The 52,623-nt window shown below is 34.5% G+C and carries 47 protein-coding genes (1 of these 47 cut by a window edge); 32 read left to right on the plus strand and 15 right to left on the minus strand.

Translation table 11 applies throughout. The features are described from left to right. Positions 1–1,388 carry the 5' portion of an NUDIX hydrolase gene (locus L3049_RS14135; protein WP_275110461.1) on the minus strand. 787 nt of this gene lie to the left of the window's left edge, so the window shows 1,388 of its 2,175 coding nt (coding positions 1–1,388); it begins with the start codon at positions 1,386–1,388; its stop codon lies beyond the left edge, outside the window. Position 1,389: 1 nt separating this feature from the next. Next, positions 1,390–1,965, minus strand: a complete 576-nt coding sequence (locus L3049_RS14140) for a hypothetical protein (protein ID WP_275110462.1) — start codon at positions 1,963–1,965, stop codon at positions 1,390–1,392. A 354-nt stretch (positions 1,966–2,319) separates the two neighbouring features. Between L3049_RS14140 and L3049_RS14145 the strand changes: the two genes are divergently transcribed. Beyond that, positions 2,320–2,862 (plus strand): hypothetical protein, encoded by a 543-nt coding sequence (locus L3049_RS14145; protein WP_275110463.1) that lies wholly within the window; start codon positions 2,320–2,322, stop codon positions 2,860–2,862. A gap of 304 nt (positions 2,863–3,166) precedes the next feature. On the opposite strand, the gene L3049_RS14150 is transcribed toward L3049_RS14145, so the two are convergent. The 9 genes from L3049_RS14150 to L3049_RS14190 all read right to left on the minus strand — a co-directional run bounded on the left by L3049_RS14150 (position 3,167) and on the right by L3049_RS14190 (position 7,818). Beyond that, positions 3,167–3,397 (minus strand): hypothetical protein, encoded by a 231-nt coding sequence (locus L3049_RS14150; protein ID WP_275110464.1) that lies wholly within the window; start codon positions 3,395–3,397, stop codon positions 3,167–3,169. Continuing rightward, positions 3,379–3,843: a hypothetical protein gene (locus L3049_RS14155; RefSeq protein WP_275110465.1), complete on the minus strand. Its 465-nt coding sequence runs from the start codon at positions 3,841–3,843 to the stop codon at positions 3,379–3,381. Before L3049_RS14155 ends, L3049_RS14150 begins: the two co-directional genes overlap by 19 nt. Before the next feature lie 163 nt (positions 3,844–4,006). Continuing rightward, positions 4,007–4,624: a recombinase family protein gene (locus L3049_RS14160; protein ID WP_275110466.1), complete on the minus strand. Its 618-nt coding sequence runs from the start codon at positions 4,622–4,624 to the stop codon at positions 4,007–4,009. Positions 4,625–4,742: 118 nt separating this feature from the next. Then, positions 4,743–4,934, minus strand: a complete 192-nt coding sequence (locus L3049_RS14165) for a winged helix-turn-helix transcriptional regulator (protein WP_275110467.1) — start codon at positions 4,932–4,934, stop codon at positions 4,743–4,745. A gap of 107 nt (positions 4,935–5,041) precedes the next feature. Next, complete coding sequence (locus L3049_RS14170) at positions 5,042–5,275, minus strand: hypothetical protein (RefSeq protein ID WP_275110468.1); 234 nt, start codon at positions 5,273–5,275, stop codon at positions 5,042–5,044. 15 nt (positions 5,276–5,290) lie between these two features. Further along, positions 5,291–6,838: a hypothetical protein gene (locus L3049_RS14175; protein WP_275110469.1), complete on the minus strand. Its 1,548-nt coding sequence runs from the start codon at positions 6,836–6,838 to the stop codon at positions 5,291–5,293. Positions 6,839–6,849: 11 nt separating this feature from the next. Continuing rightward, positions 6,850–7,101: an ASCH/PUA domain-containing protein gene (locus L3049_RS14180; RefSeq protein WP_275110470.1), complete on the minus strand. Its 252-nt coding sequence runs from the start codon at positions 7,099–7,101 to the stop codon at positions 6,850–6,852. Between the two features lie 177 nt (positions 7,102–7,278). After that, the gene (locus L3049_RS14185) at positions 7,279–7,596 is read right to left on the minus strand and encodes a hypothetical protein (RefSeq protein ID WP_275110471.1); all 318 of its coding nucleotides are present in this window, start codon (positions 7,594–7,596) and stop codon (positions 7,279–7,281) included. A 21-nt stretch (positions 7,597–7,617) separates the two neighbouring features. Next, on the minus strand, positions 7,618–7,818 hold the full coding sequence (locus L3049_RS14190; RefSeq protein ID WP_275110472.1) for a hypothetical protein: 201 nt from the start codon (positions 7,816–7,818) through the stop codon (positions 7,618–7,620). A gap of 93 nt (positions 7,819–7,911) precedes the next feature. Between L3049_RS14190 and L3049_RS14195 the strand changes: the two genes are divergently transcribed. The 17 genes from L3049_RS14195 to L3049_RS14275 all read left to right on the plus strand — a co-directional run bounded on the left by L3049_RS14195 (position 7,912) and on the right by L3049_RS14275 (position 27,814). Beyond that, a complete protein-coding gene (locus tag L3049_RS14195; RefSeq protein WP_275110473.1) occupies positions 7,912–8,556 on the plus strand; it encodes a S24 family peptidase in 645 nt (214 codons plus the stop codon). Between the two features lie 92 nt (positions 8,557–8,648). Then, positions 8,649–9,398 (plus strand): hypothetical protein, encoded by a 750-nt coding sequence (locus tag L3049_RS14200; protein ID WP_275110474.1) that lies wholly within the window; start codon positions 8,649–8,651, stop codon positions 9,396–9,398. Positions 9,399–9,482: 84 nt separating this feature from the next. Continuing rightward, the gene (locus tag L3049_RS14205) at positions 9,483–10,445 is read left to right on the plus strand and encodes a hypothetical protein (protein WP_275110475.1); all 963 of its coding nucleotides are present in this window, start codon (positions 9,483–9,485) and stop codon (positions 10,443–10,445) included. Positions 10,446–10,534: 89 nt separating this feature from the next. Next, on the plus strand, positions 10,535–12,721 hold the full coding sequence (locus L3049_RS14210; RefSeq protein WP_275110476.1) for a type I restriction-modification system subunit M: 2,187 nt from the start codon (positions 10,535–10,537) through the stop codon (positions 12,719–12,721). 2 nt (positions 12,722–12,723) lie between these two features. After that, the gene (locus tag L3049_RS14215) at positions 12,724–14,142 is read left to right on the plus strand and encodes a restriction endonuclease subunit S (protein ID WP_275110477.1); all 1,419 of its coding nucleotides are present in this window, start codon (positions 12,724–12,726) and stop codon (positions 14,140–14,142) included. Further along, entirely contained in the window at positions 14,143–15,210 is a 1,068-nt protein-coding gene (locus L3049_RS14220; RefSeq protein WP_275110478.1) for a hypothetical protein, read from the plus strand. A gap of 396 nt (positions 15,211–15,606) precedes the next feature. Beyond that, a complete protein-coding gene (locus L3049_RS14225) occupies positions 15,607–15,975 on the plus strand; it encodes a lipocalin family protein (RefSeq protein ID WP_275110479.1) in 369 nt (122 codons plus the stop codon). A gap of 4 nt (positions 15,976–15,979) precedes the next feature. Next, positions 15,980–19,087 carry an AsmA-like C-terminal region-containing protein gene (locus tag L3049_RS14230; protein ID WP_275110480.1) on the plus strand — a complete coding sequence of 1,036 codons (3,108 nt, stop codon included), beginning with the start codon at positions 15,980–15,982 and terminating at the stop codon, positions 19,085–19,087. Between the two features lie 106 nt (positions 19,088–19,193). Further along, positions 19,194–19,967 (plus strand): EFR1 family ferrodoxin, encoded by a 774-nt coding sequence (locus tag L3049_RS14235; protein WP_275110481.1) that lies wholly within the window; start codon positions 19,194–19,196, stop codon positions 19,965–19,967. A gap of 361 nt (positions 19,968–20,328) precedes the next feature. Next, positions 20,329–22,758, plus strand: coding sequence for a TonB-dependent receptor domain-containing protein (locus tag L3049_RS14240; RefSeq protein ID WP_275110482.1), 2,430 nt, complete (start codon positions 20,329–20,331; stop codon positions 22,756–22,758). Positions 22,759–22,961: 203 nt separating this feature from the next. After that, positions 22,962–23,534: a DUF1287 domain-containing protein gene (locus L3049_RS14245; RefSeq protein ID WP_275110483.1), complete on the plus strand. Its 573-nt coding sequence runs from the start codon at positions 22,962–22,964 to the stop codon at positions 23,532–23,534. A 253-nt stretch (positions 23,535–23,787) separates the two neighbouring features. Then, complete coding sequence (locus tag L3049_RS14250; protein ID WP_275110484.1) at positions 23,788–24,180, plus strand: DoxX family protein; 393 nt, start codon at positions 23,788–23,790, stop codon at positions 24,178–24,180. After that, positions 24,141–24,770, plus strand: coding sequence for a TetR/AcrR family transcriptional regulator (locus L3049_RS14255; RefSeq protein WP_275110485.1), 630 nt, complete (start codon positions 24,141–24,143; stop codon positions 24,768–24,770). The genes L3049_RS14250 and L3049_RS14255 overlap by 40 nt, the downstream gene beginning before the upstream one ends. A 2-nt stretch (positions 24,771–24,772) precedes the next feature. Then, a complete protein-coding gene (locus tag L3049_RS14260) occupies positions 24,773–25,435 on the plus strand; it encodes an NAD(P)H-binding protein (RefSeq protein ID WP_275110486.1) in 663 nt (220 codons plus the stop codon). Between the two features lie 69 nt (positions 25,436–25,504). Then, the gene (locus tag L3049_RS14265) at positions 25,505–26,497 is read left to right on the plus strand and encodes an NADP-dependent oxidoreductase (RefSeq protein ID WP_275110487.1); all 993 of its coding nucleotides are present in this window, start codon (positions 25,505–25,507) and stop codon (positions 26,495–26,497) included. 241 nt (positions 26,498–26,738) lie between these two features. Next, positions 26,739–27,443 carry a type 1 glutamine amidotransferase domain-containing protein gene (locus L3049_RS14270; protein ID WP_275110488.1) on the plus strand — a complete coding sequence of 235 codons (705 nt, stop codon included), beginning with the start codon at positions 26,739–26,741 and terminating at the stop codon, positions 27,441–27,443. 128 nt (positions 27,444–27,571) lie between these two features. Continuing rightward, on the plus strand, positions 27,572–27,814 hold the full coding sequence (locus L3049_RS14275; RefSeq protein WP_275110489.1) for a hypothetical protein: 243 nt from the start codon (positions 27,572–27,574) through the stop codon (positions 27,812–27,814). 75 nt (positions 27,815–27,889) lie between these two features. On the opposite strand, the gene L3049_RS14280 is transcribed toward L3049_RS14275, so the two are convergent. Genes L3049_RS14280 through L3049_RS14290 form a run of 3 tightly spaced genes read right to left on the minus strand, consistent with a single transcriptional unit; the run spans position 27,890 to position 30,208 of the window. Next, positions 27,890–28,921 (minus strand): hypothetical protein, encoded by a 1,032-nt coding sequence (locus L3049_RS14280; RefSeq protein ID WP_275110490.1) that lies wholly within the window; start codon positions 28,919–28,921, stop codon positions 27,890–27,892. Between the two features lie 38 nt (positions 28,922–28,959). Then, a complete protein-coding gene (locus L3049_RS14285; protein ID WP_275110491.1) occupies positions 28,960–29,682 on the minus strand; it encodes a hypothetical protein in 723 nt (240 codons plus the stop codon). Beyond that, a complete protein-coding gene (locus tag L3049_RS14290; protein ID WP_275110492.1) occupies positions 29,666–30,208 on the minus strand; it encodes an RNA polymerase sigma factor in 543 nt (180 codons plus the stop codon). Before L3049_RS14290 ends, L3049_RS14285 begins: the two co-directional genes overlap by 17 nt. A gap of 294 nt (positions 30,209–30,502) precedes the next feature. On the opposite strand from L3049_RS14290, the gene L3049_RS14295 reads away from it, so the two are divergent. The 5 genes from L3049_RS14295 (at position 30,503) to L3049_RS14315 (ending at position 41,678) form a co-directional block, all read left to right on the plus strand. Continuing rightward, positions 30,503–31,813, plus strand: coding sequence for a DEAD/DEAH box helicase (locus tag L3049_RS14295; protein WP_275110493.1), 1,311 nt, complete (start codon positions 30,503–30,505; stop codon positions 31,811–31,813). A gap of 165 nt (positions 31,814–31,978) precedes the next feature. Beyond that, on the plus strand, positions 31,979–37,537 hold the full coding sequence (locus tag L3049_RS14300; RefSeq protein WP_275110494.1) for an alpha-2-macroglobulin family protein: 5,559 nt from the start codon (positions 31,979–31,981) through the stop codon (positions 37,535–37,537). Between the two features lie 119 nt (positions 37,538–37,656). Continuing rightward, positions 37,657–38,064: an endonuclease domain-containing protein gene (locus tag L3049_RS14305; protein ID WP_275110495.1), complete on the plus strand. Its 408-nt coding sequence runs from the start codon at positions 37,657–37,659 to the stop codon at positions 38,062–38,064. A gap of 73 nt (positions 38,065–38,137) precedes the next feature. Continuing rightward, the gene (gene pbpC, locus L3049_RS14310; RefSeq protein ID WP_275110496.1) at positions 38,138–40,519 is read left to right on the plus strand and encodes a penicillin-binding protein 1C; all 2,382 of its coding nucleotides are present in this window, start codon (positions 38,138–38,140) and stop codon (positions 40,517–40,519) included. A gap of 100 nt (positions 40,520–40,619) precedes the next feature. Beyond that, positions 40,620–41,678 carry a hemolysin family protein gene (locus tag L3049_RS14315; RefSeq protein ID WP_275110497.1) on the plus strand — a complete coding sequence of 353 codons (1,059 nt, stop codon included), beginning with the start codon at positions 40,620–40,622 and terminating at the stop codon, positions 41,676–41,678. 59 nt (positions 41,679–41,737) lie between these two features. Here the strand turns inward: L3049_RS14315 and L3049_RS14320 are convergent, their stop codons facing one another. Beyond that, on the minus strand, positions 41,738–42,442 hold the full coding sequence (locus tag L3049_RS14320; RefSeq protein ID WP_275110498.1) for a hypothetical protein: 705 nt from the start codon (positions 42,440–42,442) through the stop codon (positions 41,738–41,740). A 251-nt stretch (positions 42,443–42,693) separates the two neighbouring features. On the opposite strand from L3049_RS14320, the gene L3049_RS14325 reads away from it, so the two are divergent. The 9 genes from L3049_RS14325 to L3049_RS14365 form a co-directional block, all read left to right on the plus strand. Further along, complete coding sequence (locus L3049_RS14325) at positions 42,694–43,608, plus strand: glutaminase (protein ID WP_275110499.1); 915 nt, start codon at positions 42,694–42,696, stop codon at positions 43,606–43,608. 264 nt (positions 43,609–43,872) lie between these two features. Then, positions 43,873–44,430 carry a TetR/AcrR family transcriptional regulator gene (locus L3049_RS14330; RefSeq protein WP_275110500.1) on the plus strand — a complete coding sequence of 186 codons (558 nt, stop codon included), beginning with the start codon at positions 43,873–43,875 and terminating at the stop codon, positions 44,428–44,430. A 55-nt stretch (positions 44,431–44,485) separates the two neighbouring features. After that, a complete protein-coding gene (locus tag L3049_RS14335) occupies positions 44,486–44,893 on the plus strand; it encodes a nuclear transport factor 2 family protein (protein ID WP_275110501.1) in 408 nt (135 codons plus the stop codon). 26 nt (positions 44,894–44,919) lie between these two features. Next, on the plus strand, positions 44,920–45,900 hold the full coding sequence (locus tag L3049_RS14340; protein ID WP_275110502.1) for an alpha/beta fold hydrolase: 981 nt from the start codon (positions 44,920–44,922) through the stop codon (positions 45,898–45,900). Positions 45,901–45,907: 7 nt separating this feature from the next. Further along, a complete protein-coding gene (locus L3049_RS14345; protein WP_275110503.1) occupies positions 45,908–46,327 on the plus strand; it encodes a hypothetical protein in 420 nt (139 codons plus the stop codon). 138 nt (positions 46,328–46,465) lie between these two features. Further along, on the plus strand, positions 46,466–47,005 hold the full coding sequence (locus L3049_RS14350) for a carbonic anhydrase (protein WP_275110504.1): 540 nt from the start codon (positions 46,466–46,468) through the stop codon (positions 47,003–47,005). A gap of 64 nt (positions 47,006–47,069) precedes the next feature. Next, positions 47,070–47,513, plus strand: coding sequence for a putative signal transducing protein (locus L3049_RS14355; RefSeq protein WP_275110505.1), 444 nt, complete (start codon positions 47,070–47,072; stop codon positions 47,511–47,513). Between the two features lie 72 nt (positions 47,514–47,585). Next, entirely contained in the window at positions 47,586–48,311 is a 726-nt protein-coding gene (locus L3049_RS14360) for a pseudouridine synthase (protein WP_275110506.1), read from the plus strand. 334 nt (positions 48,312–48,645) lie between these two features. After that, positions 48,646–52,623: hypothetical protein (locus L3049_RS14365; RefSeq protein ID WP_275110507.1), on the plus strand; the 3,978-nt coding region annotated here is incomplete at its 3' end.

A 52,623-nucleotide genomic window follows, 5' to 3' on the forward strand; every position in this document is an offset into this window, starting at 1 on the left:
GCGGTAAAAAGCACCTTTCTCAGTTTACTTTCCTTGCCACCTAAGAACTTGTATTTCTTAGCAAACTTCACATAAGCCCGTCTTGCTTCCTTCCATTCTGCAATGGAGACACCAAGCTGTTTTGCTTCGGCTTCGCTCAGTAGACCATAACCCATTTTAATAGCAAGGTTTTTCTTGTTTTTACTGATTTTAGAACGAAGCACGGCACGAATAGCAATGTTTATTGGGTTAATTCTCATTAAGAATTTACCAACTTTTTTAAAGACACTTGTTACAGCTTTTAGGGCTTTTTTAGCATTTTTCGCTGACCATTTACCGAACTTTTTAACACCTCTTTTTAGCTTCTTTCTAATATTTTTAAAGAAACCTTCCAGAGTTCCAAGCAAACCAACCGTTTCCCCTTGTTCGGTTACGTAACCATTCAAAGGAGAAAGATTTGATCTTTCCCAGTTAGCCCCGTCTGTAAGCCGTACGATAATACCTTCTAAGGAATCACCTCTTTTAATTGAATCAAGAGCCTTTTGCATATGCTCCCAATATTCTTTTTTAAAGCCTAAAGCATGGTATTTTTCAGGGGCTAAGTGGTATTCATTCAGTGTAATTTCTAACTGTTTTCCACCTAATACCTTAAGGGCTATCTGTTCGCTTTCCAGCTCGCTTCCCTCTAATCCGTTTAGCTCTTCTTGCTGCTCGATTCGCTCCATTTCTAAAGCGTAATCTTCACCACTTTGGTGTAAGGAATCTAAAGCCGCTAAACCGCTAACCTGACCACCATCGTGACCAGCTAATGTTTCAATTTGCATTTTTCTATCTTTTTTAGATGTGTATTCAGCCTCACAATTGAACTTGTGTAAAACTGTATCGATGCAAACAGAACCAGCAATAATGTAAACATGTGAATAAGCCTTGCCATCGTAACCAGCCATTCGAATTGAAAAAGGAATACCCAAACAATACAGAAGAGAACCCACGAAAATGGAATGATCATCACAATCAGTTGGAGTGTTTGGAGTTGATCTGTTAAGCCAGATTCTAGCTGGTGTACTTAACTGTTCAACCGTGGCTAAATCCCGTTTGTACTGGATATGGTTAAAAACAAAATCCCAGATAGATTCTAAGGTTTTAGCCTTGTTTTCCTTTTTCAAATAGTTAGCCAGCTCACTAACCTGTGAATGGTGATTTCTAATAATTTCGCACATGATGGAAACGGTATCTTCTACCGTTCCCTCTGTGAATGTGCTGGTAAATTTCACCTCATTTGTTTTAATCAAATGATCGTACTTATTACCGTCTTTTATCCCCCTTACACCTTGGTTGACGATTTCACCACCTTGCGTTTGAAAAGCTACATTTCCCTGATTGTTTGTCGTTTTGAAAACGGTTTTCATATTACAAGTTTTTGAAAAGGTCAGTAATTAAGCTAGACGGGTTTTTAATCGCTTTGGCTACATCTTGCCATGTTCTGCTTATATCTATTTTTACACTAGGAACATTAATACTATTAACCTGTAGGTTGTCAACTTCCATAAACATTTGAAAACCACCTAATCCAGTTGTATTAAGTAGGCTGTAAATACTATCTAGAGGTATAGAGAAATGATACTTTAAAGCGGTTTTTTTGCCGCCTTCAATCTGTTTATTTGGTGTTTCCAGTGGTGTACTACCTAGTTTTATTTTTTGAGCTCCTTTTTGTAAAAAGAGGTTTACTTTATAGCTATTAAGCGTAGCTGTAAAGCCTACTTTGCTCGATAAATCAATTACGCCACCAAGTTTTACTGCACCCTTTACAAAATCAACACCTACACTTGGTAGGCCATGGGGTGCAATCTTTATTTTGCTGGTTGTGTATGCCTTTACTTTATCCTCGATTTCTACGACTTTACCCCCGATGTATGGAAGTATCTTGTCTTTAAAGGCGAAAGCGGTTATAACACCGCCTATTAATACAATGTGTCCTGTTTTCATGCTTCAAATATGGGGACACTAAACCAAATATAAAATGTAAGTGATTCATTTTGAGTTGGTTTGAGTTGATTTGAGTTGATTTGAGTCGATTTGAGTCGTTAAAGCGTTTGTTTTTTACCCTACTTTTAACCCGACATAAGGGTGCTTTTTCTGATATTCTTTATATTTTATTAATATTCAGATTGTTACCCTATAATTAAACGGTAACTAAACGGTATTAAAAAAATGAAATGCGAAGTCTGTGGAAAAACGATTAGAAGAAAAAAAATTGGAAGCAAATATTGTTCTGCATACTGCGTAGGTAGGGCAAAAAGAGAGAGAGCAAAGGAGAGGGAATTTTTAAAATTAAACGGTATGGAAACCGCTTGTACGGAAAATGAACAAAAAACAGAAAAAATGAAACAAACGGTTTATGACGAGCTTAGGACGGTTGAAAAAGAAAACTTCAATACGATCCTTGAACTAAGAGCTGGATACGATGAAAAGATGCTGGTTTTAAGAGACTTGAATCTAAAACAAGACTTTAAAATCCAGAGTTTAGAAAAGGAAATAATAGATTTAAACAGTAAACATAGCCAGCAACTAGAAGATGCTTCAAAAAGTACTACTAAGGATACGGTTCAGGCAATTACTCAAATGCCTGCTATTCAAACTGCTTTGGGTGCTTTAGCTGGTAACATTATCCCGTCTACAAACACGGGTTTAAACGGGGTTGACGGATATAGTACGCAGGAAAAGCAAATAATTGATGCTATTCGTAGAATGAAACCAGATGCACAGGCGCATTTATGCCAAATGCTCTATGTTTTGTTCGCAAAAACAGATCAGGAACAAATGGAAATTTTTACCTCCTTACAAGCATTCATGACTCAGCCAAATGAGGATGACGATATTTAAACGGGATTAAACTCGTTTAAAATAAAAAGCCTGAAACAAATGTTTCAGGCTTTTCAGTTTTAAGTAAGTAGTAATAGTTTTAGGATACTTTGTATGTAGTTGTTAGTAATATATTATTGTTTACTCCAAATGTAATAAAATATATTTAACAATCAAATTATTATTTAACAAGGCAGTTATTTTTTAGTTGATTCAATAAACTCTTCGTGCTACTTGACTGATATGTTTTACCATTGTTATAAATTACAAAAGGACATTTTCATTTTTACCAGGGTAATACTCTGCTAATTTTAATGACTGCATGTTATATTTTTAGATATATGTATTTTTTACTTTTAGAGGAACGGCAAAAAGAGGCAATTAAAATAAAATTGGTTAAGGCTAATATTACACAAGTTATTGTTGATTCATACCAGAGTGCAAAGCCCCATATTCCAGCAATACTAAAGCCAACACCAGCTAAAAATAAAATGACAATTGATAAACTTAGAATTGCATTAAGCTTAGGGAGTTTTTCTATTTCTTTTGATTCCATAATGCTTTTTTGATTTCTGATAATAAGCTTTTTGTACTTTCTGATTCGAAACGGCTTCCTTTTATATAGACGATAAAAGGACATTTATTAGATTCTGTTATTGTTTGCTCAATAATGTAGTTGGTTTCTTGACCTGTTTCGTCAATCATTTCCTGTACTTTATTGTTAAAATTCGAAAGCCGTTTTTTAGCCCGATGAAATTGCACACGACAATTGCTTGAACAACATTTTTGATGTTGATTTTTAGGAGTGAAAAGCTTGCCGCAATTGTAACAATCTTGCTTTTCGTGCAACGAATACCCGTTACACGAATTAACCCATTTGATTGATTTTTCTGTTTCTGCTAAAAGTTTTTTATCTGAATCCAAACCATCACCTGAAGCAATAATGTTTTCAAGTTGATCTTTCATTTGGATTAGAATGTTTAATGTTGAATTTTTACTCATGACTATCAATTTTAGAATACTGATTGATTTTTTTCGTATTTGTATTCTTTTTAGAGTGTGCCGTTAAAAAGATATAGCAATCATTATAAAAACACCTTGTTTTGCTATATTCATTGCGACACCCTAAAATGAATATGATTTATTTAGTCTTTTCGATTAATTATTAAAAAAAACATGCTGCAAGTGTTTCTATGAATTTTTTCACTCGCTGAACAGTGCTTTTAGATTTTTTCACAAGAGCTACAATTTTCATTATTGACTTACCATCTTCTAACAATTCGATAATATCTGCATGCTTTTCTAAAAATTGCTCATCGGTCATTTTTCCTTTTCCAGCATGTTGCTGATAAATGCCTTTTGCTTTTGCTACTGCTATACCTTGCCTTTGAGCTTCTCTGTTACTTTCGTATTCCATTTCTGCAAGAGAAGCAAGAATTGAAGTGATTAAATCAAATATAAAATTGGCTTTACCTTTTACCATGCTTACAAGGCTATATCTTAAAATCTCTATTGTGCAGCCTTGTTTTTTCAAAGTTTGTATAGTTGTTAGAATATCAAGTGCATTTCTACCTAATCGACTTACATCTTCTACAATTACATAGTTTATTTCTTTATTGGCTACATCTCTTAAAAGCCTAGCGCCTTGCTTTCTTTCAGCAAAAGCAATACGACCACTTATTTTTTCAACATACCCTTTGCCTTGTATGATCTGTTCTTGTCTTTCCGTGTTTTGTTCTTCGGTGGAAGCTCTTACATATGTTCCTTTTTTTACTTTATCCATATTGAGGCCAAATTTAAAGTAGGTTCATTTTCTATTAATTAGATTGGGAAAAGGTCAATACTTCCCTTGTTTTCTGGGCTCAGGATAGATTACACTCTATTTTGAACCCGTTTTGTGTTTATTCGTATTTTTTATTCATATCGGTAACTTTTTCATAAATGTATTTTACCTGATTTTTGAAAAAGATTGATTTATTAAAAACTGCTTTTCTAATCTCTGGATTCATTTTTTGAATTCTTCTATTGAGTGTATTTTTTGAAATTTTGAGTTTAGAGGCGAGTTCTTTTCTAGTCATTGTCTCATATTCCATAATCTTCAGGTTTTGGGGTTTTACATTTTGGACATATAAAAACTTCTCTCAGATCATACCATCTGTCACAACAGTTGCAGACGTGCCAGATTTCATGATTCAATATTTTAGTTTGCTTTTTCATTGGTAGAATTATTTACGGTTATTAGTTTTAAGTATCTATCGTTTAGGGTGTGCCCTGTTTTTATTTTTCCGTCTTCTATTAGTTTTAGAATTGCTTCCGTAATTTGACTGCCTAACTCTTTTCTTAAGTCTACCCACGTTATATGTGTAGGGAAAATCTTCTTTTTAATTTTCTCATTAGTGAGTCTTTCCATTGTTTCAAGTACATTTTGCTCCATGGCTTAGGGGTTTGGTTAATGATTCATCTGTTTTTTTTCAAATTCATTAAGGAAGAAGCGAGCCGCTGAACCGTGATACATCTTTCTGGTTCCGTTGATCGTAACTATTATCGAAGTCTTTCTACTGGGTATTCCTTTTGTCTTTTTTCTATTCGGGTTTGTTGTCTTGGTCAATTTTAATTGGGAACCAAGTTTATCTATCAGATTTATTATTTCTTTTTCCTTTTTGGTCTTATTTTCTTTTCTCTTTTCAGATATTTTAAGGTTGTAGGCTTTATCTCTACATTTTCGATTGTGGGAACAATACTTGGATTCTTTTTTCTGGTGGGAAATATCCGCTCCACAACACAAACAGTATTTTTTCTTTTTCTTTCCCTCCCTTTGGTCGTGGGAATCGCACCTTACAATACTTTGTGTATTCGTCCCCTTTTTTGCTGCGTTATCTGAATTATTCCAATTATTCAGGCTTTCAAATTCGGTGTATTCGTGACCTTTTTTTGTGCGTGTAAAAGCTTGTAGTTCCAATGCAATAAGGTCTTTCAGTATGTTTTTAATGTTTCGTTTTGCGTACTTATTGATGAGCTTTTCCAGTAGCAGTTTGTTGCGGTATCTTTCTTTTCGGCTTCTTTCGTCCTTTATCCACCAATCAGGGTTTCGTAGGTCTTTAAACTTGCTTTTATATTTGGTTGGAAGTCTGCGGGGCGTTTTGATTTGCTCCCATTCGAAAAAGATCGTTTCGTCTATGGGCTTTAGATACTTATCTAGTATTAATCTGGTGAGTTTTTCCTTATCCAATAGATCTGATAAGGAGTATATTTTATGAGATTCCACTGCTCTCATACGGGTAAACTTGGATTCAACTCTTAATAATTCGGCTTGTACTTTAGATTGTTCGGCTTTATCGTAGAATTTATATTTTGTATTGGTGGTTTTGTAAGTGTAGCCTAAACCCATTTTTCCGTTAATCTCCATATCGGAGCGTTCTGCTCCTTTGCAGTACAGAATACTTTCAAGAAAGGTTTTGTTATCGATTTTACAGGCGGTTGTATCCAGGTTTAAACCTAGTTCGAAACTTTTTAATTTGGTTTTTTCAGGTTCAATTCCAAAAGCTTTTAACCTAGAAACGGTTTTTTGTAAGTCCTCATAAGTAAAACGGTTAGCATTATTTAAACCATTATTATAAAACTTATGAATAGAGCCTTTCACTTTGGCTTTTCCTCTTGGTTCAATTACAAAATCCAAACCTTTGTAATGAGCCTTTCTACTTCCAAGCTCTTCACCTGAACCTACTGATGTAAGCACCGAAAATTCCAGTTCTGGTATTTGTTCCCAAACAGTAGGATTAAAATTTAAAAGCTCTATGGAAATACCGTCTATCAAGGTTGTGTAGTGGTGAAAATGGTGAGTTAATTGTCTTAAAAAGTAGGTGTATGCGTACCTTAAAGACGTGCGTTTTTTTTTCCAGAAATGGAAATTTTCAAAAAAATACAGACTTAAAAAGCCTGTGTATTCGTACCCTTTTTTACTGCGTGTTTTACTCTGTATTATTAGTAAAATAAACACATGTAGTCGATTTAGGAAAAACCGCTTTGCAAACTCATGACAACAAAGTCTTTGTCAATTCCAAAGCTTCCACCTTTTAAAATATGAGTAACTTTCTTTTCGATTACTCTGCCAGTGAATGATTGAATTGAAATGCTGTATTCTGCAAGAATTAAAACATCTCCAATTTTAAAGCCTCTATCATTTTTTCGAATTTCAAAAGTCTTGGTTCCCTTAACTACTTCTTCGAAATATTCAGGTAAAATTTTTAATAGGTGTTTCATGTTATCTGGGACTTTATAGGTTCGAATAGCTAATTCCACTTGTTAGTAAAAACACTACTCCAACTAGAGGAATACCCCAGATAATTGAAGTTATAAGCCCGACTTTAGACAGGATATAAACCGTTTTATTAATTTTTTGATTTTTCATTATAATTTGTGCTAAAAAGGGGAGGGGTATTAATTTTGAGGATTAAAGGTTTCATTATAATATTTGATGAAAAGCTCTCTACACATAACCCAGTCTCGACCATCTTTGGTCATAGGTATTGGGTTAAACTCATCAACCAAGCGACGATTAAATGTTGAACGACTCCAACCAAAAATTTTACACACAACGGGTGAGCTTACCATGCGACTCGTACCACATAACTGATCAAGTTGATAATCTAGTGTATTAGTCTCAATCTTTTCTTTTAGTTCTTTAAACTCACTAATCAAAGCCGATAGGTCAACACGGCGCACCTGTACAAACTCTTCTTGTAATTCTAAATTCATATTTATTATACTTTGTGGTGATTACTTAATACGCTTAACTTCGACTACATTTCCGATAGTTCTTTTTGAGAACTTCTTCCCCTCTTCTATATTAAGGTTACTTGCAGTTACACTTATCGAGCGGTATTGAGATTTGGGATAATTTTCAGTGTCGCCAACTTCCATTGCTCTCATAATTGGAGCTAATGCACGCTTGGTTAATCCTGTATCTGTATTTTTCATATCTTTGATATTATTGATTGATTATTTTGAACAAATATAGAAGATAATTTTCAACTAACATTAATAATGGGAAGATAATTTTCAACTTAAATTATGAGCACAATCTCTAGGATAACACAACTGGCAGAAAATGAAAAGATTACAATAACTCAATTAGAGAGGGTTATTGGTGCTAGCAAGGGAGTATTAAGCAGAGCTTCAAAAAATGATACAGACATTCAAAGTAAATGGATAACTAGTATAGTTGAAAATTATCCCTCGTATAATGCTTATTGGCTTTTAACAGGAAAAGGTGATATGTTCAAAAATGACACTTTGGTTGTAAGTAAGAATAGCAATATTGGAGTTCCTTATTATGATGTTGATTTTTCTGGTGGGTTTAATGCTATTTTTAATAATCAAACATTATTACCAGATCACAATATTGTTTTTGCACCTTTTAAAGATGCTCAATTATGGTGCAATGTTACTGGAAATTCAATGGCTGAAAAGATAAATCACGGTGATATTATTGCTCTAAAAGAATTACCGAATTGGGAAGAGAATATATTATTTGGAGAAATTTATGCTGTTGTAACAGAACATTTACGAACTATTAAAATAATCCGTAAATCAGATAATACAGGCACCTTTAAATTAGTCCCAATTAACACTTTAGACTTTGATGAAAATGAGGTTAGGAAAACTTCTATTTTGAGAGTTTTTGAAGTTTTGGGGGCAATTAAGAAATTTTTTTAATTCCTGTATTTATGAGATAGTTACCTGTTGAGATTGTTTTAGGTAATTTTCCTTAAGTTTTTACTGTACATTAAAATAATTAGAAAAGCTAAATGGCTGATGATAATATTTCTAAAGGTGCTGGAATAATACCAGATTTTTTTCATGATATAATTGCATATATAATACCAGGATATATTGTAATAGTTACTGTTATTGTTAATATTACAATCATTACTAATAAGGGGTGGGCGAATATTGAGAAGATAAATTTTGCTTCAATTTCGATATCGTTCATAGTAGCTTATGTTCTTGGTAGATTCTTTGAACAACTTGGAAAAATAACAATCCATAACAGAGTATTTCCTTTTGTATTAAAAGCCCATAAAAGACCATCTCCTAAATGGACATTAATATTCGATGAAGAAAATGATGAGTATTCATCAGTATTTAAGGCTAGATTAATAGTCAAAATTAAGGAGTGGTACAAAACAACTTTAGGAGACGATTTTATTGAAAAATGTAAATTTGAAATAAAAGATGATTATTTCAATTTAATTCAATTCTATCTAAGAGAAAGGTTTCCCGCTGTAGCTCTTTATGAAAAAAAACAAAATGCTACAATTGTATTAACGAGAAGTTTAACATTGATATTTTTTAGTAATATATTATTATATCCTATAGTCTTAGGGTGTTTGACACGATTTAAAGACGTTACTTGGTCTCCTTTGGCTTTTATTTGGATTCTAGGTACTATTATTTTTAGTATCGTATTATATTCTAGGTTTAAACAAGATCAGAAATATCATGCTATGTATATTTTTGAAAATTTCATGGGATTAAAAAAGTTGTTATCATCTTGATGAAACAACATACCGATAATATAACAAAAATTACGTTTTTCGAAAATATCTTATAAGGATACCATAAATATAAAACACTGATTTATGACCATTAAAGAAGCAATTTTGAATAGTTTAGAAGATATCGCTGGGTTGACAAACTATATGGAAATCTATAAGCATATTGTAGCAAAAAAGTATTACGACTTTAAAAAAGGAAAAACACCCGCTTCTACAGTTTCTGCTTTACTTGGTGATTTTATTAGGAACGGCGATTCAAGAGTTAAGAGAATAAAGCAAGAGGGAGGAACTTATTCATATTATCTATCCAAATATGAATTGGATATAGATATAGATTCAGTTTCTGAAAAGGTTAATTCTGAATTGAAACTAACAAAACAAGAACCATATTGCGAACGTGATCTACATAAAATATTGAGTAGTTATTTAAAGAATACAGGTGTTTATTCAAAGACTATTTTTCACGAACAATCTAAGAATGGAAGGGATAATAACCAGATTTGGACACATCCAGATATGGTCGGGATTAAACTTTTGAAATTACAGACTAAGACGACTCAAACTTTTATCAAGTCTATAAATCAGTTAGACACTTTTAAAATGAGTTCTTATGAGCTTAAAAAGGAGATAAATAGCGATTCAGAACTAAAAAAAGCCTTTTTTCAAGCAGTATCGAATTCAAGTTGGGCACATTATGGATATCTAGTTGCATTTGAATTTAGTGATAGTCTCAAAGATGAAATGGAACGACTAAACCAATCCTTTGGAATTGGAATAATTGAACTGAATGCAAATCCGTTTAAAAGTAAAATACTTTTTCAAGCAAAATATAGAGAATTAGACTTTAAGACAATAGATAAATTGTGTAAAATAAATGAAGAGTTTGAAAGGTTTATTGAACAGACTGAAAAACTTATGACGGCTGAAGAAAGATATTATAGAGCGACAGAAAAAGAACTTAATGAACTATGCGATAGATATTTCATCAATGATTCTGATATTGAAGAGTATTGTAGACAGAAGAATATACCGATGGAAGAAATCTAAATCACTAAAATATAATTGGAATAATATTACAATTAATTTTTAAGTATTTAGATGTTACACCAAATTATACAAATTGACAATAATAGATAATGAATATAATAGAAAAAGGAATAGAGCAAGGGCTAATAAGGTTTGATGAAGAGAAGAAAAACATATTCTATATTCACCAAGATGATAAGCGTAGAAATTTCAATAATCCTGAAGAAAAGGTACAAGCAGAAGCATACTTAAAGCTTGTTTTAAATTATGGTTATTCACCTCAAAGAATTTTACAATTTAAGTCTATAACAATGGGAGCTTCTGTTAAAGAAGTAGACATTGTTGTCTATAATGATGATGAATGTACACAACCTCATATTGTTGTTGAATGCAAAAGAGAAGAAGTTTCGGAATTAGAATTTGAACAAGCAATAAAGCAAGGTGCAAGTTATGCATATGCTTTATCAGGAACGGTTAAGTATCTTTGGGTTACTTCTAAGGTTAAAAATGAATCATTCTTAATTGATAAAGAAAGTGATCTTACTCAAACAATACCAAATATTCCTAGATATGGTATTACTGAAATACAAAAGTATCAATTTGCTAAAGGCGGACGAATAGGTCAAGAACAAGCAACTACTGAAATTAAAGAAAAATTCTTTGAGTTAGAGATAATTAGTGAGGAAGATTTAACTAAAGCGTTTAAATCAGCTCATAATTCACTTTGGGCAGGTGGGGAGCTTAATCCGTCAGAAGCATTTGACGAATTGGATAAACTTATTTTTTGTAAAATATGGGATGAACGAATGCTCCGAAAAGAAGGTGAGCCATATGACTTTCAGGTTTTTAGTGAACCTATTCCTAAAAACGCTTCAAAAGAGCAAAAAGCTAGAATTGAAGAAAAGATCACAAATGAATTATACAAACGAGTGGTAGCTTTATATGCTATTGGGAAAAAGAAAGACCCCGAAGTATTTAAAGATGATGTTCGCCTCTCTCCTCAAAAGGTTAAGGCAGTAGTTGGTTATTTGGAAAGAATAAACCTTGGCGCTACAGATTTAGATAGTAAAGGAAAAGCTTTTGAAACTTTTATGGGTAGTTATTTTAGAGGAGACTTTGGACAGTTTTTTACTCCAAGACCTATAGTGAAGTTTATTGTTAATTCTTTACCAATTACACACGAATCTAAAGTTTTAGACACTTCGTGTGGGAGTGGAGGTTTCTTACTCTATGCTTTAGATAAAGTTAGACAAGAAGCTGATGAGTATTATCCAGAATATCAAGCTAAGACACAAGAGGCAACAAAGCATTGGTCCCATTGGCATGATTTTGCAGAAAAGCGACTGTTCGGAATTGAAATTAATGAACAAATTGCAAGGACTGCAAAAATGAATATGATTATTCATGATGATGGACATACAAACGTAATATCATCCGATGGATTATTACGTGATGATGTAATGCAAGAAAGAAGCAATAACAAAGATTTTAAATATGGAACTTTTGATTTTATTATTACAAATCCACCATTTGGAAGCACTGTAAAACAAACTGAAAAAGCTTATTTAAATCTATATAATCTTGGAAATAAAGATATAAGTTGGTTAGACACTAAAAATTCAGGAGTTAAGGAGCGAGCAAATCAAAGTACAGAAGTTTTGTTCATAGAGCAATGTCATAATTTTCTAAATGAAAACGGTTATTTAGCAGTTGTTATACCTGATGGTATTTTAACTAATAGCAGTCTACAATATGTAAGAGACAGAATTGAAGAATGGTATCAAATAATTGCAGTCGTTTCTATGCCTCAAACGGCATTTTCACACACAGGAGCAGGTGTGAAAAGCTCTGTTTTGTTTTTACGTAAATGGCCAGAAGCGGTTACCGTACGGTATCAAACTTTGAAAAAAGAATTACAGGATCAAATTAAAGAAGAGAATAACTTTTTAACCGAAGTTGCAAAAATAGAGAATGAAAAAAAGAGAATTGTTAAAAATCATACTGACTTTGAAAATATAACAGGAGAGACAGATAAAAAACGAATAGAAAAGACGGAAATATTTACTTCTTGGAAAAAGGAAATTAATGATAATCACAATCTACAAATTACCGATTTGAAAGAAGATTTGGCAGATAAATTCATTCTAAAAAAGCAAGAAGTCTTAGACGATTATCCAATATTTATGGCGATTGCAGAAGATATTGGATATGATGCAACTGGTAGATCTACTGGTAATAATGAACTAGAAATGATTGAGACAGAGTTAACTCGATTTATTAACGGCTTAGATAAGTAAAAATGGCAGAATTTAAATTGAGCGATAAAGTTAATCCCAATAAAGTCTTTATTTTAAAAAAATCAGAAGTCGAAAAAAGGCTTGACCCATTTTATTATATTCCTGAAATTAAGGAATTGGAAAAAAAGGTTCGTACAAAGGATGTTAAACCTCTTAGGTACTTTGTTGAAGCTGTTTCTAGTGGAGCAACTCCAAAAACAGCTGAAAAAGAAAAGTACTATTCAAATAAAGAAAATGGCATTCCTTTTTTGAGGGTTCAAAATTTATCTCCTACAGGTATCTTAGATTATGCCGATTGTAAATATATTAATGAAGAAACACACAACGGTTATTTGAAGCGTAGTCAAGTAAAAGGTGGTGATTTGTTAGTTAAAATTACAGGTGTGGGGAGAATGGCTGTAGCTTCAGTAGCTCCTGATGGTTTTGTTGGGAATACAAATCAGCATTTGGTTGTAATAAAAACGGTTAGCAAAGAAATAAGTACAATTTTAGCATCATATCTAAACTCAGATATTGGAGAGAAGCTTGCAAGTCGAAGGGCCACAGGTGGGACTCGTCCTGCTCTTGATTATCCAGCTTTATTATCTATTCCAATATTACTTGATGAACGGATTTTAGAGATTACTAAAAAGGCTGTCGAGGAAAAGAATAAAAAAGAAAACGAAGCAAAAAAAATACTTTCAAGTATTGACAATTATTTGCTGGGTGAATTAGGAATAAAATTACCTGAAAATGATAACTCACTTGAAAATAGAATTTTCACTACTTCAATAACTAAACTGAGTGGTGGTCGCTTTGACCCTGACTTTACGAGTAAGATTGATTATTTAATTAACCTAAAGTGGAATTTTCCAACAGAAAAATTAAATGATTTACTTCTAACTTCTCCACAATATGGGGCAAACGAAACTGCTTGTAATAAAAGGAATGAAGATGATATTAGATATATTAGAATAACTGATATTGATGATTTAGGTAACTTAAAGGATATATCTTGGAAAACAGCAGAAAATACAGAAGAAAAGTACCTCCTAGACAAAAATGATATTTTGTTTGCGAGAAGTGGTTCTGTTGGTAGGTGTTACATTCATAAGAAAGTTGATTTGCCTGCTATTTTCGCAGGATATTTAATTCGATTTAAGCTCAATTCTGAAAAAATAAATCCTGATTACTTATTTTACTATTGTCATTCTTCTATTTACAAGTTTTGGGTTTCAGCTATTGAAAGGCCAGCTGTACAATCTAATATAAACTCGGAAGAATTTAAATCACTTGTTGTTCCAGTACCAACTTTGGAAAAACAGTCTGAGATTGCTAATCAAATTACAGATATACGAAATCAAGCTAAACAGTTAGAAAATGATGCTAAACAGATAATGATTGATGCAAAATTAGAAGTTGAACAAATAATTTTAGGATAGATGTGTATAATAAAAATACAAATAAACCATACTAAGAATCTAAATGAAGATCTTTTAGCTTCCCTTTTATATGATGAGATAGGTGAAGAATATGGGCTAGATGATTATTATTTCGAAGATTATATTGAAGTTATCAATGTAAATCAAATACCCAATGGTAGTTTTATTAGCATTTTCACCTTAGATTTTCCAGAGATTGATTTAAGGGATTTAGAGCCTAAAGATATAGTGAAATCATATCTTGATACGTTAAATGCTTTAGATGAAGTTATTAGTGTTGTTAAGTTGCATGATGGTTATTTGCAAGGATTAGCAGATAGATATTTTAACAAGCTATTTGCCATTGAAATGGAGCTTAGGAATGTTTTAACTTATATTCTTACATATGATGACAAAACAATAGATAAGGAGATATTTAAGGATTTTGGAGTGCAATTAGCAGAATCGTACAATAAAAATAATGTTTCTAATAATTATGAAAATGGATTATATTATATTCTTTTCAATCACTATGCAAGTTTTGGAGAGCCTAAAAAATTAAAAGCAGATAAAATAGCTGAAATTCTTCAAGATGTAAGCTTATCCGATTTTCAAGAATTTAAAAATAGGTTACAAAGAAGGTATATTTCAGAAGAAAGGCATACAGAATTTCTATTTTCAATTATGTACAAGTTGAAACCTTTAGAGGATATACGGAATTCCGTGATGCATATTAGAAATCTTTCAGAAACAAAGATGTCAAACTTTGATAAAGCGATTAATGATAATGATACAGATAAAGGAATTGAAACATTAATCACTGAATTCTGGTCTAATGAAAATGATGTTTTAAAAGAGTCAACTTGGTTGAGTTTAGCTAAAATAGAGTTAGATAATTATGAAATAAATATTCAAGACGATAAGTGGTTAATTATATCGCATGAAGATGAAGACTTTGAAGATTTAGAAGAGGTCAAAACCTTCATTTTTGATGAATTAAAAGATAGAGTTGAATTAAATGATTTTGATCCAGAATGTAAAGAACAAATTGACAACTGGATTGATGAAAAATTGGTGCCAGTACAATAATATCGATATTACATAGTCTTAATGATCCATTTTAAGCAGAATTTTAAAGTGCTGATATACCATTAATCTGTTTAAATTATCAAATTTGCAGTACCCACACAGTACCTATGCTGACATATAGCCTGATTTTATTGCTGTAGTGGTGATGCTGGCTGGATCACGAAAAAGGATAACAGAAATGTTGTCCTTTTTTTTTGTGCCTAAAAACAACAAAATTCTTAGCAAGTCTTCCTTCTACTTCACTTTGATTTACCTCGGTTTTAATGGCTTATCCAAATGATTAATAAAATTTCATAATTAATGAATCATGTTTCATTCATTAACTACAATAAAGTCGTATTTTTGATGTTTATATTGAGTAATAAATAGGAGTATTCATAAACAAATTAAAAATAAATGAAACGCTTAGTATTAATTTTTTTAAGCCTTGCAGTAGCAGTACTTTTCTCAACCTCGTGTTCTAAAGACGACGAAACTCAAGCCAGTTTTGATGAGTCATTGATTATTGGAAAATGGAAAAGTGGGACTTTATTTGAAAGATACGATTCTGACAAATCGGGTGCTACCTGGGATACTGCTGATGATGTTAAAGAGGAAGAAGCTCAGGAATTTACCTGGACGATAAACAAAGACCAGTTGGAGCAAATTCATATCATCGTAAGTGGCGGTAAAGTTCCAAAAGTATACACCATCACGAACTTAACGGCATCATCAATGGAATATAAAGACGCTTACGGGGAAATAACATCATTCAGTAAACAATAATAAGATGCGGATATTAAAAAAAGTTGGAATAGCTTTACTGGGATTTGTTTTTGTATTGATACTAGCTGCCTCAATAGGCATGTGGTATCTTTTTACACCAGAGAAATTAAGCCCAATCGTTAATAAACAGGCAAAAGAATATTTAGCCTGCCATACAATGATAGAAAAAGTTGAACCAACTTTTTTTAGTACCTATCCGTTTTTTGGACTTGAGTTAACGAACCTTTGTTTGACAGAGAAGACAAATGCACCGAAAACTGATACAATCTTATATGCACCCAAATGCTTTGCCTCCTTAAATGTACTCTCGTACTTATTGGATGGTAATATAAAACTTGACCCCTTTCTTGTTGAAGATGCTTATTTGAATTTCAAAATAAACTCATCGGGGCAATCTAATTTCGATATTTTAAAGAGCAGCTCCAATTCGACAGAAGCTGATTCGGAAGCATCATCTTTAGGTGATATGGACATTAGTAATGTTAAATTTAAGAATTGCAATGCCAATTATACAGATGAGTCAACATTTAGAAAGGCTAATATCAGTAACTTAAATGCTAAGCTCGGGCTTAAATACAGCAAGGAGAAACAAGCTCTTAATTTGGATATGCAGCTAAATCGATTGTTGTTTGCAACATCCGACTCGATGGCTCTTTATCTTGATGCACAGAACTGTGATCTAAAGATTACTTCTAAGGCTAAAGACAAAAATCTATTCGATTCCGATTTAAAGCTTGTTTGTAAAGCCATGTCGTTTTCTATGGCTGGTGATACCATTTTATCCAAGATGAAATTTGATACACACTTGCCTTTTAAAGCCAATCTATCTGAAAATACTTATAATTTTGAAGAGGCCAAACTCCTTGTTAACGATGAACAAGCCATTTCCTTCAATGGTCTTGTAAGCATCTTAAAAGATTACTCTATATCTACCGATATTGAATACTCAACCAAGGAATTGAATATTGAAAAAATTATAACTCTTGTTCCCAAAGCCTATTCTGAGCCACTAAAAGATATACGAGCTAAGGGCTATGCACAAGTCTCGGGATCAGTAAAAGGACTTATTTCAGAAACAAGCACGCCCCTTGTAACAGCAAATATTGAATATTATAAGGGTGAAATTAAATACACTGGTTATCCAAGTGTAAAAGACATTCAATTATCCATGTCTACTCAGGTGGATCTGAATAAAAAGCAGAATTCGGCCGTTACAATCAATAGTAGTTCTGCCAAAATAAAGCACAGCACGGTTTCTCTTAAAGGAGAAATTTCGAATATTCTGGAAACGCCAGCCTACGACATTTACTCGAAGGGTAATTTCAGCTTAGCCGATTTTAAATCGTTTATACCCAAAGATCAAAACATAAGTGTTCGGGGGTCGGTTAATGGTAACCTGCATGCCCGATTCTCTCAGTCTGATTTAGACAAGGAGGCCTATCACCGTATCTATTTAACCGGCGATTTTGAAGCCCGGAATTTTTATGCAAGCTATAACGACAGTATTAAGGTAAACCTACCTTCGGCAAAACTGAAGCTTGATTTACCCAGCCAAAACAGAGCAGACAAAAACCTTAGGTTTGCCAACATCAAAATTGATGCACCAAACTTAAATGTCAACATGTCTCCTTCGATGCGTGCGGCAAGTGAGAATCTTGAACTTTCTGTCGATATCAATCAGCTGGTAAAAGGCATTTCTACCCCCATATCGGCATGTCATTTTAAATTTGGCAGCCTTAATGCTACAGCCGATACTTTATCTCTTATTGCCAATAATGCAGAGGGACAATTTCAATATGCCCCAACACTTAAAGCGAAACAAGAAATTGCTCTTATCAATTCTACAATTAATAGCCAAGAAATTGTAATCGCTGGCAAAGACTCTGTTCTCTTTAATGCTAATGAGCTGTATGCCAAAACAAATTTGAAATACGATGACTCACAAAACAATCTGATTCTTAAATGGCAGCCCGAAGTGGCCATTAATTTCTCCGATGCCATTTATAACCTAGGTAAGCAGCTAAAAGGTGAGATCCCAAATATATCGTTTACGCTTGATCCCGATACAATGGCGATTAAGAAAGCCGATGTGACTTTAGGTAAATCCGATTTTAGCCTTAGTGGTCAACTAACCGACATATCTAAATACATCAACAAGCAAGCATTGCTTAAAGGAAACTTTAACTTGATCTCTAAAAATACCGATATTTATGAGCTGATGGATATTTTTAGTGGCATGGGAAGTCAAGACTCAAGCCTTGCTAGCAATGAAACTCTTACCACTGAAGATGATCCATTTATGGTACCCAAAGGTGTCGAAATTCGATTAAACACAGCAATCAATCAGACTATCGTAAATGATAATATTATCGAAAATATTAAAGGTGGCTTAACCGTTAAGGATGGTACGCTTATTCTGGACCAAATGGGTTTTACAAGCCGGGCGGCCAATATGCAATTAACGGCTATGTACCGTTCAGACAGAAAAAATCATTTGTTCAGTGGCATCGACTTTCACCTTTTAGATATTGATGTTGCTGAACTCATTGATTTAATTCCTTCAGTTGACGCTATGATTCCAATGCTAAAATCATTCAAAGGGAAAGGTGAATTTCATTTGGCTGGAGAAACCTATCTTAAGAGCGATTATTCTCTTAAACAATCTACAATTCGTGGTGCGGCAGCTTTCCAGGGACAAGAACTAACCCTTATGGATACCGAAACATTCGATATGATTGCAAGTAAACTCCTCTTTAAGAAAAAAACAGAAAATATTATAGATAGCCTGAGTGTTGAGATGACTTTATTTAAGGATGAAATTGATTTATATCCTTTCCTTATTGTCATGGATAAATATAAAGCCGTTATTTCCGGACGTCATAATATGGATAATCACTTTAACTACCACATATCGGTGACAGATACGCCTCTACCCGTTAGGTTAGGCTTAAATGTAAGCGGCACAATGGAAGATTTAAAATATAAGCTTGTTCCTTGTCAATATAAACATCTTTACAATCCAAAAAAACAGGGCGCACTGGAAGAGCGAACTTTACGTTTAAAAAAGCTGATCTCGGAATCGCTTAAGGAGAATGTTAAGCCTGTTAAATAGAGTGATAGCTTATCTGAACTTTTTTATGGCAGCATAGCAATATCATCATGGGATAGTTACCTATTTCTTTACGGATGTGGGCGTATATGGTAAATGTAAAATAAAGATGCAATCAGTTAATTTAATCTACTTTTCTCCAACAGGAACAAGTAGAAAAGTTGTTAAGGCCATTGGACAGGAATTAGCAGCAAAACAAATAAATGAGTTTGATATTACGCAAACTGACTTTAATTATAAAGATTTTGGCAGTGGATTGACCATTATTGGTATACCTGTTTACAAAGGTCGTGTACCTGCTGAAGTTATTCCGCGATTGAAATATTTTAAAGCAAAAAACGCACCAGTGGTTTTAGTTGCTGTTTATGGAAATAGAGATTTCGATGATGCGCTGCTTGAACTAAAAGATCTTAGTGTAGAATTAGGTTTTATACCTATAGCTGCTGCAGCTTTTATTGGAGAACATTCTTATTCAATAGAAAGTAAACCGATTGCAAAAAATCGTCCAGATGAGGCAGATTTTTTGAAGGCAAAACAATTTGCAGGAGAGATTCTAAAGAAATTGAAGACGAACGATGGCATCGAACTAAAGATTTCTGGTAATTGTCCATATAAAGTTGCGCCCAATGCTCCAGTCATGGCACCAAGAACCATTGCTGATAAATGTACGCTTTGTGGCATTTGTGCCGATGTTTGTCCCGTTGATGTAATTGAGCTAGGCAAAACGGTAATTACGAATGCAGAGGCTTGTATTTGGTGTTGTGCATGTGTTAAAGCTTGTCCTGAAGAGGCACGAGTTTTTGATACACCACTGATCAGTCAAATAACAAATAACCTATTCGAAAACTGTTCGGAACGCAAAGAACCCGAATTTTTCCTCTAAAAAACATCAGAGAAATACATGGAAGGATAGCAGTTTTGCTATCCTTTTTTTGAGCAATAAACTCTTAGAAAATCCCTCAGATAACATAAGTTTGAAGCGTACACGACCTGTTCGTTATCGTACGGTATTGTATTGTTGGTTTAATTTTAATGTATTGATAGTAAGAGTGATGCGTTTTTCGGCACTATATGTGAAAGGATTGGTGATGTGTCAGTTTTAATAGAAATACTACGCCATTTTGCTGTGGATTTGCACAGAAATCTAATGTGGTAGTAAAGTAGACAATTGAAACCGATCTGTAACCAATATTTTTTACTGTAGTCTAATTAACTACAGATCTAACCGTGTTAAAGTTATTATTATGAGAGAGAGATTACTAGTAGCCATTTTACTGTTGTTTACTTATACAGTTAGTGCAGAAACAGAAATGATTGCTGTGGTAAAAAGCGGTTCGCTAACGGGAATTGTTATTGATGTAAAGACTAAAGAACCTTTGCCATATGTAAATGTGGTGATACGAGATGCAAACAACCAAATATTAACCGGAGGGATTACCGATGATAAAGGAAAGTTTAGTATAAAGAAAATTGCGAAAGGAAAGAATGTTATTGAAATTCAGTATATAGGTTACAAGCCTTTTGTGAGAGAGCTTAATTTCACAGCTAAAAATTCAACTTTTAAGCTTGGTACTATTCGTCTTGAGGAAGATGCTGAAGTTCTTGGTGAAGTAACCGTAAGAGCTGAATTATCGACAGTAACTCAAAAGATAGACCGAAAAGTGGTTAATGTGGGTAAAGACCTGACCGCAGCTGGTTCCACAGCTTCAGAGGTTTTGAACAATGTGCAGTCGGTAAGTGTCGATAGCCAAACAGGAACGGTTAGTTTAAGAGGAAACGAGAACGTTAGGATTTTGGTTGACGGTAAACCGACTAATATTAGTGCGGCACAATTGCTACAGCAAATACCATCCACCTCTATTAAAAGTATCGAACTAATTACCAATCCATCTGCAAAGTACAACCCTGAGGGGATGAGCGGGATTATTAATATCGTGCTAAATAAGAATGCGAATATCGGATTTAACGGTAATGTGAATGTGGGTATAACACGAGGTGAAAACACACGTATGAATGGTTCTTTAGACATGAACTACAAAACTGGTAAGGTGAATTTTTTCATGAACTTTGGTGCTAATGGAGGAAAAAGAGACAATTATGGTGATGTGTTAAGAAGCTCTCAAGCTGCGAATGGCGATGTTGTTCTTGATAATGATATTTTACAGAAATTTAGTTTCCTAAGCGATAATAATTCCCAGTTGCTAAAGGTAGGTGCCGATATCTATTTAAATAAAAAGAATACACTTTCCTTTTATACCACACAGAATTTGCGCGATGGTGTATTTGATGGTACAACAAAGATTTACAGAGGAGCAATGTTGGATTATCATAGTTTAATGAAATCGGAAACGGATAATTCTACAGGTACTTATAATATTAACTATAAAATTGACTTTGAAAAAGAAGGACACAACTTGGAGTTTGAAGCAACTTACAGTAAAAGTGATTCTCCTGAAGATGCAACTTATACCGAATTACTTAATCCAATTGACCTGACTTCGAATTATATAGATGATATTAATAATGATTACGCGAATACACTTCTAAATCTGGATTACACAAACCCATTGTCGGAAAATACAAAGTTGGAATTAGGGTTGGAGTATAGAACGAATGATACTGAGAATTCAAGAGTAACCAATCAGCACGATTTTACAAATAATGAAATCGGCAATTCTGCTTTTACATACGACAGAAGCATCTATTCGGGATATGTGAATTTAAATCACAAAATAGATAAGTTTTCGATGCAGATAGGTGCTCGATTTGAGCATTACAAGGTAGACGGAAGCTTTGCCAAAGGAGCTGAAAGAGCTAAGTATACCGATGACCGTTTTACGGTGTATCCTTCTGCATTTTTCACTTTTAATCCGAGTGAGAAAAATCAATTTCAGTTGAGTTACAGCAGGAGAGTAGACAGACCTTCTATTCAGCAGGTCAATCCGATTAGAGAGTGGAGTACGCCTTTGATTAGTTCATTTGGTAATCCAAACCTGGATCCTCAGTTCACGAACTCCTTCGAATTAAATTATACAAAAGGCTTAAAGAAAGGTTCTGCTACAGTTGGGGTGTTCTACCGAAGAGTAAATGGTAATATTTCGAGAGTATTGAACAAAGACCCTTTGGATGTTGAAAAAGTGGAAATGTCCTTTTATAATACCGATAGCAACGATCGTTACGGTGTTGAGTTGTCGGCAAATTACCGATTCGTTAAGTGGTGGTCGATGAATGCCAGCTCCGATTTGTATATCCAGAAAGAGACAGGGGTATCGAATGGAGATAATCTGGAGATCACAAACAATTCCTTTAACGTTCGAGTATCGAATAGCTTTACAGCAACTAAAAAATTGAGATTCCAATTGTTTGCCATGTATCGTGGCGGAGGAGAAGATCTTCAGTTCGAAGTGGATCCAATGTGGATGATTAACACAGGCGTAAGTTATGCTGTACTGAAAGGAAAAGGAAGAGTAACCTTTAGAGTGAATGATATATTTGAAGGCATGAAATTTAAATTTAAGTCAGAAGTGCCTTATAAGCAGGGTGGCGAATTCCATTGGGAAAGCAGAACGGCCTATTTAGGCTTTTCGTACCGATTTGGTAGTGGAAAAAACAAAGCCAAAAGAAGAAAGCATAGAGATAATCGTGAAACACAAGGTGGCGGTGGATTTATGTAGACCCTATTTCAATTATATACATTTGTTTTAATAAAAATCTCCCTATTCTATTTTGAGTAGGGAGATTTTTTCTTCTACGGATAAACAGGAACGAATGAAGAGACCTGTCAGCGTCAAGCTTGTTTCCTAATTTGATTGTATTATAGTTTAAAAAGTAGTTAACTTCCCCGTAGGAAATACATTAAAGAAAAAAGAGATCCTCAATGAAAAAATTGCTAAGCACCTTATTGTTTTTTCTGTTAATCGGAATTGGTTTTGCACAAACAACTCCAGAGAAATTAAGCGAAGCCGCCATAAAATTAACAGAACAAAAGGTTATTTATGACCCAAGCTATTTCTCAATTGCCTATCCAAATGGAGATGTGCCAGCAGATAGAGGTGTATGCACGGATGTAATTATTAGAGCATACCGTGAATTGGGCGTTGATTTGCAGAAAGAGGTTCATGAGGATATGCGAGCTAATTTTTCTTTGTACCCAAGTATTTGGGGACTGAAGCATACCGATAAAAATATAGATCACAGAAGAGTGCCTAATTTGATGAAGTTTTTCGAGCGACACGGTAAGGTGAAACCGATAAACCAAAATGCTGCATATTATTTGCCTGGCGATGTGGTGTGCTGGAACTTAGGGGGAGCAACTACTCATATTGGTATCGTAATCAATAAAAAATCTAGAGATGGTAAGCGCTTCTTAATTGTGCACAATATTGGAGCTGGGCAAGTAATTGAAGATTGTTTGCTAGACTACCGAATTATTGGTCACTATACTTATTAATAATTTCGTTCAGGTTATCCCTGATTTGTAATCAGGGACCATGAGTTTAGAATTTTCAATTCATTAGTGTTGAAAGTCGGATTGTAAATCCTTAACTACTTACCTGTAAATTGCAAATTTACAAGAGCTACTAGGTTTTCTATTAGCTAATTTTGTGAATAAAAGTTAAAAAGTGAACGTTCATTCGCTTTGTGATTTATTTTATTTATATTCGTTCTATCAAAATCATAAAAAATAAAAACGAATTAATAGAATGAAGAATATTTCAAACACAATTTGGACAGGCGTTAGGATTCTCTTTGCCATTTTCATGATCATGGGTGGTGTGCAACATTTCTTAAAACCAGATTTTTATCTTCCTTTTGTACCTGACTTTCTTCCGTTTAAAATGGAAGTGATTTACATGTCAGGTTTGCTTGAAATTGCTTTGGGGGCTTTGCTTTTGCTAAAGAAATATGCAAGAATAGCCGCAATGGGTATTTTCATTTTAATGGTATTATTCTTGCCCATTCATGTTTGGGATGTCTTTTCAAGTACTCCTGCAATTGGAACGCACAAAGCTGCACTAATCCGATTGCCATTTCAATTTCTATTTATGGCAATAGCATGGAAAATAAAGCAAGTAGTACTAATAAATCAGAAGTAATTACAAGCATTATGGCAATAAGAGAGAAAAGTAAGGAGAAGCGGAATGCATTGTTGAATGCAACTTTAAGTTTGGTGAATAACAATGGTTTTCATGATGCACCAATGTCGAAAATAGCAAAGATGGCTAAGGTATCACCTGCTACGATCTACATCTATTTTGTAAACAAACAAGATTTAATTAACCAGTTGTATCTGGAAAGGAAACAAGCATATACAGAACGTGCTTTCGAAGGATATTCAGAGGTAATGCCAGTTAAAAAAGCATTCGAATTAATCTGGTACAACATTGCCGATTATAAGTTAAAAGAATTAGAAGAATCGTGGTTTTTATCGCAATGTGATAACACAACGATGATCGAAGAGAAGGTTAGACAAGAGGGTTTAAAACACTTACAGCCTTTGTTGGATTTGTGGGAACGTGGTCAGAAAGAGGGAATTATAAAAGATGTTTCGCCATATGTACTATACGCGTATGCAATTAATTCATTATCTTTTTTAATGAATATGCAAAAACGAGAGTTGTATCAATTTGATAAGAAAAGTTTAGATGAGGCATTTCAGGCTGCCTGGGATAGCATAAGAATATAAAGATGGGAAAGACAGCAATTGTATTAGGAGCAAGCGGATTAACAGGAAAGTTATTGTTGAATCAACTTTTGGAAGATGAAGATTATACAAGCGTTAAAATCTTTAGCCGAAGGAGTTTGAAATTGATACATCCTAAGTTAAAGGAGTATGTTGGAGATCTTCTAAAATTGGAAGAATTCAAAAAGGATTTTACAGGCGATGAGGTGTTTTGTTGTATTGGAACTACAGCGAAGAAAACGAAAGACAAAGCGATTTATAAGAAAATTGATTTTGGAATTCCTACATCAGCAGCAAAATTAGCTAGAGCGAATAAGATTAAAAGTTTTGTGGTGATTTCGGCCTTAGGGGCAAATCACAAAAGCAATATCTTTTACAATCGAACAAAAGGAGAGATGGAGAAAGTGATTTTAAATCAGAAAATTGCAAACACCTATATTTTAAGGCCATCGCTTATAAAAGGAAAAAGAGAAGAAAATAGATTGGGTGAGGGAGTTGGAGCCTTTTTCATGAAAATGGTAAATCCTTTTTTATGTGGAGGATGGAAAAAATACCGCGCAATTGAGGCGGAAACAATTGCAAATGCGATGCATGCTTTAGCGCAGGCAAAACCCGATTACAATATCATTGAATCAGACAAAATACAAGCAATAGGAGCCTATCTGTAAAGATAGTTAGGCTTTTTTTATCCTCGAAAGAGAATGAACATTCACTAATAAAAAAGATAAAATTACAATATGAAAGCAATACAATTAAACAGCAGACCAGTAGGCGTACCGCAATTATCAGATTTTAAATTGGTGACAGAAGAACAGCCGAAAATTAAGGCTGGAGAAATGCTTTTGAAGGCATCTTACCTTTCTGTAGATCCCTATTTACGAGGTAGAATGATGGAAGGTAAATCGTATATCGCACCATTCGAATTGAACGAAACCATGAGCTCTGGTATGATTGCAGAGGTTGTAGAATCAAATTTAGAAGGTTTTAGCAAAGGAGATTTCGTTTCGGGTATGTTGGAATGGAAAGAGTACCAGGCTTCTAAAGGTGAGGAATTAATGAAAGTAGATGGCCAAAGAGCTCCTTTATCTTCTTATTTAGGTGTTTTAGGAATGACAGGCTTAACGGCCTATTTGGGCTTAACAGAAATTGGGAAACCAAAAGCTGGCGAAACAGTTGTGGTATCTGGTGCAGCAGGTGCGGTAGGAAGTGTTGTTGGTCAAATTGCGAAGGCATTGGGATGCCGCGTGGTTGGAATTGCCGGTAGCGATGAAAAAGTAGAGGAGCTAAAATCGAATTATGGTTTTGATGCAGGAATCAACTACAAGACGACTGAGAACATGACAAAGGCTATTGCGGAAGCTTGTCCTGAAGGAGTAGATGTTTACTTTGATAATGTTGGCGGAGAAATTTCCGATGGCGTAATGATGAATGTGAATCAATTTGCAAGGGTGATTGTTTGTGGAGCAATTTCGATGTATAACGCAACAAGTATGCCTATGGGACCGCGATTAGATTCGATTTTGATTAAAAATTCGGTTCTGAAACAAGGATTTATCGTTTTTAACTATGCCGAAAAATATGGAGAGGCGATGTCTCATATTGCAAAATGGTTGCAAGAAGGAAAGTTAAAATCAACAGAAACAATAGTTGAAGGATTTGAAAATACACCGCAAGCATTTATCGATCTTTTCGAAGGAAAGAACAAAGGGAAAATGATTGTGAAAATCTAAATTGTTTTTGTCGGTCATTAGTATGTATTGGAGAATAGATGAGTTGGATTTGTCAGCCTGACGTAAGGCGTGTTACTCATTCTAAATCGGAGTGCAAATAAGGATCAGGCTGACTTGATTTTTGCATACTTTTTTACCTAAGAAAAAAGTTTGAGCCCAGCGGCTCGAGCGAAAAAGAAAATTAATTGTGGTGATTTTCAGATAGTAAATCACTAGGTTGTAAAATTTAAAATGAAATAGAATGTTACTAAAAGTAGAAGCTTTGAAAATATTATTTGTGTTAACATCTCACTCTCAAATGGGAGATACAGGACACAAAACAGGATTTTGGGTAGAAGAATTTGCCAATCCATATTACACATTGGTTGATCAGGGAGTTGAGGTTACCATAGCAACACCAAAAGGTGGTGCTGCACCAGTTGATCCAACTTCGAATTTGCCTCAGAATGCAACGGAAGATACCAAGCGCTATAACGAAGATGAGGCTGTTCAGAAAAAAATAAAAGCAACTTTAGTGCTAGCCGATGTTAATTTTGAAGATTACGATGCGGTGTTCTATCCAGGTGGTCACGGTCCTTTATGGGATTTGGCCGAGGATGCTACTTCTGCAAAATTGATTCAGGATTTTAATTCGGTAAACAAGCCAATTGCATTTGTTTGTCATGCTCCAGCAGCCTTAAAACATGTAAAAAATTCAAAAGGCGAAGCGCTTGTGAAAGGAAAGAAAGTAACTGGATTTACCAATGAGGAGGAAGAGGCTGTTCAGTTGACAAAGGTTGTTCCTTTCTTGGTAGAAGATATGCTAAAAGAAAATGGTGGTATTTATAGCCGTGGAGCCACTTGGGCAGCCTATGCGGTGCAAGATGGAAACTTGATTACAGGACAAAATCCGGCATCATCAGCACTTGTGGCTGAAATGCTATTGAAAACACTTCGTAAGAAGTAATCTCAATTGGTTCTTAAATATTTGAGAGTCTTTGAATGATTTAACGTCATTCATTGGCTCTTTTTATTTGAATACTTCTGCTTATCTTTGATGTCAGGAATAAAATAATCACGATAAGAAGTATAAGCATGGATCAAGAGGATTTTGACAAGATCAGGAAGATAAAAAAGGAAAGTAAAGAGGCTTATAAAGATTGGAGTAGAGAGGATGATGATGAATTGATCAATTTGTTTTTTGATAACATTCCGGTCGGTGAAATGGCTCTTAAATTAAAACGAACCAAAGGTGCTGTTCGTGCCAGAATTCGAAAAATGGAGTTGATACATATTAAAAAGAAAGCTTCTCCTTCAGCTGATTCTACGAAGAAATAGGAGCGAATATAAAATAATATATCCCCCTTGAGTATAACACTCTTGGGGGATTTTTGAATAAAGTATTTGGCTTATTTACAAGTGAATCTTAATTTTGAAGCCAGGGTATGGATCTTTAAAGAAATCGTTGAAATAAATTTGAGGAACAATGCTTATGTTTTCGTTAATTTTCTTTTCGATACCAAGACGGAATGAATCTTTCTCAAATAAATCGCCATTTCGTTTTACCAAGTATCCTAAATTTAATCCGTACCAGTCTCCTTTATTTGGATTTTTTGAAAAATTACGTTGATAACCTAATTCAACCCAATGATTGATGTTTTCTTTTCCAGATGAGAAATCATACATCCATTCGTAGCCCAATGAAAAAGCTTGTTTGGCTAAACTTTTGTTTCCCAATTGGATAGTCATTTTTGTATAAAAACTACCATTCCAATTGCCTTTTACATTTTCAAGAGAAGTACCAGCCGTTAAAATAATCATATCATTATTTACTGATAAGGTATTGTTCTGGTGAACTAGTTCTGCCGTATTATCATTTTGTATTTTTACCCAAGCTACAAAAGGAGACGATTTAAGATGCCAATCTTCATTCTTTAATACTTCAGTATCTGTATTCTTTAAAATTTGAGAGAAATCATATTCTTTGAGTTCTTCCAATTGTTTTATCGAACTAAAGTAGATGGCAAGCTTTGAGTTTAATTCTAGCTTATTGTTACCCTTAATCACCAATGCAATCGCAGTATCGGTTGGAAAGTATATTCTTTTTTGAATGGCAACTTCATCAATAGAAATGATATTTTGATTGTCTTTCAAATGAATGTATTCTTTCTGTTTTGTGCATTTTATATGATATGCTTTATTTGAGTCTAATTCTTTGATATTTAGTGTTCCCCAACGGCTAAGGAAATCACTAAGAAGATTTTTAATATCAAGATGATCTGCTAGAACATTTTTCCCATTGTAATTACTTCTACTTTCAATCGTAGTGCCATTAGGCATTTGCATGCGAATCGTGTCTGAAAGAAATTTACTTTCATTGCCAGCAATCGCTTTTATCGAAAAGAGAAAGAGTAGTCCGCTAAGTATTACTATTTTATTTGTCATACGTTTTAATTTAAAGTGTGAATGAACGAGGTTCATGCTTATTTCATCGTGAGGTCTTTGAACAATGGCGCCGATGTCTCAGACTCACTTGACTTATTCTTAAATGTGATTTTAAATTTCCGATTTGGGTTATTTGTTGTTTTTTTAGTCTTCGAATTATTTTTTGATAAAGCCATTAAAGCTTCTTCATTAATATCAATCGACAATCCTTTTGTTTGATTTTGGCTTTCAATTTTTTTCAATTGTTGAGCATACCATTTATTCGTATCAACCAAATTATTTTTCAATGCATTGATACTATCTTGTAACGAATTGGTGGTTAGTTTCTCCTCGTTTAATTGTTGTTGTAATGCTTCATTCTCAGAAGTAAAACGTTCCAGATTTGCAGTAAGATTAGCCAAGGCTGTTTTCGCGTGTTCTGATTCAACGATCTTAATCTGAGTTTTATAAATGATTTTTGTTTCAACTTCTTTTTGTGCAAACTGAGTTTTTTGTGCTTTGACCTGATTTAATTCTATTCTCAATTGGTTTTGGCTCATTTGTAAGCATTGATTTAATCGATAGGAGTACCCCCAACCACTCAATAGGAACAAGATAATTATAACGGCGACTGCTCTAAACCAGGTAAGGTAAATGACCTTATTTTTTTTAGGTGTTTGCATAGAGCTCCACACAGCATCTTTATCGAATCCTATGGTATTTTCTTCATTATCCCAAGATTCGAAAGCGTTTTTTATTTGTTTTTCAACGGATTGCTTCATATCTCACCTCTGTTTTTGTAATCATTTCTTTCAATAACCTTCTAGCCTTACTCAACTGCGATTTCGATGTTCCTATTGCGATGTTTAGCTTTTGTGCAATCTCTTCGTGTTTGTAGCCTTCAATTGCATACAGGCTAAAAACAGTTCGGTAACCATCAGGTAAATTCAATACCATTTGGATTAAATCATCCTCTAGTAATTTCTCATCACTAGTTAGTTCCGATTCTTCTATGTCTTCAATCAATTCTAAAGTGTCCGAAAATCGAAGGTTCTTTCTAATTTCCATTAGCGATTGATTGATCGCAATCTTCTTCATCCAGGCTTTTAGTACATGTTCTTCTTGTATATCAGTTTTCTCGATGCTATTAAAAATGCTTAAAAAGCTCTGAGAAAGGACGTCTTGACATAGATCCCTATTGTTTACATACCGATAGCAAATACGATACAGGTAATCAGCATACTGCTTGAATAGCTGTTCCTGAGCTTTCGGGTTTTTATTTTTAAGAGCTTTAATTAATTTCTTCACAAGCCGAGATCGTAATTGTTTCCTACAAACTTAAGAATGCAGATTCATTTAAAATGGTTGCCTGAGGTTAAAAATATTTAAATAGATAATTATTCTTTCTAATAAGAACTTCTTAGTTATTTGATAATTGTAGCGGTGGTTTAACTCTTATTTTAAAGTTTAAATTACAGGTATTTGTTCTTTTGATTTAGGAGCTTTTTTAAGCTGTAATTATTTGATTTATAACTATTTTGTTCTTTATGCTGATTATCCAAACTATTCGACTACCTTTGCCGCTCAATTTTAAGAAGATATATGACATTTGACAAATTAGAACTTATTGAGCCTATTCTAAAAGCGATTGAGGAAAAAGGCTATACTCATCCCACACCAATACAAGCAAAATCAATTCCAATTTTACTTCGCAAAAGAGATTTACTAGGCTGTGCACAAACAGGAACTGGTAAAACTGCTGCATTTGCGATTCCAATTTTGCAACATCTTTGCAATGATGCGCGACCTGAAAAAGGGCGACGTAAAATTAAAGCTTTGGTTGTTACACCAACAAGAGAATTGGCAATTCAGATTAGAGATAATTTTACTGAATACGGTAAATACACAGGAATTATGAACACCGTTATTTTTGGCGGTGTAAAACAGGGTGCTCAAACACAAGCATTAAATAGAGGTGTTGATGTTTTGGTTGCGACTCCTGGTAGATTGTTAGATTTAATCGGACAAGGTTACATCTCATTAAGAGACATTCAATATTTTGTTTTGGATGAAGCGGATCAGATGTTGGACATGGGATTTATCCATGACATCCGACGCATTATTGATATGTTACCAAAAAGAAGACAATCATTGTTCTTCTCTGCTACTATGCCTCCAAAAATTGTAAGCTTAGCAGGTAAAATGCTTGGTAATCCAGATAAGGTAACCATAAAGCCAGAACAGGCTACTGCTGAAAAAGTAGAGCAATCGCTTTACTATGTAAGCAAAAAAGCAAAACCAAAATTGCTTATTTTTCTTCTGAAAATTCAGGAGATTGAATCTACTTTGGTTTTCTCAAGAACAAAACATGGAGCTGATAAAATTACCAGAGTGCTTAAAAAGGCAGGAATTAATGCCGAAGCAATTCATGGTAATAAATCTCAAAATGCACGACAGCTTGCATTAGGGAACTTTAAAAATGGAGACACAAAAGTATTGGTTGCTACCGATATTGCTGCACGTGGTATCGATGTTTCGCAATTAGAATTGGTTGTGAATTACGATTTGCCTAACATTCCAGAAACTTACGTTCATAGAATTGGTAGAACTGGTCGTGCAAGTGCAAGTGGAAATTCAATTTCTTTTTGCGATGTGGAAGAAAAACCATACCTAAAGGATATTCAGAAGCTTATCCGTCAAGAATTACCTGTAGTGACAGATCATCCTTTTCTTCCTGGTGGAGTAGAAGACGTTGCTGTTGCTGATGAGAAGCCACAAAGACAAGGTCAAAGAAAAAGACAAGGTCAAGGTTCAAGATCTTCAAAGCCTAATAATTCTGGTAAAAAGGAATGGCGAAGAGGTGGATCGGGTGCGAATTCGTCAAGAAGAAGACCTCAGAAGAAGTCAGAATAGTCTTACAGAAAATATAAAACAAGAGCCGAAGAGAGAAATTTCTTCGGCTTTTTTTGTACTTCTAATTTAGATATAGTAAGGCTTATTATGATCTGTTTATAGCTTTGAAATATCATTTCTTATCATTAATATTATGCTTCCTTATTAATCCACACAATAAAAAAAATGAGAAAGAATTTCTACCTCCTGCTATCGCTGGCAATATTAATTCCTGCGATGTTTTCCTGCAAAGACAAAAAGAATGTAAAACAGAAAGTTGATCCAGGTTTTGGGCAATATATTTCAGCATTTACATCTGGCGTCGTTTCGTCTGAATCCATAATCCAAATTCGTTTGGTAAATGATTATGCCCAAAAGGTTGAGTCAGGTCAGGAATTAGAAGCTGGTATTGTGAAAATAACTCCAGCTGTAAAGGGAAAAGCATATTGGAAAGATGCTCGTTGTATTGAGTTTAGAGCTGAAACTCGCATGAAGTCGGATACGAAATACAAGGTGAATGTGAATCTTTCGAAATTGATGGAAGTGCCAGCTGAATATTCGAATCTGAAATTTAATTTTCAGACCATAAAACAAACTTTTACACTTACTGGAGAAGGCTTACAGTCTTACGATAAGACGGATATGCTTTATCAGAAATACAAAGGCTATATCACAACGGCTGATGTAATTGTTGATGATGAGATCGAATCGGTATTGGAGGCTACGCTCAATTCACAGAAAAGATCTATTGAATGGATGCATTCGGCTGATGGGAAGCAGCATCATTTTGTTGTAGATAGTTTAAAAAGACAAGAGGAAAAAGGAGAATTGAGTTTAGAGTGGAATGGATCTTCAATTGGAGTGGATGAAAAAGGAGAAAAAGAAGTAGAGATTCCAGCGCTGAATGTATTTAAGGTGATGAGTGCAAAAGTGATTCAGCAACCAGAGCAATATGTGTCTATTCGTTTCTCTGATCCTTTAAAGAATAATCAAAAATTAGATGGTTTGGTTCGTATAGAAGGACAATCGTCTGTGATATTTATTATCGATGGAAATGAATTGAGGGTATTTCCAACCCACCGTTTATCAGGAACCAAAACAATTCGTTTCGAGGAGGGAATTCGAAATGCAATGGACTATTCTTTGAAGAAAAGCAAAAAAATGGAGCTTACCTTCGAAGATATTAAGCCAGCAGTTCGTTTAATTGGGAATGGTATAATTTCACCTTCATCCCAAGGCTTAATGTTACCGTTCGAGGCGGTTAGTTTAAAAGCTGTTGATTTAAGAGTTGTTGAGATTTTTGAAAACAACGTTCATCAGTATTTGCAAGACAACAGAATGGGTCAATCTGATAATATTAGAAGAGTTGCTCGTTTGGTATTGCAAAAAAGAATCGATTTGGGAACCAATCGTGCCGTTGATTTAAGAACATGGAATGCTTATACGCTTGATGTTGCGAATTATATAACTGTAAATCCAGGTGCAATTTATCGATTAGAGCTTCGCTTCAGAAAGGAATACGCAATGTATGCCTGCGAACAGGAGGAGAAAGATGAGTTGGTTAATATGGATGAATTGATTGCAGAGCAGCAGTTAGAAAAAGAAATGAAAGAATGGGATCAGCCAGGTTGGTATGAATCTTATTATTATCCAGAAGGATATAGATATAGTGAAAAAGAAAATCCTTGTCATGTTTCTTATTACCGTTCAGGTAGGTTTGTGAAGAGAACTATTTTTGCATCCGATTTAGGAATAATTGCTAAGGCTGGAAATGATAAATCAATCACTTTTGCGATTTCGAATTTAATTTCGGCAGAACCAGAAGCGGCAGTTGAATTGGAAGTTTACAACTACCAAAATCAGCTAATGGCAAATACCAAAACGGATAAAGATGGTTTGGCAAAAGTTCAATTGGATCGGAAGCCATTTTTATTGGTTGCTAAAAAGGGAAATCAACGTGGCTATTTGCGTTTGGAAGATGGTTCAGCATTATCATTAAGTAATTTTGATGTTAGAGGGCAAGTGATTCAAAAAGGAATCAAAGGATATATTTACGGTGAACGTGGTGTTTGGCGTCCAGGAGATAATTTGTATCTCACTTTTGTGTTGGAAGATGAAGGAGATGTATTGCCTGATAATCATCCCGTTGTTTTTGAATTGATTAATCCACAAGGACAAACAGTAACGCATAAAGTAAGTACTGGTGGCGCAAATGGCTTTTATTCATTTGTTACCCCAACCGATGTAGAAGCTCCAACTGGAGACTGGTCAGTGCGAATAAAGGTTGGAGGAGCTACTTTTAGAAAGAATATTAAAATTGAAACCGTTAAACCAAATCGATTAAAAATTAATCTTGATTTTGGTACTGATGTTTTAAAATCTACTACAAAAGATCAAAAGGCAGAGATGGAAGTGAAGTGGCTTCATGGAGCTATTGCTCGTGATCTGAAATCAAATATAAGCTTGCGTTTAGCACCTACAAAAACAAGTTTTGAAAAGTATCCTGCTTACATTTTTGATGATCCATCGAAAGAATTTTATGCCGATGAGCAAGTCATTTTTGATGGGAAAATTGACCAGAGTGGAAAAGCAACTGTAGCTTTAGATTTAAAAGGTAATAAGTCTGCTCCGGGAATGTTGAATGCTAATTTTATCACTCGTGTTTTTGAAAAAGGTGGCGATTTTAGTATTGATATGCAGAGAATTAAATTTGCACCTTACGAATCATTTATTGGTCTTAAAATGCCAGAATCAGAGAGAGGATGGTTCCTGACAGATACAGATCATGATGTGAAGATTGTAACGCTTGATGCGGATGGAAATCCTGTGAGCAGAAAGAATGTAATTGTAAAGGTTTATAAGATTGATTGGCGTTGGTGGTGGGATGCTGGTCAGGAAAATTTGGCTTCCTATATTGGTAGATCATCTACAAGCATCGCATTTCATAAAACAATTTCTACAGAGAATGGAGTGGCTAATTTAAAGCTAAACATTCCATATCATTCATGGCAAGATTATGGTCGTTACTTAATTCAAGTTGTTGATAAAGACAGTGGTCACTCCGCTGGTCAGACGGCTTATTTTTCGAAATGGTATGGTCGTTCTCCGGAAGGAATGCCAGGAAATGCAAGTATGCTTTCTTTCACTTCGGATAAAGACAAATACAGCGTAGGAGAAAAAGCTAGGGTAACAATTCCTTCTTCAAAATCGGGAAAAGCTTTGGTAAGTATCGAAACTGGAGCAAAGGTTTTACAGGCTTTTTGGGTAGATACAAAATCGAAGGAATCAGAATTTTCATTTGATATTACCCCGGAAATGGCTCCGAATGCATACGTGAGTGTCACCTTAGTGCAACCTCATGCGCAAACCGAAAATGATCTGCCTATTAGAATGTATGGTGTGATTCCAATTTTAGTGGAAGATCCAAATACTCGTTTAAGTCCGGTGATTGATATGCCAGATGTGTTAGAACCTGAGAAAGAATTTAAAGTGACTGTATCCGAAAAGGATGGGAAAGCAATGACTTATACATTGGCAGTTGTTGATGATGGTTTGTTAGATTTAACCCGATTCAGAACGCCAAATCCGTGGAATACATTTTATGCAAGAGAAGCCTTAGGTGTGAAAACCTGGGATATGTACGATTTGGTAATGGGTGCTTATGGTGCAAGATTAGAAAAAGCATTTGCCATTGGTGGTGATGAGGATGCTGGAGACAAAAAACAAGCGAAAGCAAATCGTTTTAAACCAGTCGTCATGTTTTATGGACCTTACACTCTTTACGCAGGGGATAGTAAATTGCATAAGATCACGATGCCGAATTACGTTGGTTCTGTTCGTACGATGGTTGTTTCTGGTTACAAAGGAGCTTATGGTTCTGCAGAAAAAACAACACAGGTTCGCAAACCTCTAATGATTCTTGCAACACTACCAAGAGTAGTTGGTCCAAGTGAATCGGTAAAGTTACCGGTTACTGTTTTTGCAATGGATCCTAAAATCAAAAATGTTAAAATTAAGGTGGTTCCTAATGAGTTTTTAACATCAGAAGTTAGTCTTGAGAAGACAATTACATTTGACGAAGTAGGAGAGCAGGTAATTGATTTTGATTTGAAAGTAGCCTCTCGTTTGGGGATAGCCAAAGTGAAAGTTTTAGCTGAAAGTGGAAATGTAAAAACAACTTACGATATTGAATTGGATGTTCGCAATCCAAATCCTCGTGTTGTAAATGTGAATGATACTTTATTAAAAGCTGGTGCGAGCTGGAATAAGCTATTGGAATTACCAGGAATGCAAGGAACGAATAAAGGTGTATTAGAACTTTCTAATATTCCACCAATCGATTTTGGTCGTCGTTTGCAATACCTTATCGGATATCCTCACGGTTGCATTGAACAAACGACGTCTTCCGTATTTCCACAATTGTTTTTAGATAAGGTTGTGACTTTGTCTGCAGATCAAAAATCAGATATTAATACGAATGTTCAGGCGGGCTTAAACAGGTTGTTGAGTTTTCAGATTCCTGATGGTGGATTTTCATATTGGCCAGGAGGAAATTATGGTAATGATTGGGGAACTAGTTATGCTGGGCATTTTATGTTGAAAGCAGAAGAATTAGGTTACACTTTACCAATGGGATTAAAATCTGCATGGTTGCGATACCAAAAATCAGCAGCTAAAAGATGGGAAAGTTCTTCATATAGAGGTGGCGTTTATTATTCGCGTCATGATTTATTGCAAGCTTATCGATTGTATACTCTTGCTGTAGCATCAGATCCAGATTTGGCATCGATGAACAGATTAAGAGAACAAACCAAACTTTCTTCTGCAGCAAAATGGAGACTTGCAGCAGCTTATCAATTGATTGGACAAAAAGAAGTTGCCGAGAAGTTGATTGAAAACTTAGGGACAGAAGTAAAAGCTTATCGAGAACATTCTGGTTCTTTTGGTTCTGATACTAGAGATAGAGCAATGATTTTAGAGACTTTAAGTTTGCTAGATAAAAGAACAGTTGCATTTCCAATGGTTCAGAAGTTATCAGAAGAGCTTTCAGGAAGATCTTGGATGAGTACTCAAACAACAGCATTTTGTTTAATTGGAATGGCCGAATTTGCAGGTCGTGGAGAGTCAAAACAATTAAATGTTGCTTATTCATTAAATGGAGAAGAACAGGAAGAATTGTCAACGAGCAATCCAGTAATTCAAATTCCTTTGGATTTAACTTCAGGAAAGCCTAATGTGATTGTCACCAATAAATCGGATGGAATTTTATATGCACGTGTAAGCATGAGCGGAATTCCGGAGACTGGAGATCAAACATCTGCAGAGAAGAATTTGAAGATGAATGTTGTTTACATGGATATGAATGGGAATTCGATTGATGTGAAGAAATTGCAGCAAGGAACAGATTTTAAAGTTGAAGTTCGATTGAATCATCCGGGTATTATGGACGATTACGAGCAAATGGCATTAACGCAGATTTTCCCTTCTGGATGGGAGATTGTTAACACTCGATTTGGAGATGTCGATGAAGTTAGTAAATCAGACCAGCCAACATATCAGGATATTCGTGATGATAGAGTTTATACTTATTTCGATATGAAACGCAATAAAAGTAAGACATTTACAATGACATTGAACGCAGCTTACGTAGGTAAATATTATTTACCAACTGTGAATTGTGAAGCCATGTATGACGATCGCGTTAATGCTCGCAAACCAGGCCAATGGGTTGAGGTTGTGAAGTAATAAGATAATATTTAGCAGATACTCAAGGTTTTCTTTAGTGGCCTTGAATTTGGGTTAGGTATGAAAAAATGAATACTAAATTACCCCAAACCCCTAAAGGGGCTTAAAAAAAAGGAAGTATGAGTGTTGGCGATCAAGTATCAATGTTTTACAATTCGAAACCTCATATTTTTGAGAAGGCTAAGTGGCTTAGAGATAATATGACTGTTTCAGAGTTGAAGCTTTGGAAAGAGTTAAAGGGAAAGCAAATTTTAGGCTTACGATGTAGAGCACAGCATCCTATTGATATCTTTATTGTTGATTTTTATTGTCACTCATTAAAGCTAGTAATTGAGGTTGATGGAGGAATTCATGATTCAAAAGACCACAAAGAGTATGATATTGGTCGGGAGGCAGAACTTACAAATTTGGGTATTGTGATCATTCGTTTTACTAATGAGGAAATAGATAATGATATTAATAAAGTATTAAATAAGATAAGTCTAATAAGTAGTAAAATTCAGCAGATACCAAGAAGTCCCCTTTAGGGGATTTAGGAGTGCTTGTGTGATGTAAATAGTTTAATATTGTATCGTAAATCAATACGGTAAATTGCAACCAATGAACCTACCAAAAATAAAATATTGCCAAAGTAAAAAATGCCGCATTTTCATGTTGGCATTTTTGCTGTTGGGAGTTGGTTTTTGGTTTTCAATACCAGATAAACTGTTTAATGATCCTACTTCTACGATTCTATTTAGTCGGGAAGGTAATTTGTTAGGAGCAAGAATTGCTACAGATGGGCAATGGCGTTTTCCAGAATCGAAGGAAGTGCCAGAAAAATTTGAAAAAGCCTTATTGACATTTGAGGATAACTATTTCTATTCCCATTTTGGTGTAAATCCCGTTTCAATGGGAAGAGCATTCATTCAAAATGTTAAAGCTGGTCGTGTGGTGAGTGGTGGAAGTACGCTTAGCATGCAATTAATAAGAATCTCGCGTAAAGGTAAAGGTCGAACGGTTTACCAAAAGATCGTAGAGATAATTAAATCTTTTCGATTAGAACTTGGCTATTCGAAGAAAGAAATTCTTGCTTTGTATGCCTCTCATGCTCCTTTTGGTGGAAATGTTGTTGGCTTGGAAGCTGCTTCGTGGCGATTTTTTGGGCGTAGTGCAAGTGAATTGTCTTGGGCAGAAGCATCTACTCTTGCTGTTTTGCCAAATGCACCATCTTTAATCTATCCGGGGAAAAATGGGGAAAAGCTTCGAAAGAAAAGAAACCGATTATTGAATCGCTTACGAGATAAAGAAATTATAGATTCGACCACTTGTGAGTTGGCAAAATTAGAAGATATTCCAAGACAAGTTCATGCTTTGCCGATGATCGCACCACATCTTCTCGATCAGGCGAACAAAGAGTACACTGGAGAACGAATTAAGAGTTCAATTCAGTACCGTTTGCAGCTTCAGGTAAATGAGATTGTGAAGAAGCATCAGCGAAATTTAGAGGCGAATCAAATTTACAATATGGCAGTTTTGGTATTGGACGTAAAATCTGGCCAGAGTATTGCATATGTTGGTAATACAAATAAGCAAGGAAAGGAAAATCATGCCAATCAGGTTGATGTGATTAGAGCGCCTCGAAGTACAGGAAGTATTCTAAAACCATTTCTGTTTGCAAGTATGTTGAATAGCGGTGAGATTTTACCACGGACATTAGTTCCTGATATTCCCACTCAAATTGCTGGCTATTCACCTAAGAATTTTAATTTGCGCTACGATGGAGCGGTTCCTGCTCGCAAGGCTTTATCCAGGTCTTTAAATGTTCCTTCAGTACGAATGCTTCGTAGTTTTGGCGTAGAACGCTTTCATTACACAATGAAAAAATTGGGAATGCTACGTTTGAATCGGCCTTCAGGTCATTATGGTTTGTCATTGATTTTAGGTGGTGCAGAAGGTGAATTGTGGAATTTGTGCGGAATTTACTCTGGACTAGCAAGAGGTTTAAAGCATTATAATTCAGATAAATGTTATTACTCAAATGACATTCGAAAGCCATCTTATCGGTTACAGGATACAGTTTTACATGGCAAAAAAGAAGCACATGCTTTATTAAGTGCAGCTTCTATTTACCAAACTTTTGATGCTTTATTGGAAGTAAATCGGCCAGATGGGGAAAATGGATGGAAATCGTTTTCTTCATCACGTAAAGTGGCGTGGAAAACTGGCACTAGTTTCGGATTTAGAGATGCGTGGGCAATAGGAACCACTCCCGATTATGTAGTTGGTGTGTGGGTAGGAAATGCCGATGGAGAAGGACGTCCAGGCTTAACAGGAGTTGGGGCAGCAGCACCAGTAATGTTCGATGTGTTTAATATACTGCCTACAGGATCTTGGTTCGATATTCCTTTTGAAGAAATGGAGGAAATTCAGGTTTGTCGTGAAAGTGGTAACAGGGCGAGTAGATGGTGCGAGACAGTAGATACGATGCTCGTTTGTAATGCTGGTTTGGAGACACTTTCTTGTCCCTTTCATAAAAGAATCCATTTGGATAAAACAAAGCGATATCAGGTGAATTCGAGTTGTGAGGAACCAAAAAATATGCACCATGTGAATTGGTTCGTTTTACCACCTGCGATGGAATGGTATTATAAAAAACGGAATGCTTTGTATCGTTCTTTGCCACCTTTTCGTGAGGATTGTTCAGGACATAACCAGATCGCAATGGAAATTATTTATCCGAAAGGGAATGATCAAATTTTTGTTCCAGTAGATTTGGATGGTATGTTGGGTAAGGTTGTTTTTGAAATTGCTCATCACGATCCTGAAGCAGAAGTTTTTTGGCATGTAGATGGCGATTTTATTGGAACTACAACGCAATTTCATCAGATAGAATTAAGTCCAGATCAAGGAGAGCATTTACTTACTTTAGTCGATAATCTGGGAAATACATTGAATAAGAAATTTACCATCGTAGGAAAAGAGGAGAATGAAATTAATTGAATATACAAGGAAAAAGACAGTCCTAAATCGAGCTGTTGAATTGTAAATCATTATTTTTTAAGTAAATTACAAAGAGAGATTTACTTAAAACAAATACTTAATGCTTCTTCTGATATTTTACTTATTTCTTGCGCTTGTTGTTTCCTTTCTGTGTTCGGTTATGGAATCTGTTTTGTTATCAACACCTCTTTCATTTTTAAATGTTCGAAAAAAAAATGGAGATAAAAGGGCAATTAAATTTTTAAAACTTAAAAACAATATTGATCGGCCTTTATCTGCAATTTTATCATTGAATACAGTTGCTCATACAATTGGAGCTGCTGGTGTAGGAGCACAGGCTACAAAATTGTTCGGAGAAGTTTATTTTGGATTGGTGTCGGCAGTTTTAACATTGTTAATCCTCATTTTTTCAGAAATAATTCCGAAAACCATAGGTGCTAGATATTGGCGAAGTATTGCCATGACTTCAGGCCTAATAATGAATGTAATGGTTTTTGTTACTTACCCCTTGGTAATTTTAACTGGCTACATCACGAAATTATTTTCACCAAAAGACAAAACAGTGTCGGTTAGTCGAGAAGAATTATCGGCTATGGCACATATTGGGACAAAGGAAGGTGCTTTGGAAGAAAATGAGAACAAAATAATTCAGAATTTAATTCGTCTTAAAACAGTTAGTGTTAATGAAATTATGACTCCACGAGTTGTGGTTTGTATCGCCAACGAAGAAATGAATCTTCAAGAGTTTCTGCATCAAAAAGAGTTTCTATATTATTCCAGAATTCCAGTTTTTTCTCAAAGGAATGATAACATTACTGGATATGTGTTCAGGCAATCCGTTTTTGAATATCTAGCCGAAGGCAAAAGGGATATTAAATTGAAGGAAATTAAAAGGCCTATTGTTATAGTTCCAAAGTTTCAAACTTTGCTTAAGGCATGGGAAAATTTGCTAGAGGAAAAGGAACAAATTGCACTCGTTGTAGATGAATATGGTGGAATGGATGGAATTGTGAGTATGGAAGATATAATAGAAACGCTTTTAGGTTTCGAAATTGTTGATGAAAGAGATAAGATAGTTGATATGCAGCAATATGCTCGAGAAAGATGGCAAGAACGAAAAGCCAAGTATGATATTTTCGAGGAGTTTGAAGATTCTTAAAATCGTTTCAGATAAGATAATGGATAAAAAATGTTGAGTTTTTAGCTTGTCCAGTGTATTTAAAGATCTAATTGAATTCCAACCATAAAACGAGGCATAAATTGAGGTTGATCAATTGCTTTGTCTGCATCTTTATATTTAAAATTCGTATCGTTTTCATTATTTGTTCTTGCGTTTACATTATCGTTATCCGGATAATAAGAAGTATCATGACCTTGCAGTTTTGCAGCAAAGAAATAATCCAATCCACCAGTTAAAATCAACTGTAAACCTTCGGAAATTTTGTAATGGCTCTCGAAACCACCACCTAAACCATATTGCGATGATGTAATGTCAAAATCTTCATTACCACCTACATATTTAAAATTACCTTTAAATTTAGAGTAACGAGGACCAATAAACCAATAGGAATTAGAATTTCCAAGAAGTGTCATTGGTTTCATAAAATCAAGCCTTACATCCATACTGTGTCCTTTATCCTCAGGCACACCATTGGTTGCATTATTGATAAAGATTTTTCTAGCTTTTGTTGAGCTGCCCGGTTGTAACCAGGTGTATCCTACTCCAACACGAATATCAAAAGGAAATTCTTGTGATAGATCGTGAAGAATAAGGTTTGCACCTAATCCAAATCCTCTATTGATTCCTGCTGTAAATTGGAAATCTGTTTTTTGTTTAAATTTATTCTGCTCTTGCGCATTCGATACTTGAGACCATGTAAGAAGGAGTAAAAGTATCCAATAGGATTTTTTAATTTTTTGCATAATTTATTTTTCGTGTATTGGTTAATTTTTCAATATAACGATCTGATTATTCTATTATTGTATGAGAAATATGGTCTCGTAATGATATGATCTTAGAGTTATTGATTTTATTGGAAAAAGAGATCGTATTTTCTTTTAATCGTTTTTTATCTCAAAGAAGAACCGTTACATTTTCTTCAACAAAGTATTTGTTATATTTTCGATTATTTAAGCTGGCAAGATTTATCTTTGAAGCAAATAAATTTATATCGATGAATTATCAGGATGTTTTTGTACAGGTAATTGAGAAATTAGATGGGTTTAAAGATCTAGGGAAACCGGCATCTTATATCCCAGAACTTCAAAATGTAAATTCGAATAATTTTGGAGTGCATTTGACAACAATTGAAGATCAAAATTTTTGTTTTGGGAATTCTGATGATAAATTTTCAATACAAAGTATATCTAAAGTATTGTCATTGGTTATGGCTTACAAAATAGAGAATGAAGATTTATGGAAACGTGTTGGTGTGGAACCATCTGGTACACCTTTTAATTCTTTGGTGCAATTGGAACACGATAAAGGAATTCCTCGAAATCCATTTATAAATGCAGGAGCTTTAGTGATTTCGGATATTCTTGTGGGGCATTTAAAAGATCCTAAACAAGAATTGCTTCAATTCGTAAGAAGGCTATCTGGAAATCCTAAGTTAGAGTTTTGTTCACGTATAGCTGAGTCTGAAAAATCAATGGGCTATCGAAATGCTGCACTTATTAATTTAATGAAGGATTTTGGGAATATCCACAATGATATTGATGAGGTTTTAGATTTCTATTTTAACCTTTGCTCCATAGAAATGACATGTAAAGAACTTTCTAAAACTTTTCTTTTTCTTGCTTCTAATGGTAAAGATCCAATTACTAAAGAAAAATATTTGAGCACAAGTAAGTCAAAAAGAATTAATGCGGTGATGCAATTGTGTGGATTTTACGATGAAGCAGGAGAGTTTTCTTTTAAAGTTGGCTTGCCTGGTAAGAGTGGAGTTGGAGGCGGTATTGTGGCAATTCATCCGAATAAATACAGTATTGCAGTTTGGAGTCCAAAGCTAAATGCAAAAGGAAATTCAAGCAAAGGAATGAAGTTTTTAGAGTTGTTTACCAGTGAAACAGAATCTTCTATTTTTTAATGAGATTATTGGCATAATTGATGAAATACAGTCAATGATTAAATAGAATTCTTAATACCAATCTAATTTTAAAAAAAATAATATGTTGCTGAATGCCTACAAATAGGACCTCTTGGTCTTTTATTTTAAGGGTATATATAAAATAAGAACAGACAGGTTTGTCTGTTTCGATATTTTGCCATATATTTGAATTAGAAATAATAAATAACAGGCCTAATTAAGAATTGAATTGGATCGGTAAAAACAAGCTAAGAAATAAGAATAATGAATTTAAGTGTAAACGAAAGAATTATTGAAACTGCTTCTCGCTTATTTTATTTTGAAGGTTATAATCAAACGGGAATTAATCAAATAATACGAGAAGCAAGTGTAGCGAAGGCAAGTCTGTATCAACATTTCAGATCGAAAGAAGAAATAGCGGTAGCCTATCTTCAAAGAAGACATATTATGTGGATGGGGAAACTTTCAGAGTTTGTTGTTGCTGAAGAAAGTGGTAAGCAGAAAGTGATTGGATGTTTTAATTATTTAGCTGATTGGCTTACCGAGGTTGGTTTTAGAGGCTGTGGCTTTCAAAATATTATTACCGATTTGCCAAAAGATCATCAGAGCATTAAGGATGAGGTTTTATCGCATAAAAATGAGTTAAGAGAATGGATACACAATCATCTTAAGGAGGATGAGAAGCTCACAAAGAAAGAAGTTGAAAAATTAGGTGATGAAGTTTTGGTGCTAATTGAAGGTGCCATTATGCTATCTCAAATTCAACAAAGTGTGGCTCCAATTGAAGTAGCTAGGGGAGCTTGTACAAGATTGCTGTCATAACAGCATCTTTTTTACAAACAAAACAGACAGACCTGTCTGTATGAAAATAAATATGATGAAAAAATTAATTCCTCCTTTTACGAAGGAGATTGCAAGAGCAAAAGTTCAAGTCGCAGAAGATGCTTGGAATAGCAAAAACCCAGAAAAGGTTTCAATGGCTTATACATCTGAATCTAAATGGAGAAACAGGGACCAGTTTTTTATTGGAAGAGAAGCGATTGTTGATTTTCTATCTGACAAATGGGAAAAGGAACTACACTACAAATTACGAAAATATTTGTGGTCATTCACTGACAATAGAATTTCTGTTCGCTTTGAATATGAATGGAAAGATGCAGATTCTGGGCAATGGTATAGGACACATGGAAATGAGCATTGGGAGTTTGATACTGATGGATTGATGAAAATCCGTGATATGAGTGCTAATGATGTTAAAATTAACGAGGTAGATAGGAAGTTTTAAGAATAAATCTTTAAATATAGATAATAATGAAAAATTCAATGATTAAATCAATAGCAGGAATGATGCTAGTCGCATTTGTTTCCTTTGGATCTAATTCTTTTGCCAATATGAATGGAAAAGAGAATGAAAAATCATCACACTTGAGTGGTACTTCTTACAAAACGGTAAGCGTTAACGGAACATCTGTATTTTACCGTGAAGCAGGCTCAAACGATAAACCAACAATTGTTTTGTTGCATGGTTATCCAACTTCTTCTCATATGTTTCGAAATCTTATAACAGACTTGTCTGTACGATATCATGTATTAGCTCCAGATTATCCTGGATATGGAAAAAGTGAACAACCATCCATGGATGAATTTGAATATACTTTTGAAAATATGTCTAAGATTGTAGATGGGTTTTTACAGGAATTAAACGTTGATAAATATAGCTTTTACCTGATGGATTATGGTGCACCTATTGGATTTCGGATAGCAGCGAAATATCCAGAGCGAATTGAATCTTTAATTATTCAAAATGGGAATGCATATGAAGAAGGGCTTCGCGATTTTTGGATTCCAATTAAAAAATACTGGAATGATTATACCATTGAAAATGGAAAGGCATTGGAGGGATTTCATTCTATTGATGGTTTAAAATGGCAATATACGCACGGTGTTCAAGATGCTTCTAAGATTAGTCCGGATAATTGGAATATTGACTTAATGCATTTGCAACGAAATGAAAACCCAGAAATTCAATTGGCTATGTTTTATGATTATCGAACGAATGTTCCTTTGTATCCACAATGGCAAGAGTATTTTAGAACTTACCAGCCACCAACCTTAATCGTATGGGGAAAGAATGATATTATTTTTCCGGCAGATGGTGCACATCCTTACAAGCAAGATTTGAAAAACTTGGAATTTCATTTACTGAATACTGGTCATTTTGCCTTGGAAGAAAAAGGTAAAGAGATTGCCAATTACATTTTGAAATTTTTAGATAAAAACAATATAAAGTAAAGAAATCATGAAAACAATTAATTGGAAAAATGCCATAACAGCTGGTATAATAGGAACACTTTTATTTGATATTGTTGGATTGCTTATTACAGGAAAATGGTGGGATATTGCTGGAATTTTAGGCGCAAAAACAGGATTGGGATTAGCTTACGGAGTTGCAGGCCATTATAGTAATGGAGTGTTATTGGCAGTTCTATTTGCAGGAATTGCTCCTTCTCTTTGGGGACCAAAATGGCTAAGGCCTATCCTTTTTGTTGTAGTAGAAACGATTGCTTTGGTGTGGTTTTTTATGCTACCATTACTTGGGGCTGGCGTAGCTGGTCTAAAAATGTCCTCAATGATGCCGATAATTACTTTAGTACGACATTTAGCTTATGCAATTCCTTTAATATTTTTAATTCAATACGAATTTAAAAAAGTAGCATAAGGCTTAAAATAATTGGATAAAAGGATGGTCAAGAAGATCATCTTTTTATTTTTATGTGTGTCTTGATCTGATATTGATTTGCTTTCAAAAAGCAATTGGTTATCTTTAGAATCATTCTAAACCACGCATACAAAAACTATGAACCAAATTATTGATGTAACAAAAATTGAGGATATTCTTCCAGAATACAGACATACTCCAATTGGATTATTGCTGGAATTTCATAATTTGAACCGACCATTTGCTGAATATTCTGAGGCTCAGCTTCTCGTTGGAATGTGTATGGATAATCGAAAACATCTACATATTCCAGAAAATTTCTCTTACATTATACGATCTGGAGGAGCTAATCTTCGTTACAGTGAATTTAAGGTGTCTTACGCAATCTCTGTTGGCGGAATTAAACACATTGCACTAATTGGACACAATAATTGTGGTATGGTTAATTTACATGCCAGAAAAGGGGAGTTTATAGATGGCTTGGTTAATACTGCTGGATGGACCCAGGAAAGAGCCGAAGAGCATTTTGGTAATTTTGCTCCTATGTTTGAAATAGGAAATGCACTTGAATTTGTGGTTAATGAAGCAAAGAGATTGAGAGTTAAGTACCCTAAGATTGTTGTAGCTCCATTGTTTTATGATGTTGATAATAATAAACTTTATATGATAAAAGAATAAGTCAATTACTTTTGTATTTTGATCTTATTTGCTAGGTTTGCTTATATCATAAAACTTTAGCAAAATGAATAATTGGCGTACCGTTTTAACAACAATGCTTCCGCAAGATGCTCATATGGCAAAGGCCTATCTTGAATCATTAGGAGTAGAGGTTCTGATAAAAGATGAGTTAACTGCTCAAGTTGATAATTTTTGCTCTAATGCAATAGGAGGAGTCAAATTATTGGTTCACGAATCTAATTTTGAAAATAGTGTTCAATTATTGCGAGATGGAGGATATATTTGTGAAGCTGACTTGCAGGTAGGAAGAGATATAGAGAATATTAAAATTAGTTTAGATACAAATAAAGAAATATGCCCAAATTGTAAATCTGATAATATTGGACGTGTAAGAGAGCCAAATTACCTTATACTAATTACCTTTTTTCTTTTAGGAATTCTTTTTCCATTGTTTAGAAGAAGCTATAAATGTTTCGATTGTGATAAAGAATGGAAATATATCCGATAAGAAGAGCTTTAGTATTTTGATTTAAAATAATCCTGTTAATTTTGCAGTTCAATTGAAAGAGGCATCATTACTATGGAATTAAAAAGACTTAATAAAGCAATTGCAGAAACAGGTTACTGTTCTAGAAGAGAAGCAGACAAGTTGATCGAAAGTGGAAGGGTAAAAGTAAACGGTACAACTGCAGGCTTGGGAGTTAAAGTTTCAAGTGAAGATGTTATAAAGGTAAAAGGAAAGACCATTACCAAGACGGTTGGAAATATTTATTTAGCTTTTAATAAGCCAATAGGAATAACCTGCACAACCGATACTCATATTGAAGGAAATATTATTTCTTACCTTAATTATCCTGAACGAATTTTTCCAATTGGACGATTGGATAAACCTAGTGAAGGTCTTATTTTTTTAACCAATGATGGAGATATCGTGAATAAAATTCTTCGTTCACGTAACAATCACGAAAAAGAATACATTGTACGCGTAAACAAAAGGATTACTGCTGATTTCATTCGAAAAATGTCAAATGGTATTCCAATTTTAGATACCGTAACCAAAAAATGTAAAGTTTGGAAAATTAGTGACTTTACATTTAAAATAGTCCTTACTCAAGGGCTAAATAGACAGATTCGTAGAATGTGTGAATATTTGGATTACGATGTAAGAACATTGAAACGCTTAAGGATTATGAATATTTCTTTAGGTGATTTAAAAGTTGGTAGTTACCGTTCTTTTTCCAAAATAGAATTACAAGAGCTTCTAAATTTATGCGAAGATTCTGCTAAAACTTTTGATGAGTTGTAGCCAGAAAATTACCTTTTTTAATTAGATCATAATTTTATGTATATTGTTAAGACGTATTCGTTTATGTCTTTATTCTTATGCTCTAAAAATTCATCTTTTATTGTTGTAAAATCCATTTTTATCTGGTTTAATTTTTAATAATGAATAAGTAAAGATGAAACTCTCTCATTTTCTGAATGTTAGATATATCTATGGTCACTTATTGATCCTTTGTCTATAAAAAACTAAACTTTAATCACTAGATTTACGTAATTAAAGTAAATAAAAGTAGCTTTCGTCAAAATACGATGGATTGATGTGATGATGAGTTTGACACCTTTTAATGGGAGAATACATGAGAATACTTTTACGTTTGATATTGAACCTGATTTTAATAAGCTTAGCTTGTTATTCTACTATTGCACAAATAGTACGACCAGTAAATGATACAACAATTTGTGTGGGAGAATCTGTGATTCTAGAAGCACAAGCAGGATCCTATATGTACAATTGGAGTACTGGGCAGCTTTCGTCAACAATTTCGGTAACTCCTCCGACAACTACAACCTATACTCTTCGCGTTTTTATACCAGATACTGGTATTGAGTTAATTACTAATGGAGAATTTGAATTAGGAAATACGGGATTTTATAGTGAATATGTCTATTGTCCAGATCCTGTTCTTTCTACAGCAAATCATTCTCATAATCAGTCTTTGTGGATGGAAGGTAGATATGCTGTTGATAGTAATCCTCAGGCTTATCATGCAAATTTTTCTGCCTGTAGTGGTAATACAGGTAACCCTTCAGATAAAATGTTAATCGTAAATGGTGCACCAGATGAGAATGTCGTCGTTTGGAGCCAGACCATTACAGTAACCCCAAATCAATATTATGCTTTTTCAACTTGGGCATCCAATGTTCATCCAACAAATCCAGCTAGACTGGAATTTATGATTGATGGAGTTTTGATGGGTGACTATATTGAACCGAGTGCAGGATTAACTTGTAATTGGGAAGAATTTTATTCTTTATGGTATTCAGGGACAAAAACATCTATCGAAATATCAATTGTAAATAAGAATTTAATTAGAAGTGGAAATGATTATGCATTAGATGGGATTTCATTTAATCCATTATTAGAAGTGCCTGATAGTAGGACGGTTACAGTTGTTGAACCAGCAGTTGTTGATGCAGGATCGGATATCACAATGTGTGGAAATGATACCGCTAATTTAAGTGCAACAGTTTCAAATACAACAGGTTTTTCGTGGTCAACTTCAGGCGATGGTACTTTTACAGATAATACGAGTGTAACTTCTTCGTACACGCCAGGAAATAATGATGTTGCAAATGGCAGCGTTGTTTTAACAGCAACAGCTAATTCAAATTCACCTTGCGGTTTTATTACTGATTTCATAACATTGAATTTGCATCCTATTCCGAATATTGGATTGGGTGATAATCTAGCCTCATGTGGTGGGGGAAATGTAATTTTAGATGCTGCAAATCCAGGCTCAACATATGTATGGAATACTGGTGAAACAACACAAACAATTGAAGTGTCAACGGCAGGAACTTATTCTGTTGAAGTAACGAATGCTTTTAATTGTGTTGAAAATGACACGGTTGACGTTGGTTTTTATGCGAATTTAACCATTGATTTAGGACCAGATCGAACGGTTTGTTCTGGAGAGCCTGTTGCATTAAATGCAGGTATTTCAGGTGCGACCTACTTATGGAGTACAGGAGAAACTACCGAAGAGATTATTGTATATGCTGGTGGAAATTATTCTGTAACAGTAACAAATTCTTACGGTTGTAATGCAACGGATGATGTAAATGTAACACTTGTTCCTCCTCCAACAGTTGATTTGGGACCTGATCAAATATTAAATTCTGGAGATGTTATTACTTTGGATGCCGGGAGTCATTTCATGTATATCTGGGATGATGGATCTAGAGGAAGATATTTAAATGTTGACAAACCTGGATTGTATGCCGTTCGAGTTTATGATATGAATGGTTGTTCAGCTATGGATATGATTAACATTACAAGTGCAACAGGTAATGTGCCTGATGTTACTTTAAATGATACAATTATTTGTAGGGGAGAATCAGTAGAGCTTTATGCTGGTAATGATTTTCTTTTTAATTGGGATGTTGATGGCTTATCTTCAAGAGTTGTGGTGAGTCCTGATTCTACAACGACTTATAATTTACGTCTTTTTTATGTAGACGAGACATTGGAATTGGTGAATAATGGTGATTTTACTTTGGGTAATATTGGATTCCAAAGTGATTATTATTACTGTTCAAATCCATGGTGGTGGTCATGCCGAAGTCGATCTAGTAAATATACCGTTAGTAGTAATACAGAAGCTTTTGGTAGTAATAAAGCAGATTGTAATGGTGTTACAGGTAACTCGCCAGACAATATGATGGTGGTTGAAGGTGGAAATGTAAATAACACCGTTTGGGAACAAACCATTGATGTTGATCCAGACAGTTATTATGTTTTTGCAATGAACATTACGAATTTAAGAAATGATAGTTTTGATGATTTTGATTTGATTATTGATGGTGTTGTTGTACAGAGCTTTACAACGAACTCAGCTTGTAATTGGGATAAATATCAAAAATTAATTTATAATGATACTCCTACTCAAATAACTGTACAAATAAACAATACGAGCACTGTTGGAGTAGATAATGCTTTTGCTTTGGATGGAATAAGTATGTTTAAATTATCAGAAATTCCACTTGATGTTATCGTAGAAGTGATACAGCATGTTACAGCAGACGCAGGGGCAGATCTAGCTATTTGTGAATCGGGAACGGCATCTTTAAATGGAGTGGTAACAAACCAATCTTCATTTGTTTGGAGAAGTTTAGGTGATGGAACTTTTGATAATAACAGTATATTAAATGCTACATATAATCCTGGTAGTGGTGATATTTCCAATGGATATGTTGACATTGAGTTAAGTGCTCAGCCAATTGTTCCTTGTGTAATACCAGCTTTAGATACCATGAGAATTGATATTAATAGTAATCTAAATGTAGATTTAGGTGCTGATCAAGAAATATGCCAAGGGAATTCAATAACCCTTGATGCAGGATATCCGGGTTCTACTTACTTATGGAGTACGGGAGAAACGACTCAATCAATCACGGTTTCTGCAAGTGGAAATTACGCTGTTACAGTAACAGATGTTAATGCTTGTTTAGGAAGTGATGATATGAATTTGATTGTACATCCTAATCCTGTTGTCGATTTGGGAGCAGATCAAGAAGAATGTAATGGCAACAATATCATGTTTGATGCAGGGCATCCAGGATCTACTTACTTATGGAGTACCGGTGATACTATACAAGGTATTTTAGTAACTACTTCGGGAAATTATTCTGTTGTAATGATTGATGTTAATGGTTGTTCAGCTACTGATGATGTAAATGCAACAATTCATGCGAATCCAGTTGTTAATTTGGGAGCAGATCAAGAGACTTGTGCCGGTGGTACAATCACCTTTGATGCAGGAAATGCTGGTTCAACTTATTTATGGTCTACAGGAGAAACAACGCAAACTATTACAGTTTCTGCTAGTGGAAATTATTCAGTAACAATAACAGATGCCAATGGTTGTTCAGCTACTGATGATGTAAATGCAACAATTCATGCGAATCCAACAGTAGATTTGGGAGTAGATCAGGAAACTTGTTCAGGAAACAGCATCACTTTTGATGCAGGAAATGCAGGATCAACTTATTTATGGTCTACAGGAGAAACAACGCAAACGATTACAGTTTCTGCTAGTGGAAATTATTCAGTAACAATAACTGACGCGAACGGATGTTCAGCTGCAGACAATGCTAATGCAACAATACATGGAAATCCGACAGTAAATCTTGGTGCAGATCAAGAGACTTGTGCCGGTGGTACAATTACATTTGACGCAGGAAATATTGGATCAAATTATTTATGGTCAACTGGCGAAACAACGCAAACAATCACAGTTTCGACAAGTGGAATTTATTCTGTAACAATAACAGATGCAAATGGTTGTTCAGCTACAGACAATGCTAACGCAACAATTCATGGAAATCCGACAGTAAATCTTGGAGCAGATCAGGAAACATGTGCTGGTGGAACGATCACTTTTGATGCGGGAAATATTGGTTCGACTTATTTATGGTCTACTGGCGAAACAACTCAGACAATTACAGTTTCTGCTAGTGGTAACTACTCTGTTACTGTAACTGACGCGAACGGATGTTCAGCTAATGATGATGTGAATGCAACAATCCATGCAAACCCAACCGTTGATTTGGGA

Source organism: Labilibaculum sp. DW002, assembly GCF_029029525.1.
GTDB lineage: Bacteria > Bacteroidota > Bacteroidia > Bacteroidales > Marinifilaceae > Paralabilibaculum > Paralabilibaculum antarcticum.

Coding starts and splice junctions, on each gene's coding strand:
- L3049_RS14360 (WP_275110506.1), top strand. CDS start 47,586: ATGGAATTAAAAAGACTTAATAAAGCAATTGCAGAAACAGGTTACTGT.
- L3049_RS14315 (WP_275110497.1), top strand. CDS start 40,620: ATGCTTCTTCTGATATTTTACTTATTTCTTGCGCTTGTTGTTTCCTTT.
- L3049_RS14330 (WP_275110500.1), top strand. CDS start 43,873: ATGAATTTAAGTGTAAACGAAAGAATTATTGAAACTGCTTCTCGCTTA.
- L3049_RS14300 (WP_275110494.1), top strand. CDS start 31,979: ATGAGAAAGAATTTCTACCTCCTGCTATCGCTGGCAATATTAATTCCT.
- L3049_RS14320 (WP_275110498.1), bottom strand. CDS start 42,442: ATGCAAAAAATTAAAAAATCCTATTGGATACTTTTACTCCTTCTTACA.
- L3049_RS14215 (WP_275110477.1), top strand. CDS start 12,724: ATGGCAGAATTTAAATTGAGCGATAAAGTTAATCCCAATAAAGTCTTT.
- L3049_RS14145 (WP_275110463.1), top strand. CDS start 2,320: ATGGAAACCGCTTGTACGGAAAATGAACAAAAAACAGAAAAAATGAAA.
- L3049_RS14265 (WP_275110487.1), top strand. CDS start 25,505: ATGAAAGCAATACAATTAAACAGCAGACCAGTAGGCGTACCGCAATTA.
- L3049_RS14210 (WP_275110476.1), top strand. CDS start 10,535: ATGAATATAATAGAAAAAGGAATAGAGCAAGGGCTAATAAGGTTTGAT.
- L3049_RS14325 (WP_275110499.1), top strand. CDS start 42,694: ATGAATTATCAGGATGTTTTTGTACAGGTAATTGAGAAATTAGATGGG.
- L3049_RS14285 (WP_275110491.1), bottom strand. CDS start 29,682: ATGAAGCAATCCGTTGAAAAACAAATAAAAAACGCTTTCGAATCTTGG.
- L3049_RS14220 (WP_275110478.1), top strand. CDS start 14,143: ATGTGTATAATAAAAATACAAATAAACCATACTAAGAATCTAAATGAA.
- L3049_RS14295 (WP_275110493.1), top strand. CDS start 30,503: ATGACATTTGACAAATTAGAACTTATTGAGCCTATTCTAAAAGCGATT.
- L3049_RS14170 (WP_275110468.1), bottom strand. CDS start 5,275: ATGGAGCAAAATGTACTTGAAACAATGGAAAGACTCACTAATGAGAAA.
- L3049_RS14335 (WP_275110501.1), top strand. CDS start 44,486: ATGAAAAAATTAATTCCTCCTTTTACGAAGGAGATTGCAAGAGCAAAA.
- L3049_RS14350 (WP_275110504.1), top strand. CDS start 46,466: ATGAACCAAATTATTGATGTAACAAAAATTGAGGATATTCTTCCAGAA.
- L3049_RS14195 (WP_275110473.1), top strand. CDS start 7,912: ATGAGCACAATCTCTAGGATAACACAACTGGCAGAAAATGAAAAGATT.
- L3049_RS14140 (WP_275110462.1), bottom strand. CDS start 1,965: ATGAAAACAGGACACATTGTATTAATAGGCGGTGTTATAACCGCTTTC.
- L3049_RS14150 (WP_275110464.1), bottom strand. CDS start 3,397: ATGGAATCAAAAGAAATAGAAAAACTCCCTAAGCTTAATGCAATTCTA.
- L3049_RS14240 (WP_275110482.1), top strand. CDS start 20,329: ATGAGAGAGAGATTACTAGTAGCCATTTTACTGTTGTTTACTTATACA.
- L3049_RS14340 (WP_275110502.1), top strand. CDS start 44,920: ATGAAAAATTCAATGATTAAATCAATAGCAGGAATGATGCTAGTCGCA.
- L3049_RS14230 (WP_275110480.1), top strand. CDS start 15,980: ATGCGGATATTAAAAAAAGTTGGAATAGCTTTACTGGGATTTGTTTTT.
- L3049_RS14200 (WP_275110474.1), top strand. CDS start 8,649: ATGGCTGATGATAATATTTCTAAAGGTGCTGGAATAATACCAGATTTT.
- L3049_RS14185 (WP_275110471.1), bottom strand. CDS start 7,596: ATGAATTTAGAATTACAAGAAGAGTTTGTACAGGTGCGCCGTGTTGAC.
- L3049_RS14260 (WP_275110486.1), top strand. CDS start 24,773: ATGGGAAAGACAGCAATTGTATTAGGAGCAAGCGGATTAACAGGAAAG.
- L3049_RS14180 (WP_275110470.1), bottom strand. CDS start 7,101: ATGAAACACCTATTAAAAATTTTACCTGAATATTTCGAAGAAGTAGTT.
- L3049_RS14270 (WP_275110488.1), top strand. CDS start 26,739: ATGTTACTAAAAGTAGAAGCTTTGAAAATATTATTTGTGTTAACATCT.
- pbpC (WP_275110496.1), top strand. CDS start 38,138: ATGAACCTACCAAAAATAAAATATTGCCAAAGTAAAAAATGCCGCATT.
- L3049_RS14305 (WP_275110495.1), top strand. CDS start 37,657: ATGAGTGTTGGCGATCAAGTATCAATGTTTTACAATTCGAAACCTCAT.
- L3049_RS14160 (WP_275110466.1), bottom strand. CDS start 4,624: ATGGATAAAGTAAAAAAAGGAACATATGTAAGAGCTTCCACCGAAGAA.
- L3049_RS14165 (WP_275110467.1), bottom strand. CDS start 4,934: ATGGAATATGAGACAATGACTAGAAAAGAACTCGCCTCTAAACTCAAA.
- L3049_RS14255 (WP_275110485.1), top strand. CDS start 24,141: ATGGAAAATAAAGCAAGTAGTACTAATAAATCAGAAGTAATTACAAGC.
- L3049_RS14225 (WP_275110479.1), top strand. CDS start 15,607: ATGAAACGCTTAGTATTAATTTTTTTAAGCCTTGCAGTAGCAGTACTT.
- L3049_RS14155 (WP_275110465.1), bottom strand. CDS start 3,843: ATGAGTAAAAATTCAACATTAAACATTCTAATCCAAATGAAAGATCAA.
- L3049_RS14250 (WP_275110484.1), top strand. CDS start 23,788: ATGAAGAATATTTCAAACACAATTTGGACAGGCGTTAGGATTCTCTTT.
- L3049_RS14190 (WP_275110472.1), bottom strand. CDS start 7,818: ATGAAAAATACAGATACAGGATTAACCAAGCGTGCATTAGCTCCAATT.
- L3049_RS14280 (WP_275110490.1), bottom strand. CDS start 28,921: ATGACAAATAAAATAGTAATACTTAGCGGACTACTCTTTCTCTTTTCG.
- L3049_RS14275 (WP_275110489.1), top strand. CDS start 27,572: ATGGATCAAGAGGATTTTGACAAGATCAGGAAGATAAAAAAGGAAAGT.
- L3049_RS14205 (WP_275110475.1), top strand. CDS start 9,483: ATGACCATTAAAGAAGCAATTTTGAATAGTTTAGAAGATATCGCTGGG.
- L3049_RS14245 (WP_275110483.1), top strand. CDS start 22,962: ATGAAAAAATTGCTAAGCACCTTATTGTTTTTTCTGTTAATCGGAATT.
- L3049_RS14235 (WP_275110481.1), top strand. CDS start 19,194: ATGCAATCAGTTAATTTAATCTACTTTTCTCCAACAGGAACAAGTAGA.
- L3049_RS14345 (WP_275110503.1), top strand. CDS start 45,908: ATGAAAACAATTAATTGGAAAAATGCCATAACAGCTGGTATAATAGGA.
- L3049_RS14355 (WP_275110505.1), top strand. CDS start 47,070: ATGAATAATTGGCGTACCGTTTTAACAACAATGCTTCCGCAAGATGCT.